Here is a 57,381-nt window from a genome sequence, read left to right as displayed (position 1 = left end):
CACGGCTCCATGGCGGCCTACGCGGCCGACAAGGGCCGTGTGTACGAGGGCAACACGGTCGCCTGCGTCTACAACGCGGCCGATCCGGCGACCGAGGACCTGGTGCGCGAGGCCGACGTCGAGGAGGGCTGCCGGGCGATCGGCTTCACCCTCGGCACCCCGGGGCCGTCCCAGCTCGGCGTCGTCGACGACATCCTGGTCGACCGCGCCTTCGTCGAGAACCGGCAGAAGCAGGCGCAGGAGCTCGCCCAGATCTCCGACGTCAACCCGCCCGCACCGCACAACATCGCCAACGCGCTCGCCGCGGCGGCCCTGGCCCGCGCCTTCGGCGTACCGCCCACCGCGGTACGCGACGGACTGCGCGCCTTCCGCCCGGACGCCCACCGCATCGAGCACGTCCAGGACGTGGCGGACGTCGCCTACGTCGACGACTCCAAGGCCACCAACACCCACGCCGCGGAGGCGTCCCTGGCCGCGTACGACCCGATCGTCTGGATCGCCGGCGGCCTCGCCAAGGGCGCCACCTTCGACGAGCTGGTGGCGAAGTCGGCGAAGCGGTTGCGCGGCGCGGTACTGATCGGCGCCGACCGGGCGCTGATCCGTGAAGCCCTCGCGCGACACGCCCCCGAGGTACCGGTCGTCGACCTCGACCGGACCGACACTGGGGCGATGTCGGCGGCGGTCCGGGAAGCGGCACGCCTCGCCCGGCCCGGGGACACCGTTCTGCTCGCCCCGGCCTGCGCCTCGATGGACATGTTCGCCAACTACAACAAGCGGGGCGAGGCGTTCGCGGACGCGGTCCGCGCCCTCGCCGCCGAGCGCGACTGACCAGCCACCAGGCCCGGCCGCGCCGGGCACGACTGGAGGGGACAGCGACCATGCCGGCCGACGACACCGCACGCCGACGGGCCAGGGCGTCCGCGCCGGCGTTCCTCGAACCGGCGGCCCCGGGCGTGCCCGGGCTCGCCCTGCGCGGCCGGGCCGCGGGCCTGCGACGGCCCCCGGCCGCCCGCGGCGGCGGCACGGTCCGCAAGCCCCGCCCCTCGCGTCCGCCGCGCGGCAGCGGGCTGCGAGGGCTCTTCGAGCGGGCACGCAGGGCCTGGGACCGCCCTCTGACCGCCTACTACGTGATCCTCGGCGCCAGCATGCTGATCACCGTGCTCGGCCTGGTGATGGTGTACTCCGCCTCCATGATCAAGGCGCTGGAGCTCTCGCTGCCCGCCTCCTACTTCTTCCGCAAGCAGTTCCTGGCCGCCGCCATCGGCACGGGGCTGCTGCTGTTCGCCTCCCGGGTGCCCGCCAAACTGCACCGGGCGCTGGCCTACCCGCTGCTCGTCGGGACCGTCTTCCTGATGGTGCTCGTCCAGATCCCGGGCATAGGGCACGCGGTCAACGGCAACCAGAACTGGATCTACCTCGGCGGCCCCTTCCAGCTCCAGCCCAGCGAGTTCGGCAAGCTGGCGCTGATCCTGTGGGGCGCCGACCTGCTCGCGCGTAAACAGGACAAGCGGCTGCTGACCCAGTGGAAACACATGCTGGTCCCGCTCGTGCCGGTCGCGTTCCTGCTGCTGGGGCTGATCATGCTCGGCGGGGACATGGGCACGGCCATCATCCTGACCGCGATCCTCTTCGGCCTGCTCTGGCTGGCGGGTGCCCCCACCCGGCTCTTCGTGGGCGTCCTCGCGGTCGCCGCCGCGATCGGCGTGATGCTCATCAGGACGAGCCCGAACCGGATGGCGCGGCTCGCCTGCCTCGGGGCCACCGAGCCGGGGCCGGGGGACTCGTGCTGGCAGGCCGTGCACGGCATCTATGCTCTGGCGTCGGGCGGATGGTTCGGTTCCGGCCTCGGTGCGAGTGTGGAAAAATGGGGCCAACTCCCCGAACCGCACACCGACTTCATCTTCGCCATCACCGGGGAGGAACTGGGGCTGGCGGGGACGCTGTCGGTGCTCGCCCTGTTCGCGGCTCTAGGCTATGCGGGTATCCGCGTGGCCGGACGCACGGAGGACCCCTTCGTGAGGTATGCCGCGGGAGGTGTGACCACCTGGATCACGGCCCAGGCCGTGGTCAACATCGGTGCGGTGCTCGGCCTGCTGCCGATCGCCGGTGTCCCCCTCCCGCTGTTCTCGTACGGGGGTTCGGCCCTGCTGCCGACCATGTTCGCCGTCGGACTGCTGATCGCCTTCGCGCGGGAGGAGCCCGCCGCGAGAGCGGCCCTGGCCATGCGGCAGCCCGGGTTTGGTAAAAGGGCCGGGGTGAGTTGGAAGTCGATGCGACGGCGCGTCAAGAAGCGTCCGTCCGGAGAGCGGTGAATTTCGGTGCATGTCGTACTCGCCGGTGGGGGGACCGCCGGCCACATCGAGCCCGCGCTCGCCCTCGCGGACGCCCTGCGCAGGCAGGACCCGACCGTGGGGATCACGGCCCTGGGCACGGAGCGCGGTCTGGAGACCCGCCTCGTACCCGAGCGGGGCTACGAGCTGGCGCTCATCCCCGCCGTCCCCCTGCCCCGCAAGCCCACCCCCGAGCTGATCACCGTGCCGGGACGCCTGCGCGGCACCATCAAGGCCGCCGAGCAGATCCTGGAGCGCACCAAGGCCGACTGTGTCGTCGGCTTCGGCGGCTACGTGGCGCTGCCCGGCTATCTGGCCGCCAAACGGCTCGGTGTGCCGATCGTGGTCCACGAGGCCAACGCGCGGCCCGGCCTGGCCAACAAGATCGGTTCCCGGTACGCGGCCGGGGTCGCCGTCGCCACGCCCGACAGCAAGCTGCGCAACTCCCGCTACATCGGCATCCCGCTGCGGCACACCATCGCCACCCTCGACCGCGCCCGGGTGCGCCCCGAGGCGCGCGCCGCGTTCGGGCTCGACCCCAACCTTCCGACGCTCCTGGTCTCGGGCGGCTCGCAGGGCGCCCGCCGGCTCAACGAGGTCGTCCAGCAGGTCGCGCCGGTGCTCCAGCGCTCCGGCATCCAGATCCTGCACGCGGTCGGCCCGAAGAACGAATTGCCGCATGTCGACAACATGCCCGGAATGCCGCCCTACATCCCGGTACCGTACGTGGACCGGATGGACCTCGCGTACGCCGCGGCCGACATGATGCTCTGCCGCGCGGGCGCGATGACCGTCGCGGAACTCTCCGCCGTGGGGCTGCCCGCCGCGTACGTACCGCTGCCGATCGGCAACGGCGAACAGCGGCTGAACGCCCAGCCGGTGGTCAAGGCCGGCGGTGGACTGCTGGTCGACGACGCCGAGCTGACGCCCGAGTGGGTCCAGGGCAACGTGCTCCCGGTGCTCGCCGATCCGCACCGGCTGTACGAGATGTCCCGCGCCGCCGCCGAGTTCGGCCGCCGGGACGCCGACGAGCTGCTCGTGGGCATGGTCTACGAAGCGATCCAGAGGTCGCGCGGGTAGGACGCGGGACCGCGGGCTCCGCCCGCGTGACCTCCAGGGCACGCCGCGAGGCGTGAGAAGGCAGGGAGCATGGCCGGACCGACGACCGCCGAACGGGGCGCCCGGAAGCCCAAGGGGCCGTCGTCGGCCCGGCCCTCCCGTCCGGGGCGGCCGAGGGGCGGCCGTCGCCGGGTGCCGGGCCCGCGTGCCCTGCTTCTGATCCTGTCCGTCCTCGTGTTCGTCATCGGCGGAACCTGGGTGCTCTACGGTTCGGACTGGTTGCGGGTCGAGCGGGTGAGTGTCTCCGGTCTGCGCGTCCTGACGCCCGATGAGGTGAAGAGGACCGCCGCCGTACCGCTCGGAGATCCGCTGGTTTCCGTCGATGTGGGTGAGATCGAGGATCGGCTCCGACGGAAGCTGCCGCGTATCGACTCGGTGGAAGTCGTCCGCTCGTGGCCGCACGGAATCGGTCTGAAGGTGACCGAGCGGAAGCCGGTTCTGCTGATCGAAAAGGGCGGAAAGTTCATCGAAGTGGACGTCAAAGGTGTGCGTTTCGCCACGGTCGACACGCCCCCGAAAGGCGTGCCACGGCTGGATCTGACGGTGAGCCGTTCGCCCAGCCTGCGCCGGTTCGACGCCGACCGGCTGACCCTGGAGGCGGTGGGCGTGGCGGGGGATCTCCCGGCGGCGGTCGCCCGGGATGCCGGGGTCGTCCGGGTCCGCTCGTACGACTCCGTCACCCTGGAGCTGTCGGGCGGCCGGACGGTGGTCTGGGGCAGTGGCGAGGACGGCGAGGCGAAGGCCCGGGCGCTCACGGCACTGATGAAAGCGGCGCCCAAAGCGGGACACTTCGACGTGAGTGCCCCCACCGCCCTGGCGGCGTCCGGGAGTTGACGCACATATGCGCTGGCCAGCACCCTGGTTGGTCAGCGCTATGGGTGATCACATAGGGTGAAAAGAAAAACGGGAGGTTCGGCGTGTTCGTTGAACGTGCGCCACTTGTCGACTTAGTGTCCTGTTCGGAAGAGTCCAGCGAACAGTCACACTGGTAACCCTAAACTTCAACGTTAGGGTTTGGGTCGGCATTTCGGACCGTCCCATCGGCATCCGTCGTCACGGCGCGACAACCACCGCGTAGTGACGACACGTAACTCGAGGCGAGAGGCCTTCGACGTGGCAGCACCGCAGAACTACCTCGCAGTCATCAAGGTCATCGGTGTCGGCGGCGGTGGTGTCAATGCCATCAACCGAATGATCGAGGTCGGTCTCAAGGGCGTCGAGTTCATCGCCATCAACACGGACGCGCAAGCGCTGTTGATGAGCGACGCCGACGTCAAGCTCGACGTCGGCCGTGAGCTCACCCGTGGCCTCGGGGCCGGGGCGAACCCGGCAGTCGGTCGCAAGGCGGCAGAGGACCACCGTGAGGAGATCGAGGAGGTCCTCAAGGGGGCCGACATGGTCTTCGTCACCGCCGGCGAAGGCGGCGGCACCGGCACCGGTGGCGCACCCGTCGTCGCCAACATCGCGCGTTCGCTGGGCGCCCTGACGATCGGTGTGGTCACCCGGCCGTTCACCTTCGAGGGCCGGCGCCGCGCCAACCAGGCGGAGGACGGCATCGCCGAGCTCCGCGAAGAGGTCGACACCCTCATCGTCATCCCGAACGACCGGCTGCTGTCCATCTCGGACCGCCAGGTCAGCGTGCTGGACGCGTTCAAGTCCGCCGACCAGGTACTGCTCTCCGGCGTTCAGGGCATCACCGACCTCATCACCACCCCCGGTCTGATCAACCTCGACTTCGCCGACGTCAAGTCGGTCATGTCCGAGGCGGGTTCGGCGCTCATGGGCATCGGCTCGGCGCGCGGCGACGACCGCGCGGTGGCCGCGGCCGAGATGGCGATCTCCTCGCCGCTCCTGGAGGCGTCCATCGACGGCGCCCGGGGGGTGCTGCTCTCCATCTCCGGCGGCTCGGACCTCGGTCTCTTCGAGATCAACGAGGCCGCTCAGCTGGTGAGCGAGGCCGCCCACCCCGAGGCCAACATCATCTTCGGCGCCGTCATCGACGACGCCCTGGGTGACGAGGTGCGGGTCACGGTCATCGCGGCCGGCTTCGACGGCGGCCAGCCCCCGGCCCGGCGCGACAACGTCCTCGGCTCGGCCTCGGCCAAGCGCGAGGAGCCGGCGCCCGCGCCGCGCGAGAGCAACCCGCGTCCCGTCGGCGGACTCGGCACCGTCCCGGTGCGCGAGGAGCCGGTGCACGTGGCCGAGCCGGCTCCGGCGGTGAGCGAGTCCCCGCTGTCGTCGCCGGCGCCCCAGCCGGCGGTCCCGCCGGCCCGCCCCTACCCGGACTCCCAGGCCGAAGAGCTGGACGTCCCGGACTTCCTGAAGTGACGTCGTGAAGTGATAGGGCAGCACGACTCCGTGAGCGGCGCGCGCTTCGCCTTCACCGACAGGTGGGGCGGGGTGAGCGCCGTTCCGTACGAAGAGCTCAACCTCGGTGGGGCGGTCGGGGACGACCCCGCCGCCGTCCTGTCGAACCGGGAGCTGACGGCCCGTTCGCTGGGGCTCGATCCCGAGCTGGTCATCTGGATGAACCAGGTGCACGGCCGGGACGTCGCCGTGGTCGACGGGCCGTGGGCCGCGGACGCCCACGGCGGCAAGCGCGTTCCGGCGGTCGACGCCGTGGTCACGGCCCGGCGCGGCCTCGCACTCGCCGTACTGACCGCGGACTGCGTCCCGGTCCTGCTGGCCGACCCGGTCGCGGGGGTCGCGGCCGCTGCCCACGCCGGCCGCCCGGGACTGGTCGCGGGCGTCGTACCGGCCGCCGTCCGAACCATGATCGATCTGGGTGCCGAACCGTCGCGGATCACCGCCCGCACCGGACCGGCCGTCTGCGGGCGCTGCTACGAGGTGCCCGCGGCCATGCGCGACGAGGTCGCGGCCGTCGAACCGGCGGCCCGGGCCGAGACGAGCTGGGGCACCCCGGCCGTCGACGTGGCCGCCGGAGTGCACGCCCAACTCGACGCCCTGGGCGTGCGGGACCGGCGGGCCTCCCCGGTGTGCACCCTGGAATCGCGCGACCACTACTCGTACCGCCGCGACCGCACCACCGGGCGGCTCGCCGGATATGTCTGGTTGGACGGATAGCTGATGACGGACCGCAAGACGCAACTCGCCGAGAACCTGGCGCGAGTGGAGGAACGTATCTCCTCCGCCTGCGCGTCCGCGGGGCGCCGGCGGGACGAGGTGACCCTGATCGTGGTGACCAAGACCTACCCGGCGTCGGACGTGCGGTTGCTCCACGAGCTCGGGGTCCGGCACGTGGCGGAGAACCGTGATCAGGACGCGGCGCCCAAGGCGGCGGCGTGTGCGGACCTCGATCTGACATGGCACTTCGTCGGTCAGTTGCAGACCAACAAGGTTCGTTCCGTTGCCTCCTATGCCCAGGTCGTACAGTCGGTCGATCGTACGAAGCTGATCACCGCGCTGTCGGCGGCCGCGGAGCGCGCGGGGCGCGAGCTGGACTGTCTGATCCAGGTCGCCCTCGACGCCGAGGCGGGGGAGCGGGGCGATCGGGGTGGTGTGGCACCCGACGGCATCGAGGAGTTGGCGGCCGCGGTGGCCGCGGCGCCGGGGCTGCGGCTCGGCGGGCTGATGACGGTCGCGCCGCTGGCCGGGCCGTACGCCGGGCGCCGACGGGCGGCGTTCGATCGGCTGATGGAATTGGCATCCCGCCTGCGCATGACTCATCCGGCTGCGAACATGATGTCAGCAGGGATGAGTGCGGACCTCGAAGAGGCCGTGGCGGCCGGGGCGACACATGTACGCATCGGTACGGCGGTACTCGGAGACCGACCCCGGCTCGGGTAACGTCGCGAAGCAAGTCGGACCACAGCAGAAAATATGGTCATTTCCGCCGAATAGCGGACAGGCCCAGTGGATCGCGGGCACTTGGTGACGATGCCGATCCACCACAGAGCGGAGGACTCAGAGAATGGCCGGCGCGATGCGCAAGATGGCGGTCTACCTCGGCCTCGTGGAGGACGATGGGTACGACGGCCGGGGTTTCGACCCCGATGACGACTTCGAACCCGAGTTGGAGCCCGAGCCCGAGCGGGACCGGCGGCGCCACCAGCCTCCGCACCAGGTGGAGCGCGAGGAGCCGGTGCGCGTGGTGCCCCAGCCGCCCGTCCAGCGGGACCCGGTTCCGCTTCCCGCTGAAAGCGGACGTCCCGCGCGAATCGCCCCCGTGGCATCCATCACACCTGAACGCCCGAGCCTGGAGAAGAACGCACCGGTGATCATGCCCAAGGTCGTGTCCGAGCGGGAGCCCTACCGCATCACCACGCTGCACCCGCGGACCTATAACGAGGCCCGTACCATCGGGGAACACTTCCGCGAGGGCACGCCCGTGATCATGAATCTGACCGAGATGGATGACACGGACGCGAAGCGACTTGTCGACTTTGCCGCCGGTCTGGTCTTCGGTCTGCATGGCAGCATTGAGCGCGTGACGCAGAAGGTGTTCCTGTTGTCGCCTGCTAACGTCGATGTCACGGCGGAGGACAAGGCCCGCATCGCAGAGGGCGGATTCTTCAACCAGAGCTGAGAACACGACACCGGGAACGGCCCGGCCGCAAGGCCGGTGGACAAGAGATCCAGGGGAGAGGGAAGCGCGGGATGGGCGTCGCACTACAGGTGGTCTACATCGCGCTGATGTGCTTCCTGATCCTTCTGATCTTCCGACTGGTCATGCAGTACGTCTTCCAGTTCGCCCGCGCATGGCAACCCGGCAAGGCGATGGTGGTCGTTCTTGAGGCCACCTACACTGTCACCGATCCACCACTGAAGCTTCTGCAGCGGTTCATCCCACCGTTGCGTCTCGGGGGCGTGGCACTCGACCTGTCCTTCTTCGTCCTGATGATCATCGTTTACATCCTGATCTCCATCGTGAACGGCTTCGCGATGCGGATGTGAGCGATACGGTCCTGCCGACTGCCGACGACTACGTAGAGGTGAAGAAGAGATGCCGCTGACCCCCGAGGACGTGCGGAACAAGCAGTTCACGACCGTCCGCCTCCGAGAAGGCTATGACGAGGACGAGGTCGATGCCTTTCTCGACGAGGTCGAGGCCGAACTGACCCGCCTGCTCCGCGAGAACGAGGACCTGCGCGCGAAGCTGGCGGCCGCTACGCGCGCCGCCGCGCAGAACCAGCAGCAGCAGGGCATGCGCAAGCCGGAGCCGCAGGACCGTCCGGTCGGTCCCGGGGCTCCCGTTCCCGCCGCCATATCCGGTCCGCCGGTCCAGCAGCAGCCCCCGCAGATGGGTCCGCCCCAGCTGCCCGGTGGTGCTCCCCAGCTGCCGGCCGGTCCCAGCCACGGTGGCCCCCAGGGCCCCGGCGGCCCCATGGGCCCCGGTCCGATGCAGGGCGGTCCCATGGGTGGCCCGATGGGCAACACCATGGGCGGGAACATGGGCGGCAACATGGGTGGCCCCATGGGCGGGCACGGCCCGCAGATGCCGCAGCCCGGTCAGGGCCCCGGCGGCGACAGCGCCGCGCGCGTGCTCTCCCTCGCCCAGCAGACCGCGGACCAGGCGATCGCGGAGGCCCGTTCCGAGGCCAACAAGATCGTCGGTGAGGCTCGTTCGCGCGCCGAGGGCCTGGAGCGCGACGCGCGCGCCAAGGCCGACGCGCTGGAGCGGGACGCGCAGGAGAAGCACCGCGTCGCGATGGGCTCCCTGGAGTCCGCCCGCGCCACGCTGGAGCGCAAGGTCGAGGACCTGCGCGGCTTCGAGCGCGAGTACCGCACGCGTCTGAAGTCCTACCTGGAGAGCCAGCTCCGTCAGCTGGAGACCCAGGCGGACGACTCGCTGGCCCCGCCGCGGACGCCGGCGGCCGCTTCGCTGCCGCCGTCCCCGTCGATGGCGTCGGCCGGTGCGGGCGCCCCGTCGTACGGCGGCAACCAGTCCATGGGCGGCAACCCGGCCATGGGCGGTGCCCCGTCCTACGGCGGCCAGCAGCAGATGTCCCCGGCGATGACCCAGCCGATGGCACCGGTGCGGCCGCAGGCGCCGCAGCCGATGCAGCAGGCTCCTTCGCCGATGCGCGGCTTCCTGATCGACGAGGACGACAACTGACGGCGGCCGGTCGCGCGACGAGCGCGTAGCCGTCGGCAGGCTGCAGGGCCGGGGCCCGGAACACACGTTCCGGGCCCCGGCCCTTTTGCCGTGCCCGAGAGGTGCGCGGACCGGCGGTGTGCCGCCGACCAGCTACGCGGACGGCGGGGCCGCCGGCCCGGGCCGTCACCGGGTCGGCCGGGGCGCGGGCCGGGCCATCACCGGGTTGGCCGGGGCGCGGGCCGGGCCATCACCGGGTTGGCCGGGGCGCCCCGTGGCGGGCGGGGGCGCTCGGAAGCCGGTGGGGCGCTCATGGGGGTGATGCGACACGGGGGCGAGCGCCGCTTCACGCTCCTCCGTCGCGGGGATGTGCCCGAGCGGCCTCGGCGCCGGCCGGCCCCGTGCGAGGGACAGGGAAGGGCCGGCCACCTCCTGGTGGCCGGCGCCCCCGGTACACGGAAGGGCCCGGCCACCAGAAGGTGGCCGGGCCCTTCGAGGCGCGGGGTCACGCCCCGCGCGCGGTCGTGTCCGCGCGGTCAGGTGCCGTGCGTGTGAGGCACCCGCCCGTTCACACCTTGCGGAGGCGGAACGTCAGCGACAGCGACTCGTCCGTGAACGGGTCGCCGAACGTGGCGTCGGCCTCGGCCGCGGAGAAGTCCGTCGCCAGGACCTCGTCGCCGATCAGCCCGGCGTGGTCCGTCAGGGCCTCGGCGACCTCCTCGTCCGTCGAACGCCAGCGCAGCGCGATGCGGTCCGCGACGTCCAGGCCGCTGTTCTTGCGGGCCTCCTGGATCAGCCGGATCGCGTCACGGGCCAGGCCCGCACGGCGCAGCTCCGGGGTGATCTCCAGATCCAGGGCGACCGTCGCTCCCGAGTCCGAGGCGACCGACCAGCCCTCGCGCGGGGTCTCGGTGATGATGACCTCGTCCGGGGTGAGGGTGATCGTCTCGCCGTTCACGGACAGCGGGGCGCTTCCCTCGCGCAGGGCCAGGGACAGCGCGGCGGCGTCGGCCGCGGCGACCGCCTTGGCCACGTCCTGGACGCCCTTGCCGAAGCGCTTGCCCAGCGCGCGGAAGTTCGCCTTGGCCGTCGTGTCGACCAGCGAGCCGCCGACCTCGGAGAGCGAGGCCAGGGACGAGACGTTCAGCTCCTCGGTGATCTGCGCGCGAAGCTCCGGGGAGAGCGCCTCGAAGCCCGTGGCCGCCACCAGGGCGCGCGAGAGGGGCTGGCGGGTCTTGACGCCCGACTCCGCTCGGGTCGCGCGTCCCAGTTCGACCAGGCGGCGGACCAGCGCCATCTGGGACGAGAGGGCCGGGTCGATCGCGGACAGGTCGGCCTCGGGCCAGCTGGACAGGTGGACGGACTCCGGGGCGTCCGGGGCCACCGGGACGACCAGGTCCTGCCAGACCCGCTCCGTGATGAACGGGGTCAGCGGCGCCATCAGGCGCGTGACCGTCTCGACCACGTCGTGCAGGGTCCGCAGCGCCGCGGCGTCGCCCTGCCAGAAGCGGCGCCGGGAGCGGCGGACGTACCAGTTGGACAGGTCGTCCACGAACGCCGACAGCAGCTTGCCGGCGCGCTGGGTGTCGTACGCCTCCAGAGCCTGGGTGACCTGGTCGGTCAGCGCGTGCAGCTCGGAGAGCAGCCAGCGGTCCAGCAGGGGCCGCTCGGCGGGCGCCGGGTCGGCGGCGGAGGGTGCCCAGCCCGCCGTACGGGCGTACAGCGCCTGGAAGGCGACCGTGTTCCAGTACGTGAGGAGCGTCTTGCGCACGACCTCCTGGATCGTGCCGTGCCCGACGCGACGCGCCGCCCAGGGCGATCCGCCGGCCGCCATGAACCAGCGGACCGCGTCGGCGCCGTGCTGGTCCATGAGCGGGATCGGCTGGAGGATGTTGCCCAGGTGCTTGGACATCTTCCGGCCGTCCTCGGCCAGGATGTGGCCCAGGCAGACCACGTTCTCGTACGACGACTTGTCGAACACCAGGGTGCCGACCGCCATCAGCGTGTAGAACCAGCCACGGGTCTGGTCGATGGCCTCCGAGATGAACTGCGCCGGGTAGCGGCTCTCGAAGAGCTCCTTGTTCTTGTACGGGTAGCCCCACTGCGCGAACGGCATCGATCCCGAGTCGTACCAGGCGTCGATGACCTCGGGGACGCGCGTCGCCGTGCGCCGGCAGGTCGGGCAGGGGAAGGTGACCGCGTCGATGTACGGGCGGTGCGGGTCCAGCGACGACTGGTCGGTGCCCGTCAGCTCGCTGAGCTCGGCGAGTGAGCCGACGCAGGTGAGGTGGTCGTCCTCACAGCGCCAGATCGGCAGCGGGGTGCCCCAGTAACGGTTGCGGGAGAGCGCCCAGTCGACGTTGTTGTTCAGCCAGTCGCCGAAGCGTCCGTGCTTGACCGAGTCCGGGAACCAGTTGGTGTTCTCGTTCTCCTGGAGGAGACGGTCCTTGACCGCGGTCGTACGGATGTACCAGGACGGCTGTGCGTAGTACAGCAGCGCCGTGTGGCAGCGCCAGCAGTGCGGGTAGCTGTGCTCGTAGGGGATGTGCCGGAAGAGCAGCCCGCGGGCCTGGAGGTCGGCCGTGAGAGCCTCGTCGGCCTTCTTGAAGAAGACACCGCCGACCAGCGGCACGTCCTCCTCGAAGGTGCCGTCGGGGCGGACCGGGTTCACGACCGGCAGGCCGTACGCGCGGCAGACCTTGAGGTCGTCCTCACCGAACGCGGGGGACTGGTGGACCAGACCCGTACCGTCCTCGGTGGTGACGTACTCGGCGTTGACGACGTAGTGCGCCGGCGCCGGGAAGTCGACCAGGGCGAACGGCCGCTGGTAGGTCCACCGCTCCATCTCGGCGCCGGTGAACGTCCGGCCGGTGGCCTCCCAGCCCTCGCCCAGCGCCTTCTCCAGCAGCGGCTCGGCGACGACCAGCTTCTCGGTCCCGTCGGTGGCGACGACGTACGTCACCTCGGGGTGGGCGGCCACCGCGGTGTTGGAGACCAGGGTCCAGGGGGTGGTCGTCCACACCAGGAGCGCCGCCTCGCCCGCGAGCGGTCCCGAGGTCAGCGGGAAGCGGACGAAGACGGACGGGTCGACGACCGTCTCGTAGCCCTGCGCCAGCTCGTGGTCCGACAGGCCGGTGCCGCAGCGGGGGCACCAGGGGGCGACCCGGTGGTCCTGGACCAGCAGGTCCTTGTTGAAGATCTCTTTGAGCGACCACCAGACGGACTGGACGTACTCGGGGTCCATGGTCCGGTACGCGTCGTCCAGGTCGACCCAGTAGCCCATGCGGGTCGTGAGCTCGGCGAACGCGTCGGTGTGGCGGGTCACCGACTCGCGGCACTTCGCGTTGAACTCCGCGATGCCGTACGCCTCGATGTCCTTCTTGCCGGAGAAGCCGAGCTCCTTCTCGACGGCGAGCTCGACGGGCAGGCCGTGACAGTCCCAGCCCGCCTTGCGGGCCACGTGGTAGCCGCGCATCGTCCTGAAGCGCGGGAACACGTCCTTGAAGACGCGGGCCTCGATGTGGTGGGCGCCGGGCATGCCGTTGGCCGTCGGCGGGCCTTCGTAGAAGACCCACTCGGGGCGGCCCTCGGACTGTTCGAGGCTCTTGGCGAATACCTTGCTCTCGCGCCAGAAATCGAGCACGGCGTGCTCGAGGGCGGGCAGGTCGACCTGGGCGGGTACCTGGCGGTACTGCGGCGGTGTCATCGGCGGTCTCCTCCGGCGGACTGTTCCTCGTTCCGTCGGAGGGACGAGAGCCCCTGGTGCTCCCGCGGTACCACCCTCCTTGGCCCCGGGCCGCTGCTGGGCCCTGAGCCCCCTCATTGGGGTCGCGATGCCGGGTCTACTGGCCTTTGCCCGCGGGCGGCGCCCACGGGTCGAGACGTTCTTCCGGCGGCTCCGGGGTGATGCTTCACGACGCGCACACCCCCGGGCTCTCACCGTCCCCGGGTCGCTCATGGCTGCGTACGACGCTACTCGTCCCCATCCACACCTTTCGCTGCGCCCAGTGTAAGGGCCGCCGGGGGAAGCGGCCGACCGGATTTCCGGCGGGCGGTACAAGGCCCCGTACGTGACCCGAATGGGCATATGCGGGCCGACGGCCTCCGGGCCCCTCGCACGGCGGATTACAGGGCGGGGAGCTGGGCACAACCGATGCAGGTCCGCACCTCGCGGGTGCGGGGCGGGCGGCACCGGCGGCGTGGCCCGTTGCCGCGGGGCTGGAGTCGATTTATCGTCCCAGCACGATTCGCGAGCAAGATCACAATATGTGAAGGGGCCGCGGGATGGTGGCGAAGAAGACCGCCGTACGGAAGACGGCGTCCGACCGACCCGCCGCCACGGACACGGCGGCGAAGGCGACGGCCGGGGAGAAGAGCACGGACGCGCGCGGGGACGCCGCGGTGGTGAAGCGCGCCTCCCGGGCCGCGAAGCGGGCCGAGACCGCCGCGGCGGCGACCGCGGCGCCCGGGCCCGCGGGAGGCCCCGCGAGCGGGACCCCGAAGGCACCCGCCGCGGCGGCGGGGAGCGCGACCGCCGACAGGACCGCGGCGAAGAGGACCGCGGCGAAGAGGACCGCGGCGGGGAAGCCGCCCGCCGGGAAGGCGTCCGGGGCCCCGCCGGCCGCCGAGGTGAGCCACGGGGTCGCCACGAAGAGGGCCTCGGCGAAGAAGGCGACCGCGAAGAATGCCGCCGGTGAAGCGCCCGGCGGGAAGGCCCCGGAGAAGAAGACCGGCACCAAGAAGGCAAGCACAAAGAAGGCGAGTACCGAGAAGGCCGGCACAAAGAAGGCGAGTACCGAGAAGGCCGGTACCGAGAAGGCCGGCACCGGGAAGGTGCCGGCCGGGAAGAGCGGCGCCGCCCCTCCCGGGAACGCGGCCGGGGAGCCCGCCGAGCAGGCGTCCGCGGTGGAATCCGCGGGGAAGACGGCTGGGAGAACGGAGTCCGCCGGGGTCCGGGCCTCCGAGGCGCACGCCGGGAAGCCCTCCGGCGGGAGGGCGGCGGCCACGGAGGCGTCGGCGGCCGCGGTGAGCACGGCCACCGGGGCGGCAGCGAGGAAGTCCGCGGCCGGTCCGGCCGCGCAGGAGGCCGCACCCGCGGCCAAGGGGGCGGCCACGGCCGCGGAGCAGACAGGAGCCAGGACGGTGGCAGCGAAGAAGACCGCGGACGCGAGCACGGCGGCGGGCGCGCAGGGCGCGTCGGCAGGCTCGGCGGTGCCCCCGGCCCGCGGTGTCGCCGAGGCGGCACCGGAGGAACTCGCCGTACGGCCGGGAGAGGACCCCTGGACCCCGGAAGAGGTCGCGGAGGCCCGCTCCGGGCTGGAGGGCGAGGTGCTCCGGCTCCAGGCGGAGATCACCGCCTCGGAGGAGGCGCTCTCCGGACTCATGCGCGACTCCGGTGACGGCGCCGGGCACGACGAGGCGGACACCGGCACCAAGAACATCACGCGGGAGCACGAGATGGCACTGGCCGCCAACGCCCGCGCGACCCTGGAACAGACCGAGCACGCGCTCCAGCGGCTCGACACGGGCACGTACGGCCTGTGCGAGGTCTGCGGCAAGCCGATCGGCAAGGCGCGGATGCAGGCGTTCCCCCGGGCCACCCTGTGTGTGGAGGACAAACAGAAGCAGGAACGCCGAGGCTGACTCCGTACGTGTGTGCCGTACCCTCGTGCTCAGTCAGGCACCTAGGTTGAGGGACTCACGTGGCAGAGGCGGAGCGCATCATCGGTACGCCGGATCCAGCAGGGGCCGAGGAGGCCGCGGTCCCTGCCGGCCAGCCCAGGGGCAGGCGCCGGATCGCGGTGCTCTTCGCGGTGGCGCTGGTCGCCTATCTGCTGGACCTCGGCACCAAGATGCTCGTGGTGGCCAAGCTGGAGCACCACGAGCCGGTCCAGATCATCGGTGACCTGCTGAAGTTCCGGGCGGTACGGAACCCCGGCGCCGCCTTCGGCATCGGCGAGGCCTTCACCGTGATCTTCACCTGCATCGCGGCGGCGGTGATCGTGGTGATCGCGAGGCTCGCGCGCAAGCTGTACAGCCTGCCCTGGGCGATCGCGCTCGGGCTGCTGCTCGGCGGCGCCCTCGGCAACCTGACGGACCGGATCTTCCGTTCGCCGGGGATCTTCCGGGGCGCCGTGGTCGACTTCATCGCCCCCGCCAACTTCGCGGTCTTCAACCTCGCCGACTCCGCGATCGTGTGCGGTGGCTTCCTGATCGTGATCCTGTCCTTCCGGGGGCTGGACCCCGACGGGACGGTCCACAAGGACTGACAAGGCATACTCGACGGGTGAGCACAGTTCCCGAGATCCGCACCCTGCCCGTTCCCGATGGCCTGGAAGGCGAGCGCGTCGACGCCGCCATCGCCCGTATGTTCGGGTTTTCCCGTACGAAGGCGGCTGAGCTGGCCGCCGCCGGGAAGGTGCAGGTCGACGGTTCCGTCGTCGGCAAGTCCGAACGGGTCTCCGGTGGTGCCTGGCTGGAGGTCGAGATGCCCGGGGCGCCCGCGCCCGTGCAGATCGTGGCCGAGCCGGTCGAGGGCATGGAGATCGTGCACGACGACGACGACATCGTCGTGATCATGAAGCCGGTGGGCGTCGCCGCGCACCCGAGCCCCGGCTGGACCGGGACGACCGTGATCGGCGGGCTGGCGGCGGCCGGCTACCGGATCTCGACGTCCGGCGCGGCCGAGCGGCAGGGCATCGTGCACCGGCTGGACGTCGGCACCTCCGGCCTCATGGTCGTCGCGAAGTCGGAGCGGGCCTACACGCTGCTGAAGGCGCAGTTCCGGGACCGGGTCGTGGACAAGCGCTACCACGCGCTGGTGCAGGGCCACCCGGACCCGATGAGCGGGACCATCGACGCGCCGATCGGCCGCCACCCGAACCACGACTACAAGTGGGCCGTGACCGCCGACGGCAAGGCGTCGGTCACGCACTACGACCTCATCGAGGCGTACCGGGCCGCCTCGCTGCTGGACATCAAGCTGGAGACGGGCCGCACCCACCAGATCCGGGTGCACATGTCCGCCCACCGGCACCCGTGCGTCGGTGACCTGACCTACGGCGCCGACCCCACGATGGCCAAGCGGCTCGGCCTCACCCGGCAGTGGCTGCACGCCGTGCGGCTCGGGTTCGAGCACCCCTCCGACGGCCGGTGGGTCCAGTTCGAGTCGACCTACCCGGACGACCTCCGCACCGCCCTCGACAAGATCGCCGCGGAGAGCGCATGACCGTCTTCGTCGTCCGCGAGGCCCGTACCGAGGCGGACCGGCAGGCGGGCTTCGCGGTCCGCCACGAGGTCTTCGTAGGGGAGCAGGGCGTACCGGAGGAGATCGAGTACGACGCGTACGACGCGACCGCCGTGCACGTCCTGGCGGTCCGCGGCGACGACGGGGCCGCCCTCGGCACCGGGCGGCTGCTGTACGGCGCCGACGCGGCCGGGAAGACCGGCGGCGACGTGTCGGTGGGCTCGCTCGGCCGGCTGGCGGTCTCCAAGGAGGCGCGGGGCCTGGGAGTCGGCGTGGCGCTGGTGCGGGCCCTTGAGGACGCCGCCCGCGAGCGCGGGCTGACCGCGGTCGACCTGCACGCCCAGACGCAGGCGCTCGGCTTCTACGAGCGGCTCGGATACCGGGCGTACGGCTCGGAGTTCGAGGACGCGGGCATCCCGCACCTCGCGATGCGACGGGTGCTCTGACCAGGGCGCTGCACAGGTTACCGGTGGACCCGTGGCAGGGTTGAGGCGCTGATCGGCGACGTCGAGAAGGGCCGGAGGACGCACCGTGGACCAGTTGGCTCTGCTGCTCGTGCTGTTGCTCGGGGCGGTGGTGACGGTGCCGCTCGGGGAGCGGCTGGGGCTGCCGGCCCCGGTCCTGATGACACTCGCCGGGATCGTGCTGGCGCTGCTGCCCTTCGTGCCCAACATCGAGGTCCCGCCGGACTACATCCTGCCGCTGGTGCTGCCGCCGCTGTTGTACGCGGCGGTCCAGCGCACCTCCTGGCGGCAGTTCGCGGCCAACCGGCGGCCGATCTTCCTGCTCGCCGTGGCCCTGGTCTTCGTGACGACCGCCGCCGTCGCGGCGGTCGCGAGCGCCGTCGTGCCCGGGCTGCCGATCGCCGCGGCGGTCGCGCTCGGCGCGCTCGTCGCGCCCCCCGACCCGGTGGCGGCGACCGCCGTCGCGGGATCGCTGGGGCTGCCTCGTCGGCTCGTCTCCATCCTGGAGGGCGAGGGTCTGTTCAACGACGTCACCGCGATCGTGCTCTACCACGTGGCGATCGGCGCGGCGGTCGGCGGGACGTTCTCCTGGCCCGGCGCCGCCGGCGAACTGGTCCTCTCCGCGGTGGTGGCCATCGGGGTCGGGTTCGCGCTCGGCTGGCTGACCAACAAGCTCATGGCCCTGCTCGGCGAGGCCACCCTGCAGACCGGCCTCACGCTGTTGGTGCCCTTCGTGAGCTACGTCCTCGCCGAGGAACTGCACGGCTCCGGCGTGCTCGCGGTCCTCGTCACGGCTCTCTACCTGGCCGAGCACGCCGTGGACGCGGACGATGTGATGGGCCGGCTGGCCGGGCGGACCTTCTGGGAGATCATCGACACGCTCGTCACGGGGATCGCCTTCGGCCTCATCGGTCTCGAACTGCACAACGTCTTCGGGACGGCCGACGGCCGCGAGCTGCGGATGCTCGGCTGGGGCGCCGCGATCGTCGCCTGTGTGATCGGCGTGCGCCTGCTGTGGCTGCTGCCCGCCACCTGGCTGGCCAAGCGCCTGCACACCCGGCGGGACGTCGACGAGGAGATCCCCATGAGCTGGCGGGAGACCGTCGTCATGTGGTGGGCCGGGATGCGGGGCGTGGCGTCGGTCGCGCTGGCTCTCGCCATTCCGCTGCGCACCGACGACGGGACGCCCTTCCCCGCCCGTGACGAGATCGTCTTCATCGCCTTCTGCGTCATCATGGCCACTCTCGTCTTCCAGGGGCTCACCCTGCCGTGGCTGGTGCGCAAGCTGGGGGTGCGGGCGGACACGGACGCCGAGAGGGAGCTGGAGCGCGGCCTCGCCGTCCGGGCCGCCAAGGCCGCCAAACGGCGCCTGAAGGAGATCGAGGAGGTCGAGGAGCTGCCCGAGGACCTCCAGGAGCGGCTGCAGCGCATCGCCTTCGACGTCGGCGCCAGGATCAGCCCCGACCTGGTGGACGAGGAGCGGCGGTCGGCGTCCGCGCAGCGGGCGGAGCGGTTCAGGGCGATGCAGCGCATCCACCGCGAGATGATGTCGGCCGCCCGGCACGAGGTCCTCTCGGCGCGCAGCGAGCACGGCGCCGACCCGGAGGTCGTGGACCGGGTCCTGCGGCAGCTGGACGTCCGCAGCCTGAAGTGACCGGGGCTCCTCGGGCCGGGGAACCCCCGCCCGAGGAGCCCCGAGCCCCGCTCCAGGTCAGCCCCGCTCCAGGTCAGCCCCGTCCCCGGTCAGTCCCGCTCCCGGTCAGCCGCGGCCCGTGCGAGGGGAGCCGTCCCGGGGAGGGCGGACGGCGACCCGGCCGTCCCGCGCGCTCTTCCGTGTGCCGTCGCTCACGCCGTTGCGCGAGCCGTCCCCGTTGTTCCGCGCGGTGCCGTGGCCCGCACCGCCCCGTGTGCCGTCCCGGGCCTCGTCCGGCGTCCCGTCCTGCAAGGGGTACTCGTCCGCGTTGTTGCTGTGGACCTCGGCCGCCCTCGGGGCCCGGCCGTCCGCCTTGCCCCGCTCCGGCCACTGGCCGTCCGGCGGGAGGGTGGCCGGCGCCGTGGCGATCCGCGGCAGGGCGTACGGATGCTTCTCGCACAGCCAGGCGATCATCTGCTCCCGTACGACGCATCGCACGGTCCATATGTCGTCCGCGTCCTTCGCCGTGACGACCGCCCGCACCTGGATGGTGCTGGGTGTGGTGTCGGTCACGGCCAGCGACCAGTCCCGGCCGTCCCAGGCGGCGCAGTCGGCCAGGACGGCCCGCAGCTTCTCGCGCATCAGGCTCACCGGAGCCGAGTGGTCCAGGTGGAAGAAGACGGTGCCGGTCATCTGGGCGCCGCCGCGCGACCAGTTCTCGAACGGCTTGCTGGTGAAGTACGAGACGGGCATCGTGATGCGGCGCTCGTCCCAGGTCCGTACGGCGAGGAAGGTCAGCGTGACCTCCTCCACCACGCCCCACTCGCCGTCCACCACGACGGTGTCGCCGATCCGCACCATGTCGCCGAAGGCGATCTGGAAGCCGGCGAAGAGATTGCCCAGAGTGGACTGCGCGGCCACACCGGCGACGATGCCGATGATGCCCGCGGAGGCCAGCATCGAGGTGCCGATGGCCCGGAAGTCCGGGAAGGTCAGCAGCATCGCCGCGGCCGCCACCACGGCGACCACCGCCGTGACGATCCGCATGATCAGGGTGACCTGGGTGCGTACCCGGCGTACCCGGGCCGCGTCGCGGGTCAAGGAGGCGTAGCGGGCGTAGGACGACTCGACTATCGCCGCCGCGATCCGTACCACCAGCCACGCGCTGGCCCCGATCAGCACCAGGGACAGCCCCTGGCCGATGCCTGTCTCATGCTCCTCGATGACCGCCCACTGGGTCTGCCGGTACGAGCCGCGCAGGAGAGCGGTGAGCAGCACGACCTGGAGTGGCAGTCGGCAGCGCCGCAGCAGGCCCCACAGCGGGGTCTCGTGGTGCCTGGCGTCGGCCCGACGCAGCAGCAGGTCGACGAGGTAGCCGACGGCGAGCGTGAGCACGACCGAGCCACCGACGACGGTCAACGGGCGCAGGGCGTTCTCCATGAATCCAGTACTCCGGCACTAGCTGGCAGGATGGCCGAATGAACATCATGCTTTTCCACTCGGTCCACGGGCTGCGCCCGGCCGTGCACGCCGCAGCCGACCGGCTGCGCGCCGCCGGGCACCACGTGCACGTGCCCGACCTCTACGACGGCCAAACCGCCGGGACCGTCGAGGAGGGCATGGCGCTGAAGGACCGGATCGGCAAGGAGGAACTGCTCAAGCGGGCGATCCTGGCCGCCGCGCCGTACTCCGAGCAGGGGCAGGTCTACGCCGGGTTCTCGCTGGGCGCGTCGATCGCGCAGACCCTGGCGCTCGGTGACGCCAGGGCGCGCGGGCTCCTGCTGCTGCACGGCACGTCGGACATCGCGGAGAACGCCTCGGTGGACGAGCTTCCCGTGCAGCTGCACGTCGCCGACCCCGACCCGTTCGAGTCGCACGACTGGCTGAACTCCTGGTACCTGCAGATGGGCCGGGCGGGTGCGGACACCGAGATCTACCGTTATCCGGGCGCCGGGCACCTGTACACGGACCCGGACCTGCCGGACTACGACGAGGACGCGGCCGAGCGGACCTGGGCCGTCTCGCTCGCCTTCCTGGACAGTCTGTAGCGCGCTCCGGCAGGAAGGCCGGTGGTGGGCGGGGAGACGGGCGGCGGCCCGTCCCGCCGGCCGGCCGCGCGGCCGGCCGGGGCCGGGACACCGCCGCCCGGGGCGGCCGCCCGCTCCGTGACGGCACGAGGCGAAACGGCCGGAAACCGCCCTTCTCGGCCTCTCAGCGGACCGGTGCGTCCACCCGCTCGACCCGCTGCGTTCCGCTCAGCGTCCGGTACGAACGCGCCCACGCCGAGGAGGCGTCCGGCTTCGCCTTGTCGGACAGCGTGTAGTAGTCCATCTGGGAGCGCTCGGCCGTCACGTCGAGGACGCCGTAGCCGTGGCTGTCCATGTCGAGCCACTTCACGTGCCGGTTGGCGCCCTTGATGGCCGCGGCGGCCACCAGCGAGACCGTGCCGGGAGCGACGTGGAGTATGTCGTCCAGGTTGTCCGAGGACACGGACGTCACCACGAACTCCGTCGCCGCGGAGCGCGAGACGGGGTAGGTCGCGGCCTTCACCGGCACGTCGTTGGCCCATGCCATGTGGATGTCGCCGGTGAGGAAGACCGTGTTGCCTATGTTCCGGTCGGTCAGATGGGCGAGCAGCTCCTTGCGGTCGTCCGTGTACCCGTCCCACTGGTCCACGTTGATGGCGAGACCGCCTTCGGGGAGCCCGAGCAACTCGGCGACCGGAGCGAGCAGATGGGCCGGCAGCGAACCGAAGGCGACGGGCGAGATCATCACGGAGGTGCCGACCAGCTTCCAGGTGGCGTCGGAGGAGGCCAGCCCCGCCTTCAGCCAGTCCAGCTGGGCGCGGCCGGTGAGGGTGCGGTCCGGGTCGTCGACCGAGCCGCTGCCCACCGAGGCCTGCTGCGAGCGGAAGGACCGCAGGTCGAGCAGGTGCAGATCGGCGAGCCTGCCGAAGCGCAGCCGGCGGTAGACGGTGCCCTCGGCCGAGGTGCGTACGGGCATCCACTCGAAGTACGCCCGCTTCGCGGCGGCCACCCGTGCCGCCCACTCGCCCTCGGCGCCCGCGGTGTGGTTCTCCGCGCCGCCCGTCCAGGCGTCGTTGGCGAACTCGTGGTCGTCCCAGATGGCGACCACGGGGTGGGCGGCGTGCAGCGCCTGGAGGTCGGGGTCCGTCTTGTAGGTGGCGTGCCGGACGCGGTAGTCCGCGAGCGAGACGATCTCGTGCTTCGGTTCGTGCTGCCGCACGCCGTACCGCGGCGCCGGGTAGGCGCCGGTGGCGTACTCGTAGAGGTAGTCCCCGAGGTGGAGCACCGCGTCCAGGTCCGCCCGCGCGGCCAGATGCCGGTACGCGGAGAAGTGGCCCGACTCCCAGTTGGCGCAGGAGACCACGCCGAACCGGATCCCCGGGGTGGAGGCGTCCGCGGCCGGGGCGGTACGCGTGCGGCCGACGGGGGAGGGGACGGTGCCGGCGGTGAAGCGGAACCAGTGGTCGGTGGCCGGACGCAGGCCCCTGACGTCGACCTTGACCGTGTGGTCCGAGGCGGCCGTCGCGGTGACCGTGCCCCGTGCGACGACGGTGGCGAAGGATCTGTCCTCCGCCACCTCCCATCCCACCTCGGTGTCCGGGCCCTGGCCCGAGCCGGGGAGCGCGTCGGGGGAGGGGGTGACGCGCGTCCACAGCAGGACGCCGTCCGGAAGCGGATCGCCCGAGGCGACGCCGTGGAGGAAGACGGGGGCCCGGGTGTCCGCGGCGGCGGCCGGGAAGGAGGCCAGGACGGGGGCGGCGACGGCGGTGGCGGCGGCGGCCTTGACGACCGTGCGGCGGCTGGGAGTGGTGAGGTATCGACTGGTCACGGCCGATCAGATTACTGATCGGTAAGCCGAACGGGCGGGCGAATACCGAAGTGTTCGCCCGCCCGTTGGCCGAAAGCCGTGCTCCGCTTACCCCTTGAGCGCCTTGTCGACCGCGGCGGTGAACTCGGCCGCCGTCATGGGCGCGTTCTTGCCGCCCTCGACGGTGACGTTCTTGCCGTCCATCTTCAGCGTCGGCGTGCCGGTGACACCGCTCTTCTGGAACGCCGCGGACATCTTCATCGCCCACGCGTCGAAGGTGCCGTCCTCCACGTTCTTCCTGAACGCGGCGTTCGCCTTCAGCGCGGGTACGGTGTCCGCGATCTCCAGCAGGTAGGAGTCCTTGGCGAACTTGTCCTGCGACTCCTGCGGATGGAACTTCGCCGAGTACAGCGCGGCCTTGTAGTCCAGGAACGCCTCGGGGCCCACATCGAGCGCGGCACCGAGCGCGGAGAGGGCGTTCTTCGACCCCTCGCCCTGGTCGGAGTTGTCGATGAAGGTCGCGCCGACGTACTGGATCTTGTACTTCCCGGCTTCGACGTCCTTGTCGACCGTCTCGCCCACCTGCTGCTCGAAGGTCGCGCAGATCGGGCAGCGGGAGTCCTCGTAGACCTCCAGCGTCTTCTTCGCCGTCGGCTTGCCGACGACCACGGTGGTGCCGTTCTCGCCCGAGGTGTTCTTCGGCGCCGTGACGCTCTTCTGCTCGCTCATCGCCTCCCAGTGGGAGGGCTTGTTGAGCTGCTTCACGCCGTAGGCGATGCCGCCGGCCAGTGCCAGCACGGCGACGGCCGAGACACCGACGGTGACCTGCCGGCGGACCTTGTCCTTCTTGGCCTGGCGCTCGCGCTCCTCGCGCAGCCGCTCGCGGGCCGCCGCCTTGTTGGCCTGGCTGTTGCGTGCACTCATGATCGTGTTCTCCGTGTCGGGATGTGGGGGACTGCTCTGCTCAGGCGACGAGGCCCGGGCAGGGCGGTCCGCGCCGTCCGACGGAGTGCACGAGGAGGCGGCTGCGGGACGGCCGCGGCCGGCTCAGGGGCCGGGTCCGCTGCGGCGCGGCGGGACGCGCGGCGCCCACCGCGGCGACCGCGATCAGCAGCGGCCGGAAGGCGAGGGCGCCCACCGCGCGGGCCAGGGCGGCCAGCGCGCTCTCCCCCCGCCGCAGCCAGGCCGCCGCGACCAGCCCGACCGTCACATGGGCGGCGAGGAGCAACAGGGGCAGCGCCGGGTCGGGGGAGCGCAGCAGGGCGGCCGCGCCGCCGTCCTGGGCCGCGGGGACGGCCACCCCCGGCAGCGGGGCGCCCACGCCCCCGCCGCACAGCACGTCGACGCCGACCGCCCGCAGGGAGCCCGCTATGGGCCCCCCGGCCGGTCCGTAGCAGACGTGCTGTCCGGTCGTGAAGACGGTGTCGGCGGCCAGCTCCAGCGGGACGAGCAGGCCGGCGATGTGCCAGAAGCCCCGCTCCCGGCCTGCCAGGGCGTACGCCACGGCGAAGACCCCGGCCGCGACCCCGCCGACGGTCAGCAGGGGCAGCGGGACCCCGGACAGCAGCACATGGGAGGCGACGGACAGCGTCACGACGAGAGCCGTGAAGACCGCTGCCCGCACCCCCCTGAACCGGGTTCCGGATATGTCGTCCATCGCCGCAGAGTGTGCCACGCCCGCCGGTAAGCCGTCCTTAAAGAAGCCCGCTACAGCCCCGGGATCAGGCCGTTGCGGAACAGGTCGACGAAGATCTGGTGGTCCGCCCTGGCCCGTGCGCCGTAGCTGTGGGCGAAGTCCACGAGGAGCTCCGCGAAGCCCTCCTCGTCCGCCGCGATCGCCGCGTCGATGGCACGCTCGGTGGAGAACGGCACCAGTGAGTGCCCGCTCTCGTCGTCCGCCGCCGCGTGCATGGTGGCCGTCGCCCGGCCCAGGTCCGCGACGGTGGCCGCGATCTCCTCCACGTCGTCGATGTCCGACCAGTCCAGGTCGACGGCGTACGGCGAGATCTCCGCCACCAGCTGCCCGGTCCGGCGCCCCTCCTCCTCGATCTCGGTCCAGCCCAGCCACGGGTCGGCGTGCGCCTGGAGCGCGCGCTGCGAGATGACCGTGCGGTGCCCCTCGTGCCGGAAGTAGTCGCGCACGGCGGCGTCCGTGACGTGGCGGGAGACGGCCGGGGTCTGGGCCTGCTTCATGTAGATCACGACATCGTTCTCCAGGGCGTCGCTGTTGCCCTCCAGAAGGATGTTGTACGAGGGCAGCCCGGCCGACCCGATGCCGATGCCGCGCCGCCCCACCACGTCCTTCACACGGTACGAGTCGGGCCGGGCCAGGCTGGACTCCGGCAGCGTCTCCAGGTACCCGTCGAACGCCGCCAGGACCTTGTACCGGGTGGCGGCGTCCAGCTCGATGGAGCCGCCGCCGCCCGCGAACCGGCGCTCGAAGTCCCGGATCTCGGTCATCGAGTCCAGCAGGCCGAACCGGGTCAGCGCGCGGGCGTCGCGCAGCGCGTCGAGGAGCGGCCCCTCGGCCGTGTCCAGCGTGAAGGGGTGCAGCTCCGCCGCCTCGCTGCTCTTGGCGCCGGTCGCCAGGGCGTGGATCCGCTCCCGGTAGGCGGCGGCGTAGATCCGTACGAGCTCGGTGATCTGCTCGTCGCTGAGCGCCTTGGTGTAGCCGATCAGCGCCAGGGAGGCGGAGAGCCGCTTCAGGTCCCAGGTGAAGGGGCCGACGTACGCCTCGTCGAAGTCGTTGACGTTGAACACCAGCCGGCCGTTGGCGTCCATGTAGGTGCCGAAGTTCTCGGCGTGCAGATCACCGTGGATCCACACCCGGCCGGTCCGCTCGTCCAGGTAGGGGCCGCCTCGCTGCTCCCCGTCCAGGTCGGCGTAGAACAGGCAGGCCGTCCCCCGGTAGAAGGCGAAGGCGGAGCCGGCCATTTTCCGGAACTTCACCCGGAAGGCGGCCGGATCGGCGGCCAGGAGCTCGCCGAAGGCGGTGCCGAAGACGGCGAGTATCTGCTCACCGCGCTCCTGCGCGGTGGGCTGCGGGACCGACATCGCGGGGTGCCTCCTGGTGCGGGATCCGCGGGGCGGCGCGCACGGGCGCGCACGACTGCCCGCGGGAGTGCGTGCATGACAAAAGGGACAGGTGTCCCGCCCCTTCAACGGACGACCGTACCCGCCAGTGCCCGTCGGGTGTCGGCGCGGAGACGTAGACTTCCAGGCTGTCCCCCTCTCCCGACCGCCGGAGGCCGCAGCCGTGTCCAAGCCGCCGTTCACGCACCTTCACGTGCACACCCAGTACTCCCTGCTGGACGGTGCCGCGCGGCTCAAGGACATGTTCGAGGCCTGCAACGAGATGGGCATGACGCATATCGCCATGTCCGACCACGGCAACCTGCACGGCGCCTACGACTTCTTCCACTCCGCGAAGAAGGCGGGTGTGACGCCGATCATCGGCATCGAGGCGTATGTCGCCCCCGAGTCCCGCCGTAACAAGCGCAAGATCCAGTGGGGCCAGCCGCACCAGAAGCGCGACGACGTCTCCGGTTCCGGCGGTTACACCCACAAGACGATCTGGGCGGCGAACGCGACGGGGCTGCACAACCTCTTCCGGCTCTCCTCCGACGCGTACGCCGAGGGATGGCTCCAGAAGTGGCCCCGGATGGACAAGGAGACCATCTCCCAGTGGTCCGAGGGCCTGATCGCCTCCACCGGCTGTCCCTCGGGCGAGCTCCAGACCCGGCTGCGCCTCGGCCAGTTCGACGAGGCCCTGAAGTCCGCCTCCGAGTACCAGGACATCTTCGGCAAGGACCGGTACTTCCTGGAGCTGATGGACCACGGCATCGAGATCGAGCGCCGGGTCCGTGACGGCCTCCTGGAGATCGGCAAGAAGCTCGGCATCCCGCCGCTGGTCACCAACGACTCGCACTACACCTACGCGCACGAGGCCACCGCCCATGACGCGCTGCTGTGCATCCAGACCGGCAAGAACCTCTCCGACCCGGACCGCTTCCGCTTCGACGGCACCGGCTACTACCTCAAGTCCACCGACGAGATGTACGCCATCGACTCCTCGGACGCCTGGCAGGAGGGCTGCGCCAACACCCTGCTGGTCGCGGAGCAGATCGACACCGCCGGCATGTTCGAGGCCAAGAACCTCATGCCGAAGTTCGACATCCCGGACGGCTACACCGAGGTCACCTGGTTCCAGGAGGAGGTCCGCCGGGGCATGGAGCGCCGCTTCCCCGGCGGCGTCCCCGAGGACCGCCAGAAGCAGGCCGAGTACGAGATGGACGTCATCATCCAGATGGGGTTCCCGGGGTACTTCCTCGTCGTCGCCGACTTCATCATGTGGGCCAAGAAGCAGGGCATCGCGGTCGGCCCGGGCCGAGGCTCCGCGGCCGGCTCGATCGTCGCGTACGCCATGGGCATCACCGACCTCGACCCCATCCCGCACGGCCTGATCTTCGAGCGCTTCCTCAACCCCGAGCGCGTCTCCATGCCCGATGTCGACATCGACTTCGACGAGCGCAGGCGCGTCGAGGTGATCAGATACGTGACCGAGAAGTACGGCGCCGACAAGGTCGCCATGATCGGCACGTACGGCAAGATCAAGGCGAAGAACGCCATCAAGGACTCGGCCCGGGTGCTCGGCTACCCGTACGCCATGGGCGACCGGCTCACCAAGGCCATGCCCGCCGATGTCCTCGGCAAGGGCATCGACCTCAACGGCATCACCGACCCCTCGCACCCCCGCTACAGCGAGGCCGGCGAGATCCGGGCGATGTACGAGAACGAGCCGGACGTCAAGAAGGTCATCGACACCGCGCGAGGCGTCGAGGGCCTGGTCCGGCAGATGGGCGTGCACGCCGCCGGCGTGATCATGTCCAGCGAGCCGATCGTCGACCACGCCCCGATCTGGGTGCGCCACACCGACAACGTCACCATCACGCAGTGGGACTACCCCCAGTGCGAGTCGCTCGGCCTGCTGAAGATGGACTTCCTCGGCCTGCGCAACCTGACGATCATGGACGACGCCGTCAAGATGGTGAAGTCCAACAAGGGCATCGACATCGACCTGCTGGCGCTGCCGCTGGACGATCCGGCGACCTTCGAACTGCTCCAGCGCGGTGACACCCTCGGCGTCTTCCAGTTCGACGGCGGCCCCATGCGTTCGCTGCTGCGTCTGATGAAGCCCGACAACTTCGAAGACATCTCCGCCGTGTCCGCCCTGTACCGGCCGGGCCCGATGGGCATGAACTCCCACACGAACTACGCGCTGCGCAAGAACAAGCAGCAGGAGATCACGCCCATCCACCCGGAGCTCGAAGAGCCGCTCCGTGAGGTCCTGGACGTCACCTACGGCCTGATCGTCTACCAGGAGCAGGTGCAGAAGGCCGCCCAGATCATCGCCGGGTACTCGCTCGGCGAGGCCGACATCCTCCGCCGCGTGATGGGCAAGAAGAAGCCCGACGAGCTGGCGAAGAACTTCGTCCTCTTCCAGAAGGGCGCCCGGGACAAGGGCTACAGCGACCAGGCCATCCAGGCGCTGTGGGACGTGCTGGTCCCCTTCGCCGGCTACGCGTTCAACAAGGCCCACTCCGCGGCGTACGGACTCGTCTCCTACTGGACGGCCTATCTCAAGGCCAACCACCCCGCCGAGTACATGGCCGGCCTGCTGACCTCGGTCAAGGACGACAAGGACAAGTCCGCCGTCTATCTGAACGAGTGCCGGCGCATGGGCATCAAGGTGCTGCCGCCGAACGTCAACGAGTCCCAGGCGAACTTCGCCGCCCAGGGCGACGACGTGATCCTCTTCGGCCTGACCGCCGTGCGCAACGTCGGCCAGAACGTCGTCGAGTCGATCATCAAGAGCCGCAAGGCGAAGGGGAAGTACAGCTCCTTCCCCGACTTCCTCGACAAGGTCGAGGCGGTCGTCTGCAACAAGCGCACCATCGAGTCGCTGATCAAGGCCGGCGCGTTCGACGAGATGGGCCACACCCGCAAGGGCCTGGTGGCCCACCACGAGCCGATGATCGACAACGTGGTGGCGGTCAAGCGCAAGGAGGCCGAGGGACAGTTCGACCTCTTCGGCGGGATGGGCGACGAGGCCTCCGACGAGCCGGGCTTCGGTCTGGACGTCGAGTTCTCCGATGTCGAGTGGGAGAAGTCCTACCTCCTGGCGCAGGAGCGCGAGATGCTCGGGCTCTACGTCTCCGACCACCCGCTCTTCGGCATCGAGCATGTGCTCTCGGACAAGACCGACGCGGCGATCTCGCAGCTCACCGGTGGTGAGCACGCCGACGGCGCGGTCGTCACCATCGGCGGCATCATCTCCGGGCTCCAGCGCAAGATGACCAAGCAGGGCAACGCCTGGGCCATCGCGACCGTCGAGGACCTGGCCGGCTCGATCGAGTGCATGTTCTTCCCGGCGACCTACCAGCTGGTGTCCACCCAGCTCGTCGAGGACACGGTCGTCTTCGTCAAGGGCCGTCTCGACAAGCGCGAGGACGTGCCCCGGCTGGTCGCCATGGAGCTGATGGTCCCCGACCTGTCGTCGGCCGGGACCAACGCGCCGGTCGTCGTGACCATCCCGACGGTCAAGGTGACCCCGCCGATGGTCAGCCGCCTCGGCGAGATCCTCACCCACCACCGGGGCAACACCGAGGTGCGGATCAAGCTCCAGGGCCCCCGCAAGACGACGGTGCTCCGCCTCGACCGCCACCGCGTCCAGCCGGACCCGGCGCTCTTCGGCGACCTGAAGGTGCTCCTCGGGCCGTCCTGCCTGGCGGGCTGAGCCCGCCCCGCCGGCCCCCGGCCGCCGCCCCGGCGCGCTCGCCCGGGGCCGGGACACCGGGCCGCAGCCCCCGGGTCCGGCCGGGCGGGCCGCCGCCCCGGCCGGTCGCCCGGCCCGCACAGCGCCCGCCCCGGCGGCCGGCCGCCGGGGGTACGGGGCCGGTCCCAGGAGACGGGGCGAACCGGCGGCCGACGCCTTCGGGCGGTGACGCCCCGCCCCGCTCCGTGACGGCGGCGTACCGCTTCGTGCCCCGCGACGGCCGCGTACCGCGGCACACCCGGCGCAGCGCGGCACCCCCCGCGCGCACCGTGCCCGCCGCGCACCGCCCGTGCTCCCCGTGCGCCGGGCCGTCCCGCGCACGCGGAAGGGGCGCACCCGTCGTCGCGGGTGCGCCCCTTCCGGTACCTGCGGAGGTCAGTTGTGACCGAAGCGCTTCTGCCGTCCCTTGTGGGCGATGTCGGACGGCGTCACCTGCGACATTCGCTGCTCGGCCTGTGCCTCCATCGAGGACTTCTGGGCCTGCTGCCGGCCGCGCTCGGCGGGGGACTGCTTCGGCTGGCTGCGTTCTCGGTTCTTGTTCTTGGCCATGGGGTGCCTCCTGTGGGGGTGTAGGGGACAGGGCCGCGATCAGACTCACATAGAGGAAAAGGCCGCGCATTTTGGATCATTGCCGTCCGTAACCGGGGCTTTCCTGGGGTGTCGCGCCGATCCGCCACGCCGATGATCCAGTTCCGGCCGTTAACCCCCCGGCAGTCGGGCAGACTCGAAGCAAACCCGAAGCAACTTCCGATCCCGAGGTTCCCGAAAGAGGGTGGAACACGTGGACCGCTGCGTCGTTCTCGTGGACGCCGGCTATCTGCTGGGCGCCGCCGCGAGTCTTCTCGCCGGGGAGCCTGCCCGCTCCCGGATCACCGTCGACCACACCGCCCTCATCCACGGCCTGCGCGAACGGGCCGAGGCCGACACCCAGCAGCCGCTGCTGCGGATCTACTGGTTCGACGGCGCCCCCGACCGCGTCCCCCAGCCCGAACACCGCCGGCTGCGTGTCATGCCCCGTGTGACCGTCCGGCTCGGTGCCCTGACCCGCAGTGACGGACGCTGGGCGCAGAAGGGTGTGGACGCCGCGATGCACGCCGAGCTCACGGAGCTGGCCAGGAACCGCGCGTGTTCGGACGTCGTCCTGGTCACCGGCGACGGCGACCTGCTGCCCGGCCTGATGTCCGCCAAGGAGCACGGCGTCGCCGTCCACCTCTGGGCCGTCCAGGCCGCCGACGGCGACTACAACCAGTCCGAGGACCTGGTCGCCGAGGCCGACGAGCGCCGGGTACTGGACCGCGAATGGATCACCAGGGCCGTCCGGGCCAAGGAGCTCACCGGCATCTGCGCCCCGGCGCCCGCCCCGCGCCCGGAGATCGCCGCGATCCTCTCCGCCCCGCTCCCCGAGTCGGCGCTCGCCGCCTCCGCCGAGCGCGCCGCCGACACGGCCGCCGGCGTCGGTGTCGTCCGCAACGGCTCGGCCACCGCCGACGAGGCCGGCTCCGAGGACCCGGCCCCCGTCGGCGGAGCCAAGGGCGTCCCCACCCCCAAGGACCTGGCCGGGTTGCGCGGCCCCGGCCCGCAGGCCACCCCGCACCCGGCCAACGCGACCCTGCGCTGGTCGTCCGACCGGGGCTGGGTCGAACGTCCCGGCAGCCAGGTCGGCGAACCGCCCGAGACCGCCTCGCTGCCCACCCTCGCCCAGCTGACCAGCGCCGAGCAGCGCTGGGCCGACCGGGAGGAGGACATCACGACGGTCGGCGGCGACCCCTTCGAGGTGGGGCAGGTCTTCGCGCGGCGCTGGATGGAGCGGCTCCCGGAGCAGAGCCACGTGGAGAAGCTGTCCGCCATGTACCCCCGCATCCCGCACCGGATCGACGGTGAACTCCTGCGGTACGCGGCACGGTTCGGGCTGCTGGCCCACAAGGACGACCAGATCGACGAGCACGACAGGTACGCGATCCGCGCCGGATTCTGGCGCGAGATCGATGTGCGCGCGGCGGCGGAACGCGTGCCCGCGGGGGAGTAGCCACGCGGCCCGGAGACCCCGCCGGGGCGCGGACCGCCGCCCCGGGCGCATTCCGGGCAGCCCGACCCTTTAGGCTCATCCCTCGTGAGTACGGTGTGCGCGGTGCGGGATCTGGTCAAGACGTACCCCGCCACGCGCGGCAGGCGCGGAGCGCCCGCGACGCCCGAGGTGCGCGCCACCGACGGGGTCTGTCTCGACGTGCGCGGCGGTGAGATCTTCGGGCTGCTCGGTCCCAACGGGGCCGGCAAGTCCACCCTGGTCCGCCAGCTCACCGGATTGATGCGGCCCGACTCCGGCACCGTCGAGGTGCTGGGCCATGATCTCGTACGCCATCCGGACCGGGCCTCCCGGCTCATCGGCTACCTCGGCCAGGAGTCGACGGCGCTCGACGAACTGACCGTCGCGCTCGCCGCGGAGACCACCGGGCGGCTGCGCGGGCTGACGGCGCGGGAGGCCCGGACCGAGCGCGACGCGGTGCTGGGCGAACTGGGCCTGACCGAGCTGGCCGAACGGCCCCTGAAGAAGCTCTCCGGCGGTCAGCGGCGCCTGGCGTGCTTCGCCACCACGCTGGTGGGCGAGCGGCCCCTGCTGATCCTCGACGAGCCGACCACCGGCATGGACCCCGTGGCCCGGCGGGCCGTCTGGGGCGCGGTCGACCGGCGGCGCGCCGAACACGGCACGACGGTGCTGCTCGTCACCCACAACGTCATCGAGGCGGAGACGGTGCTGGACCGGGTCGCCGTCCTGGAGCGCGGGCGGGTCATCGCCTGCGACACCCCGGCGGGGCTCAAGGAGCGGGTCGCCGGCGAGGTACGCGTGGAGTTGGTGTGGCGCGAGCGGGCCCCGCTGGACGTGCCGGAGGTCGCGGCGCTGCGCCCGTCCGCGCAGGAGTCCGGCCGCCGGTGGGTGCTCCGGCTCGCCCCGGACGAGGCCCGTGCGGCGGTGGCGGCCGTGACCGGCGGTGCGGCCTTCGCCGCGCTCGACGATTTCACCCTGGCCACCCCGAGCCTGGAGGATGTGTACCTGGCGCTCGGCGGCGAGGCGAAGGGGCTGGTCAAGGCGTGAGGACGGGCAGGACGCACGGCCGCCCGGGCACGGACGGGGGCCACGGCCGCGGAGCGCGCCGCGAGCGGGGCGCCGGACGGGGCGGGCGCCCCGCGGTGAACAGCGGCTTCGGCGCGCGGGTGAACGCGGGTGACAGGGGCGACATGGGTGACCGGGTCAGCACGGATGGCAGGGACGGCACGGGTGCCATGGGTGCCCCGGGCGCCCCGGGTGCCATGGGTATGGACAGGAGCGGCGTCAGGTGACCATCGTGCCCGCGGAGGCCCTCTCGTCCGGTGTGGTCCGGACAGCCGTCCACGACGAGGAACCGGGCGCCGCCCCCCTCGCGCCCCGGGCGCGGCTGCTGCCCGCGCTCGCCGCGGTCTACCGCGCCCAGCTCTCCCGGGCCAGGGTCGCCCGTATCCCGTTGCTCTTCGTGGCGACCTTCCAGTCCGTCGGGATCATGGTCCTGATGAGGGGGGTCGTGGACGGCGGGGCCGAGGCGCGGGCCGTCGTCGCCGGGTCGGCGGTCCTGGTCGTCGCGTTCGTCGCGCTGAACCTGCTCGCCCAGTACTTCGGACAGCTCAGGGCCAGCGGCGGGCTCGACCACTACGCCACGCTGCCCGTGCCGCCCGCGGCGGTGGTGCTGGGCGCGGCCGGAGCGTACGCCTCCTTCACGGTGCCGGGCACGGTCGTGACGGCCGTCGTCGGTTCGGTGCTCTTCCAGCTGCCCCTGACCCATCTGTGGATCCTGGCCGCGGTCGTCCCGCTCGCCGGGGCCGCCCTCGCCGGGCTCGGCGCCGCCCTCGGGCTGCTCGCGCCACGCCAGGAACTGGCGACCCTGCTGGGGCAGTTGGGCATGTCGGCGGCTCTGCTGCTGGGCGTACTGCCGGCCGGCCGGCTGCCGGAGCCGATCGGGTGGGCGCGTGATCTGCTGCCGTCCACGTACGGCGTGGAGGCGCTGGCCCGGACCTTCGACGCCCGCCCCGACTGGGCCGCCGTCGGTGTGGACCTCACCGTCTGCGCCGTCGTCGGTGTGGTGTCCCTGGCCGTCGCGACCTGGGCGTACCGGCGGGCGGCGGTCCGGTGAGGCACCCCTCGGCCCCGCCTGGCACGATGGCAGGGTGACCGCACCGCTGACGCCACCTCACCAGCCTCCACCGCACGACGGCGCCGCCGCGCGCCGGCCCTCGTCCTACGCCCCCGCCCCCGACGAGGGCGACGGGCCCGACCTGGCGACCGAGGTGCGGCAGGGTGCCGTGGTACTGCTCCTGGTGTCCCTCGCGGGTGTCGCGCTGGGTCTGCTCTGGCTGTGGCTGGCGCCCCGCATCCCGCTGATCTCGGACAGCAGGGCCGTCTTCCTCAAGGACACCGAAGGCGAGGGCGCGGCCGGTGCGGACGCGACGTTCGCCCTGCTCGCGCTGGGCTTCGGCGCGCTGAGCGCGGCCGCGGTGTTCTGGTTCCACCGGCGCGGCGGCATCGTCCTGGTGGTCGGCCTGGCCGTCGGCGGTCTGCTGGGGTCGGCCCTCGGCTGGGGCGTCGGCACGCTGCTGGGCCCGACCCACGATGTGGCGGCGCACGCCCGGGCGGTCGGCGAGGGCGTCACGTTCGACGCGCCGCTGGAGCTGCACGCCTATGGTGCGCTGCTGGCCTGGCCGGTCGCGGCGATGATCGTCCATCTGGGCCTCACCGCCTTCTTCGGCCCGCGTGATCCCGAACCGGACTGGGACCTGATCCCGTACGCGCCCCCGGCCACCGGGGACACCGGGCCCGCCGTGGACGGCGCGGCTCCCGACGCTCCCCGGCCGCCCGGGGACACCCGTCCCTGACGGGCGCCGGCCGCCCCGGGCCGCCGGCCGGGCGTGATCGCGCGCCGCCGTCACCGCCGGGTGCCGCCCGCCCGCGGGGGGCCCGCGTCGCCTCCCCGGGTCCGGGTGCCAGGCCCCCCGGGGCGCCGCGGCCGGCCCGCTCACCGATCCGGCCTGCTCCGGACGGAAGACCCCGGCTCCTCAGCCGCGGCCGATCGGTGCCAGTACCGCGCTCGTCAGGGCCGTCAGGTCGGCGGGGGACAGCTCGACCTCCAGGCCGCGCCTCCCCGCCGACACGCAGATCGTGGCGTGCCGCGAGGCCGACGCGTCCAGGACCGTACGCAGCCGCTTGCGCTGCCCCAGCGGCGAGATGCCGCCCCGGACGTACCCCGTGGTGCGCTCGGCGGCCGCCGGATCGGCCATCGCGGCGCGCTTGCCGCCCACCGCCGTCGCCAGGGCCTTGAGGTCCAGCTGGCCCGCCACCGGGACCACCGCGACCGTCAGGTCGCCGTCCACCTCCGCGACCAGGGTCTTGAAGACCCGGTCGGGGGAGACCCCGAGGGCCTCGGCCGCCTCCTCGCCGTACGAGGGGGAGGCCGGGTCGTGGTCGTAGGCGTGCAGGGTGAACGGCGTGCCCGCCGCGGTGAGCGCCACCGTCGCGGGAGTGCCTCCCGCCCGCCGTGCGCCGCCCCCGGCCCGCGCCGTCGCGCCCGCTGCCTGCTTCTTCGGCTTCCTGCTCACGTCGGTCCCCTCGCGTCAGTTGGGGCTCGTCGGAGCCCGCGTCAGTTCCACGGCCGGCAGCGACGGCAGATGGCGCAGGACCGCCGTCTCCGAGCGCAGCAGCCGCAGCTCCTCGCGCAGCCGGGTCGCCGTGTCCGGTGCCTGCAGGAGCCGCTGCTTGGCCGGGGTGTCCAGGACCGCGGCGGCGGCCACCAGGTACGACACCACCGACGGGTCGTCCGGCAGCTCGGCCGCCGTCGCCAGCGAGCCCTCCCGGGCGCCGGCCAGCCGCTTCTGATAGGCGCGGAAGGCGCGCAGGACGCCTTCGGCGAGCGCCCCCGCCCCGTCGCCCTGTTCCTCCTCCAGCTCCTCCAGCTCCGCCGTCAGGAACGGGCCGCTCGCGTCGACCGAGAGCAGCTTCACGCGCTTCGTGCCCGTCGACAGCACCTCGAAGCTGCCGTCGGCCCGCTCCCGGACGGTGGCGGCCTCCGCGACGCAGCCCACCCGGTGGAACGCCTGGATCGGGTCGGGCCCGAAGCCCGCGGCGGGCCCCTTCTCGGGCAGCGCGGTCTGGTCGGGCAGCCCGGGCAGGGTCGGTGCCACCTCGCGTCCGTCGCGGATGGCGACGACGGCGAAGCGGCGGGGCTGGGACTCATCGGTCTTCAACAACTCGCGCATCATGGCGCGATAGCGCTCCTCGAAAACGTTCAGGGGCAGCACGAGGCCCGGGAACAGCACCGCGTTCAGCGGAAAGAGTGGCAGGCGAGCGGTGGTCACAGCGGTCAAGCGTAATGGCCACCGGCCCGGCTCCGTCCGGGCCGTCCGCGCAGCGGGATGCCCGCCGCCACCTCCAGTCGTACGCCGTCGCGCGCGTCGAGGAACCGGCCGAGCGGATCGTCGCTCACCATCGACCACGGGAAGGAGGTCGCGTACGGGCCGATCAGCCGGAACTGGTCGAGCGCCGCCTCGTACCGGCCCCGCCCGGCCAGCACGTACGCCAGTACGTTGCGCGTCTCGGCGGTCCACGGGTCGCCGGGTCCGAAACGCCCGGACAGCTCGATGGCCAGGGCCGCCGCCGCGTCGATCCGGTCGTCCTGCACGGAGGTGGTGCCGCCGTCCAGCAACCGTGCGAAGGCGGCACGCAGGGGCAGCGCCCGTATCAGCGAGTCGGGCAGCGCGTCCTCGGCCGCCTGCTCGGCGAAGTCGAAGCACTCGCGGTGCGAGCCGTACCACTGCGCGGACAGGTACTTGAGCGCGGCCACATGGCACCCGTAGTGGTGCGGGGAGCGGCGCACGGCCTGCTCCCACAGCGCTTCGAAGGCGGTGTGCGTGGCGTGGGTGCCCCGGGCGTGGTCCAGCGCCAGGCGCCAGGGCACCGGATCACCGGGGACCGCCTCGGCCGCCGCGCCGATCAGCGGGCCCACCTCGCACAGCCGCTCAGAGCGGGCCGGCGACTCCCACGCCCTGCGGACCGCCAGCTCGGCCTTGAGCAGCAGCGCGTCCGGGTCCCGGGGCGTGCGCGCCAGCCATCGGGTGAGCCATTCGTCGCGGTGGCGCGCGAACGCGGCCAGCCGCCCCACACAGCGGTCCCGGTACTCCCACTCGGCGGCCGCCCGCCCCGCGGCCAGCAGCGCCGCGGCCGGTTCGTGGTCCCCGAGGGCGGCGGCCACCAGCGCCGGACCGAGCCGTTCGTCCGGCGCGTCGAGCAGTACCGCGTGGTCCGGTGGCAGCCCGTCGGCGAGCTGCGGAGTGTGCCGGACCATGCGGGCGGTGCTGATCAGGGCGCGGATCAATGACATGGTGCGGACCATTGAAAACCGCAGGTCGGAGCCGCGCCAGTGGCCTGCTGTGAAGCTTTCGTAGCGGCGGAATGGTTGCACCGCCGAATGTCAAGAGAACGTAAAGAAAGCGCCGGATCAGCTACGCCTGAGGAGGCGTGACGCGCCGGCCGCCACCGTCGTGGCGAGGATCCAGCCCAGCAGGATGAGGGCCGTCGACGCCCACTGCCACCACCCCTCCAGCCGCCAGTACCCGTCCTGCCCGAGGTTGATCACCGGCACCAGCAGATCCAGCGCGTAGAGCGCGGCGCTCCACTCCGGATGCTCGTCCGTCTTGATCGCCGTCGGGTCGCACCGCGAGAAGGCGAGCGTGCCCGCCGCCCACAGCACCGCCATCCACAGGGCGGCCCGGCCCGGCCGGTAGCCGTACGCCACCGTCCAGTCCTGGAGGTACCCCCACAGCTTCGCGGCCAGCGGCAGCGTCTCGCGCCGCCTGCGCTGCTTGGCCAGCAGCACCTCGCGGGCGTCAGCGTCCTCGCCGCTGTTGCGCAGCACCGTCGCCAGGCGTTCGTACGGCTCCGGGGCGAACTCGGGGGTCGCCGCCGCCACCCACTCCAGCCGGCGGGCGAGCGGGAAGTGGCCGTACGGCACCAGGTTCTCGTACACGAAACCGCCCATGGCCAGCCCGCCGGGGCCCGGCCAGCTGGTCGACAGGTCGATCAGCGTGACGACCTTCGCGCCGTTCAGCACCACCCGGCCCTCCTCCGGCCGCTCCCCGTTGAACCGCAGCTCGGGGGTGACGATCCGGCGCAGCGACAGCTCCTCCCTGCTGGCCGCCGACAGCATGAACCGGGCGTGGTGGAAGTCGACCGCGTCGCCGAAACGGCCGTCGTCCAGACGCACCCCGCCGTGGCACTCGAAGGGCTGGAGCCGGGTGCCGCGCATCGGCGTGTTGACGTTGGCGAGACCGAAGGGCGGCGTGGTGGCCGCCGCGTTGCCGGTGGCGTCGCTCACCCAGGCGTACGTCATGTAGAGCGTCCGCTCGACGGTCAGCTGCGGCGCGTTGAGCGCCCGGCGGCCCTCGGCGCCCCTGAGCCGGCTGCCGCGCAGGCTCAGCGAGACCCCGACCTTGGCGCCGCGCAGACTGAACTCGCCGTGCGTCTCTATCAGCTCCGCCTGGAGGTCCTGCGCCACCGACATGCCGTCCGCGACGATCGCCCGGCCGCGCCGGTCCGGCCGCACGTCGATCTGGTTGATCAGCAGGTCGGTGCCGATCTGGGCGTCCGTGAGCCGCACCCCGCGCTCCACCCGGCAGCGCGGCAGATGCAGATCGCCCTCCGTGTGCAGCCGGGCCGCCTCCAGACGGGGTATCGCGCAGCCGACCATGCGCAGGGTCGTGAAACGGGACTCCGGCAGCACCACCTCGTTCTCGAAGCGGCAGCCGTCCAGCTCGACGTACGGGGCGACGGTGCCGCCCGCCAGATCGAGCGTCCCGGTGATCTGCACCCCGCGCAGCTTCAGCGCCGAGACGCGCCCGGCCAGCGCCGGCGGCCCGTCGAGCAGCAGCAGCGCGACCACACGGGCCCGGACAGTGCGCTCCGGCGGCCAGGTGCGCGGCGAGAACGGATCGTCCAGCACCGCGTTGCCCGCCCGCAGGTCGTACGTCGCGCCGATCCGGAACGCCTGCCACATCCCCAGCTCGGCGGGGCTGAGGTCGCCCGGGACATCGTCGTCGTGCGGCTCGGTCAATGCCGCCCCCTCGCTCCCTGTTTCGTACGGCTGTTCTTCCCGCTGAGTGACGGGCTGAACGCTAACGGTCAGGTGTGACAGGCAGACGCCAAGGTGATGTGTATCAGCCAGTGATACGGACGACCGGGCGTGGGAAACCGTCTGCGAGAATTGACCTGTGATCTCACGAATCGATCTGCGCGGCGACGCCCTCCCGGAGGGTGGCGCTCTGCGCGACCTGCTGCCCCGTGCCGAGTTCGACGTGGAAGCCGCCCTGGAGAAGGTGCGGCCCATCTGCGAGGACGTGCACCATCGGGGTGACGCGGCGCTGATCGAGTACGCGGCGAGGTTCGACGGCGTGACCCTGGACCAGGTGCGCGTCCCCGCCGCCGCCCTGACCAGGGCCCTCGACGAGCTGGACCCGGCAGTCCGGGCGGCTCTGGAGGAGTCCGTCCGGCGGGCCAGGATCGTCCACCGCGAGCAGCGCCGTTCGGAGCACACGACGCAGGTCGTGCCCGGCGGAACGGTGACCGAGAAGTGGGTTCCGGTCGAGCGCGTCGGCCTGTATGCGCCGGGCGGCCGCTCCGTCTACCCCTCCTCCGTGATCATGAACGCCGTGCCGGCGCAGGAGGCGGGCGTCGGGTCGATCGCGCTCGCGTCCCCGCCGCAGGCCGACTTCGGCGGCCTTCCGCACCCGACGATCCTGGCCGCGTGCGCCCTGCTGGGCGTGGACGAGGTGTACGCCGCCGGCGGTGCCCAGGCCGTCGCCATGTTCGCGTACGGCACCGAGTCCTGCGCCCCGGCCAACATGGTCACCGGCCCCGGCAACATCTGGGTCGCCGCGGCCAAGCGCTACTTCACCGGCCGCATCGGGATCGACACCGAGGCCGGGCCGACCGAGATCGCGGTGCTCGCCGACGCGACCGCCGACCCGGTGCACGTCGCCGCCGACCTGATCAGCCAGGCCGAGCACGACCCGCTCGCCGCCGCCGTCCTGGTCACCGACTCGTCCGACCTCGCCGAGGCCGTCGAGAAGGAGCTGGCACCGCAGATCGCCGCCACGAAGCACATCGAGGACCGGATCGAGCCCGCGCTGCGCGGCCGGCAGTCCGCGATCGTGCTCGTCGACGGCCTGGAGGAGGGCCTGCGGGTGGTCGACGCCTACGGCGCCGAGCACCTGGAGATCCAGACCGCCGACGCCTCCGCCGTCGCCCGGCGGGTCCGCAACGCGGGCGCGATCTTCGTCGGCCCCTGGTCGCCGGTCTCCCTCGGCGACTACTGCGCCGGCTCCAACCACGTGCTGCCCACCGGCGGCTGCGCCTGTCACTCCTCGGGCCTGTCCGTGCAGTCCTTCCTGCGCGGCATCCACATCGTGGACTACACCCGCGACGCGCTGGCCGAGGTGACCCACCACGTGGTGACCCTCGCCGAGGCGGAGGACCTGCCCGCCCACGGAGCCGCGCTCAAGGCCAGGTTCGGATGGAAGGTGCCGCAGCGGTGACCACGCCCCAGCCCCTCGGCATCGACGACCTCCCCATCCGCGACGAACTGCGCGGCAAGTCCCCCTACGGCGCGCCCCAGCTCGACGTGCCCGTACGCCTCAACACCAACGAGAACCCCTACCCGCTGCCCGAACCGCTGGTCGAGCGGATCACCGAGCGCGTCCGGGAGGCCGCCCGCACGCTCAACCGCTACCCCGACCGGGACGCCGTCGAGCTCCGTACGGAACTGGCCGCCTACCTCACCCGTACCACCGGACACGAGGTCGGGCCCGCCCAGGTGTGGGCCGCCAACGGCTCCAACGAGGTCATCCAGCAGCTGCTGCAGACCTTCGCCGGACCCGGCAGGACCGCCATCGGCTTCGAGCCCTCGTACTCGATGCACGGACTGATCTCGCGCGGCACCGGCACCGGGTGGATCTCCGGCCCCCGCGACGACGGCTTCCGCATCGACGTGGAGGCCGCCACCCGCGCCATCGCCGGGCACCGGCCCGACGTCGTCTTCATCACCACCCCCAACAACCCCACGGGCACCGCCGTCGACGCGGAGACCGTGCTGGCGCTCTACGAGGCGGCCCAGGCGGCCAAGCCGTCCCTGGTGGTGGTGGACGAGGCGTACGTCGAGTTCAGCCACCGCCCCTCGCTGCTCCCGCTGATCGAGGGCCGGCCCCACATGGTCATCTCGCGGACCATGTCCAAGGCGTTCGGCGCGGCCGGTCTGCGCCTGGGCTACCTGGCCGCCCACCCGGCGGTCGTCGACGCGGTCCAGCTGGTACGCCTGCCGTACCACCTGTCCGCCGTCACCCAGGCCACCGCGCTCGCGGCGCTGGAGCACACGGATACGCTGCTGGGGTACGTCGAACAGCTGAAGACCGAACGTGACCGACTGGTCGCCGAGCTGCGCGCCATCGGTTACGAGGTCACCGAGTCCGACGCCAACTTCGTCCAGTTCGGACGGTTCACCGGCGAGGGCGGTGCCCACGCCGTGTGGCGGAAGATCCTCGACAGGGGCGTCCTGGTCCGTGACAACGGCGTACCGGGCTGGCTGCGGGTGACCGCCGGCACGCCCGAAGAGAACGACGCGTTCCTCGATGCGGTTCGCGCACTGAAGAAGGAGCAGAGCTCATGAGCCGCGTAGGACGGGTCGAGCGCACCACCAAGGAGACGTCCGTCGTCGTCGAGATAGACCTCGACGGCACCGGCAAGGTCGATGTCGCGACCGGGGTCGGCTTCTACGACCACATGCTGGACCAGCTCGGCCGCCACGGCCTCTTCGACCTCACGGTCAAGACCGACGGCGACCTGCACATCGACTCGCACCACACCATCGAGGACACCGCCCTCGCGCTCGGCGCCGCCTTCAAGCAGGCCCTCGGCGACAAGGTGGGGATCTACCGGTTCGGCAACTGCACGGTGCCGCTGGACGAGTCCCTCGCCCAGGTCACCGTCGACCTCTCCGGCCGCCCCTACCTGGTGCACACCGAGCCGGAGAACATGGCGCCGATGATCGGCTCCTACGACACGACGATGACCCGGCACATCCTGGAGTCGTTCGTCGCGCAGGCCCAGATCGCGCTGCACGTCCACGTCCCGTACGGCCGTAACGCCCACCACATCGTGGAGTGCCAGTTCAAGGCCCTCGCCCGCGCCCTGCGCTACGCCTCCGAGCGCGACCCGCGCGCCGCGGGAATCCTTCCCTCCACGAAGGGCGCGCTGTGAGGGACACCCGTGCCGCCGCCGGGCCGCGACCGGCCGTCATGACGGCGCCGCTGCTCCGCGCGGACGGCGAAGCGAACGAAGGTGCCGCACGGTGACCGGCCTTTCGACCATCCTGATCGTCGTCGGCCTGTTCCTGGCCGGCGGCGTGTACTCCTTCTCCAAGCAGCAGTTGCCCAAGGGCGTGATCGTCCTGATGGCCGTCGCATCGCTGATGTGCCTGGTCGCCGGGGTACTGCGGATCCAGGGAATCTGGGAATGAGCGCAGCGAAGAAAGTCGTCGTCCTCGACTACGGGTTCGGCAACGTCCGCTCGGCCGAGCGGGCGCTGGCCCACGTCGGCGCGGACGTCGAGATCACCCGCGACTTCGACAAGGCCATGAACGCCGACGGGCTGCTGGTCCCCGGCGTCGGCGCCTTCGCCGCCTGCATGACGGGCCTGAAGCAGGCCCGCGGCGACTGGCTCGTGGGCCGCCGGCTGTCCGGCGGACGCCCTGTCATGGGCATCTGCGTCGGTATGCAGGTCCTCTTCGAGCGCGGCATCGAGCACGGCGTGGAGACCGAGGGCCTGGACGAGTGGCCCGGCACGGTCGGTCCGCTGAAGGCCCCCGTCGTGCCCCACATGGGGTGGAACACCGTCGAGGCGCCCGAGGGCAGCGAGCTGTTCGCCGGTCTCGACGCCGACGCCCGGTTCTATTTCGTCCACTCCTACGCGGTGCACGACTGGAGTCTCGAAGTCACCAACCCCGCCATGCGAGCCCCCAAGGTCACCTGGTCCACCCACGGCGAGCGGTTCGTCGCCGCCGTCGAGAACGGCGCGCTGTGGGCGACCCAGTTCCACCCGGAGAAGTCCGGCGACGCCGGCGCCCAGCTGCTGACCAACTGGCTCAACACGTTCTGACCCGTACCCGCACCTGCACCTTCAGACTTCTAGAGGACCTGGGACCCGCTGAGATGAGCAAGCTCGAACTTCTCCCCGCCGTCGACGTCAGGGACGGCCAAGCCGTCCGTCTCGTCCATGGCGAGTCCGGTACGGAGACGTCGTACGGCTCCCCGCTGGAGGCGGCATCGGCCTGGCAGCGCGCGGGCGCCGAGTGGCTCCATCTCGTCGACCTCGACGCGGCGTTCGGCACCGGGGACAACCGGGAGCTGATCGCCGAGGTCGCCGGGACCATGGCGGACCTGAACCTCAAGGTGGAGCTCTCCGGAGGCATCCGCGACGACGCGTCGCTCGCGGCGGCGCTCGCCACCGGCTGCACGCGCGTCAACCTGGGCACGGCGGCCCTGGAGACCCCCGACTGGGTCGCCAAGGTCATCGCCGAGCACGGCGACCGCATCGCGGTCGGCCTGGACGTGCGCGGAACCACCCTGCGCGGCCGGGGCTGGACCCGCGACGGCGGCGACCTGTACGAGACGCTCGCCCGTCTCGACTCCGAGGGCTGCACCCGCTACGTCGTCACGGACATCGCCAAGGACGGCACGCTCCAGGGCCCCAACCTGGAGCTGCTGCGCAACGTCTGCGCGGCGACCGACAAGCCGGTCGTCGCCTCCGGCGGCGTCTCGTCGCTGGACGACCTGCGGGCGCTTGCCTCGCTGGTCCCCGAGGGCGTCGAGGGCGCCATCGTCGGCAAGGCGCTGTACGCCAAGGCGTTCACGCTGGAGGAAGCGCTCGCGGCGGTCGCCGGATGACCGGCGTCGTGCGCCGGGTGGCGACAGGCGCCCCCTGGGAGGAGCAGTTCGGCTACTCCCGCGCCGTGGAGCTCCCCGGCGGACTCGTCCTGGTGTCCGGCTGCACCTCGGTCGTCGACGGCCAGATCGCCGACGGCGGCCCCTACGACCAGGCGATCAACTCCTTCCACGTGGCGTTCGCCGCGCTGGAGCAGCTGGGACTGGGCGCCGGGGACGTGGTCCGTACCCGGATGTACATCACCCACGCCCGCGACGTGGAGGAGGTCGGCCGCGCCCACAAGGAGCTGTTCGACGCCGTCCGTCCCGCCGCGTCGATGATCATCGTCTCGGGCTTCGTCGACCCCCGTCTGGTCGTCGAGGTCGAGGTCGAGGCCTACCGGGCGACCGGCGAGAACGGAGGCACCGCGTCATGACCCTCGCGGTACGAGTCATCCCCTGCCTGGACGTGGACAACGGCCGCGTCGTCAAGGGCGTCAACTTCCAGAACCTGCGGGACGCCGGCGACCCCGTCGAGATGGCCAGGCTGTACGACGCCGAGAGTGCGGACGAGCTGACGTTCCTCGACATCACCGCCTCGTCCGGCGACCGGGAGACCACCTACGACGTGGTCCGCCGCACCGCCGAGCAGGTCTTCATCCCGCTCACGGTCGGCGGCGGGGTCCGCAGCGCCGACGACGTGGACAAGCTGCTGCGCGCCGGCGCCGACAAGGTCGGCGTCAACACCGCGGCGATCGCCCGCCCGGAGCTCATCCGGGAGATCGCCGAGCGCTTCGGCCGCCAGGTCCTGGTGCTCTCGGTCGACGCCCGGCGCACCCTTGGGGGAACCTTCGAGGTGACCACGCACGGCGGCCGCCGGGGTACCGGCATCGACGCCGTCGAGTGGGCGCACCGCGCGGCGGAGCTGGGCGCGGGCGAGATCCTGCTCAACTCCATGGACGCGGACGGCACCAAGGACGGCTACGACACCGAGATGATCGCGGCGGTGCGCGAGCACGTCACGGTGCCGGTGATCGCCTCGGGCGGCGCGGGCGCGCTCGCGCACTTCCCGCCCGCGATCGACGCGGGCGCGGACGCGGTGCTCGCCGCGTCGGTCTTCCACTTCGGCGACCTGCGGATCTCCGAGGTGAAGGGCGCCCTGCGCGAGGCCGGGCACCCGGTCCGCTGACCCGACGGCCGGCCCGGCCGGCTCACGGATCCGACGGACCCGTGAGCCGGCCGGCCGGCCGCCCTGCCCACCGGGGGCAGGCCGCGAGGGGCTCGCGCCGTCGGCGGCCGGGCCGGCGCGATCAGGCGTCCGCCGGTCAGAACCCCAGCTGCTTCGTCTCGCGCAGCCGGTCCACCGCGTCCTTCTCGCCCTCGATCTCCACGTCCGCCGAGGACTGCCGCCCGAAGGCGAACATCGTCAGCTCACCCGGCTCCCCGGTCACCGTCACCACCGGGGTGCCCCGCCGCGCGACCGCCGTCTGACCGTTGGGGCGGCGCAGCACCAGGCCCACCGGCGCCTTGCGGCCGAGCATCCGCGCCGCCTTCTCCAGCCGTGCCCACAGGGCGTCGGAGAAGACCGGATCCAGGATCCGCGGCGACCAGTCCGGCTGCGCCCGGCGCACGTCCTCACCGTGCACATAGAACTCGACCGTGTTGGCGCCCTCCTCGACCTGCTTGATCGCGTACGGGGACAGCCTCGGCGGCCCGGTACGGATCAGCTGGATCAGCTCCTCGTACGGCTTCGCGGCGAACTCGGCCTGCACCCGCTCCAGGCGGCTGCGCAGGGCTCCCAGCAGCAACCCGCCGGCCGCGTCCGCGCGGCGCTCGCGCACCACCACATGGGCCGCGAGATCGCGGGTCTTCCAGCCGTCGCACAGGGTCAGGGCCTCCGGCCCCGCCGCCTCCAACAGGTCCGCGAGCAGAAGGCGTTCACGCTTCGCATGGGTCGACATGTCCGCAAGGGTACGGCCGGGGGCAGGGGTCCGCCCAGTGGACGCACCACGGAGCAGGGCCGGCGTCCACGGCACAATGGCGTCATGACCAGCAACCTTGACCCGGCCATCGCCGCCCGTCTCAAGCGCAGCCCCGACGGGCTGGTCCCGGCCATCGCCCAGCAGTACGACACCGGTGAGGTGCTCATGCTCGGGTGGATGGACGACGAGGCCCTGCACCGCACCCTCACCACCGGCCGCTGCACCTACTGGTCCCGCAGCCGCCGGGAGTACTGGGTCAAGGGCGACACCTCCGGCCATGTCCAGCACGTGCGGTCCGTCGCCCTGGACTGCGACGCCGACACCGTGCTCGTCAAGGTCGACCAGGTGGGCGCGGCCTGCCACACCGGTGCGCGGACCTGCTTCGACGCCGATGTGCTGCCGCTCGACGCCCCGCTCGGAAAGTAAGGTCTGGCGCCATGGATCTCGAGACCTTCCGCAAGCTGGCGGCCGACCGCCGCGTCATCCCCGTCAGCCGCCGACTGCTCGCGGACGGCGACACCCCGGTCGGCCTCTACCGCAAACTCGCCGCCGAGCGCCCCGGCACCTTCCTGCTGGAGTCCGCCGAGAACGGCCGCACGGCCCAGTTGTGGTCCCGCTACTCGTTCATCGGGGTCCGCAGCGCCGCCACCCTCACCACGCGCGACGGGCAGGCCCACTGGTTCGGCACCCCGCCCGTCGGCGTGCCCGTCGACGGCGACCCGCTGGACGCGCTGCGCGCCACCGTCGAGACCCTGCACACCCCCCGCGACCTGACCGCCCACGAGGGACTGCCGCCCTTCACCGGGGGCATGGTCGGCTACCTCGGCTACGACATCGTGCGCCGCCTGGAGAAGATCGGCGAGCACGGCGGCGACGATCTGCGGCTGCCCGAGCTGACCATGCTGCTCACCTCGGACCTCGCCGTCCTCGACCACTGGGACGGGACCGTCCTGCTGATCGCCAACGCGATCAACCACAACGACCTCGACAGCGGTGTCGACGAGGCGTACGCGGACGCCGTCGGCCGGCTCGACGCCATGGCCGCGGACCTCGCCAAGCCCCTGGAGTCGGCGCCCGCCGCGCTCCCGCCGTCCGAACTGCCCCCCTACACGGCGCTGTGGGGCGGCCCCGCCTACCAGGACGCCGTCGAGGACATCAAGGAGCGCATCAGGGCGGGCGAGGCGTTCCAGGTCGTGCCCTCCCAGCGGTTCGAGACCCCGTGCGACGCCAGCGCCCTGGACGTCTACCGGGTGCTTCGGGCCACCAACCCGTCCCCGTACATGTACCTCTTCCGCTTCGACGGCTTCGACGTCGTGGGCTCCAGCCCCGAGGCGCTGGTCAAGGTCGAGGACGGCCGCGCGATGGTGCACCCCATCGCGGGCACCCGTCCGCGCGGGGCCACGCCGCAGGAGGACCAGGCGCTCGCCGACGAGCTCATCGCCGACCCCAAGGAGCGTGCCGAGCACCTGATGCTCGTGGACCTCGGCCGCAACGACCTGGGCCGGGTCTGCGAACCGGGCTCGGTCGAGGTCGTCGACTTCATGTCGATCGAGCGGTACTCGCACGTGATGCACATCGTGTCGACCGTCACCGGCCGTGTCGCCGAAGGCCGTACCGCCTTCGACGTCCTTACCGCCTGTTTCCCGGCCGGCACCCTGTCCGGCGCCCCCAAGCCGCGCGCCATGCAGATCATCGAGGAACTGGAACCCAGCCGGCGCGGGCTGTACGGCGGTTGTGTCGGCTACCTCGACTTCGCCGGCGACTCGGACACCGCCATCGCCATCCGCACCGCGCTGCTCCGCGACGGCACGGCATACGTGCAGGCCGGAGCGGGTGTCGTGGCCGACTCCGACCCGGTCGCCGAGGACACCGAGTGCCGCAACAAGGCGGCCGCCGTGCTCCGCGCCGTGCACACCGCCAACCGGATGAACGGAGTATGACGGCATAAGGGATAGTGGGGTACGTGACTGCCGCATCCGTACCCCAGCCCCGTGCCGCCCGGGCGGCCGGCGCGGCCGGCGCCTCCGGTGGCCGCCGCAGCCTCGCCGCGGCCCTGTTCCTCGGCGCCGTCGGAGCCGCCGTCGTACTGCTCTCCTCGGGCCAGATCTGGGCCGACGGCACGGTCGCCGTCGGCGGCGGGACCGTCTCGCTCGAAGTGACCGGGGGCGACGTCACCGGCGTACCGACCGCCCTCGCCGTGGTCGGTCTGGCGGCGCTCGTCGCCGTCTTCGCGGTCCGCAGGGCGGGCCGGCTGCTCGTCTCGCTGCTCCTCGCCCTGAGCGGAGCCGGCGCGGCGGCCGCCGCGTACCTGGGCGCCTCGGACAGCGCGGCGCTCGACGAGAAGGCCGCGGGCACCACCGGCGACGCGGCGGCCCGCATTGAGGCCCTCGGCCACACCCCCTGGCCCTACGTCACCGTCGCGGGCGCCCTGCTGATCCTGCTCGCCGGGCTGCTGGCCCTGCGCTACGGCGGCGCCTGGCCGTCGATGTCGGGCCGCTACGAGCGCGAGGGCTCCCCGCGCACCGCCCGGAAGCGCGGCCCGGCCACCGACCCGGACCGGCCCGAGGAGCTGTGGAAGGCCCTGGACCGCGGCGAGGACCCCACGCGCGACGCCTGACGCCCGGGCCCGGCCGGCCCGCGTCCCTCCCGGCCGCCCCCGGCGTCCCCCGCGCCGCCCTCCGCCCCGCGTCCGGGCCCCGGCCCGGCGTCCCCGGCCGGCCCCGGCTCCGGCCGTGGCGGGGCCCCGGGGGACCACCCGGCGGCACCGACGCGCGAGGCACACCCCCGGATCACCCCGCACGCGCGCGTGCGGGACAATGTCGATGAGCGTCCGCACTCGGCGGGGCCTCACCACAGAGCAACAGCAACGAGGAGCAACTCATGGCGGGCAGCGCCCACGGACACACCCCGGCCGCCTGGACCGGTGTCACCATCTCCTTCATCGGCTTCTGCGTCGCCGGTGTCTTCATGGTGGCGGCCAACCCGCTCGGCTTCTGGGCCGGAGTCGCCGTCATCCTGCTCGGCGGTGTCGTCGGCCTCGCGATGAAGGCCGCCGGACTCGGCATGCCGAAGGAGTCGGAGGAGTACATCCAGGCCCTCGCCAAGGCCTCCGGGGCACAGGCCTCCTCCTGACCACTCGGCGCACACGCCGACACGAGGCGCGGTCCGGCACGAGCCGGGCTGCGCCTTCGCCCTTCACCGGCGACAATCCCCGGGTGGACGCCATGCCTCCCCCTCCCGCCCGCGCCTTCGACGCGCCCCCGCCGCCTCCGCTCGCCCGGCGGCTCGCCGCTCCCCTGGGCACCCTCGCGGGCGTCGTGGCGGCCTTCGCGTACGTCGGCACCGTCGATCCCAACGAGCCCGGGCACTACCCCGTCTGCCCCCTGCTCCGCTTCACGGGCATCCTCTGCCCCGGCTGCGGCGGCCTGCGCAGCGCGTACGCCGTCGTCCACGGCGACCTCGCCACAGCCCTCGGCGCCAACGCGGCCGCCGTCGTCGGCTACGGCGTCTTCGCCGTGGTGATGGTCCTCTGGCTGGCGCACGCCGCCCGCGCCCGCCCCCTGCGGATCACCCTCGGTCCTGTCTGGTGGTGGGCGTCGGGTGCGCTGCTCGCCGTCTTCGCGGTCGTCCGAAACCTGCCGTTCGGAGCGGCTCTCGCGCCGTAAAGCCGCAGGTCCCGGCGGTGTCGTCAACCGGATGCGGACACTCGGCCAACCTCCGGATACCATCGAGATGACTGATCCTGATCCGACACCAGCCTTCTGGAAGGGGGCCTCTCGCGTGAGTGTGCTCGACGAGATCATCGAAGGCGTTCGCGCCGACCTCGCAGAGCGGCAGGCGCGGGTCTCCCTTGACGAGCTCAAGGAGCGGGCCGCCAAGGCGCCGCAGGCCAAGGACGGCGCGGCCGCACTGCGCGGCGACGGCGTCAAGGTCATCTGCGAGGTGAAGCGCTCCAGCCCCTCCAAGGGCGCGCTGGCCGCGATCGCCGACCCCGCCGGGCTCGCAGCGGACTACGAGGCGGGCGGCGCGTCCGTCATCTCCGTACTGACCGAACAGCGGCGCTTCGGCGGCTCCCTCGCCGACCTGGAGGCCGTCCGCGCCAAGGTCGACATCCCGGTGCTGCGCAAGGACTTCATCGTCACCGCCTACCAGTTGTGGGAGGCCCGGGCCTACGGCGCCGACCTCGCCCTGCTGATCGTCGCCGCCCTGGAGCAGCCCGCCCTCGTCTCGCTGATCGAGCGGGCCGAGTCGATCGGTCTCACCCCCCTGGTCGAGGTCCACGACGAGGACGAGGCCGAGCGGGCCGTCGACGCGGGCGCCCGGGTCATCGGTGTCAACGCGCGCAACCTGAAGACCCTCAAGGTGGACCGCTCCACCTTCGAGCGGGTCGTTCCCGAGATCCCCGCCGGGATCGTGAAGGTCGCCGAGTCCGGCATCCGGGGTCCGCACGACCTGATCGCCTACGCCAACGCGGGCGCCGACGCCGTACTCGTCGGAGAGTCCCTCGTCACCGGCCGCGACCCCAAGTCCGCCGTGGCCGACCTGGTCGCCGCGGGCGCCCACCCGGCCCTGCGCCACGGACGGGACTGACCCCGCCATGACCGCCGCCACGCGCCCCGCCACCCGGCCGCACCGGACGCCCACGCGTCCGGCGCGGGCGGGCGCGGTCGCGCGCGTGTACGCGGCGGCCGGCCCCCTGGACTCCCAGGTGCCCTGCGACGCCTACGCGCGGCTCGCCCGCGGCTGCCGTCCGCGCGGCTGCCGGGCCCCCGCGCGCCGGGTGCACGGGCGCCGCGTCCGCTATGTCATCGGCGACGAGCCGGGCCAGGTCAACGGCATGCGATGGCGCGCGCGCACCGCGCGCCACCACCACTCCGGCTAGCCCCGCCCGCACCGGTCCCCTCCGGGACCGGCGGATGCGCGGCGGGCGGTCGCGGTGGCGTCGGCGCACACCGCCGTCAACCTCCAGCCGAGACATCCGGGGGCGCCGCCCCCGTGAGGAGCTGTCGCATGCCCAGCGAGTTCTTCGTTCCCGATCCCCAGGGGCACGTCCCCAGCGCCGAGGGGTACTTCGGTGCCTACGGCGGCAAGTTCATCCCCGAGGCGCTCGTCGCCGCGGTCGACGAAGTGGCCGACGAGTACGAGAAGGCGAAGGCCGATCCCGCCTTCGCCGCCCAGTTCGACGACCTGATGGTCCACTACACGGGCCGCCCCAGCGCGCTCACCGAAGTGCCCCGGTTCGCCGAGCACGCCGGCGGCGCCCGGATCTTCCTCAAGCGCGAGGACCTGAACCACACCGGTTCCCACAAGATCAACAACGTGCTGGGGCAGGCCCTGCTCACCAAGCGCATGGGCAAGACCCGCGTCATCGCCGAGACCGGGGCAGGCCAGCACGGCGTCGCCACCGCCACCGCCTGCGCGCTCCTCGGCCTCGAATGCACCGTCTACATGGGCGAGCTCGACACCCGGCGCCAGGCGCTCAACGTCGCCCGGATGCGGATGCTCGGCGCCGAGGTCATCCCCGTCAAGTCCGGCAGCCGCACCCTGAAGGACGCCATCAACGAGGCGTTCCGCGACTGGGTCGCCAACGTGGACCGCACGCACTACCTCTTCGGCACCGTCGCCGGACCGCACCCCTTCCCCGCGATGGTCCGTGACTTCCACCGCGTCATCGGCGTGGAGGCCCGCCGGCAGATCCTCCAGCAGGCCGGCCGGCTGCCCGACGCCGCCGTCGCCTGTGTCGGCGGCGGCTCCAACGCCATCGGCCTCTTCCACGCGTTCATCCCTGACGAGGGCGTGCGCCTCGTGGGCTGCGAGCCCGCCGGACACGGAGTCGAGACCGGCGAGCACGCCGCCACGCTCACCGCGGGCGAGCCCGGCGTCCTGCACGGATCCCGGTCGTACGTCCTCCAGGACGACGAGGGCCAGATCACCGAGCCGTACTCGATCTCGGCCGGACTGGACTACCCGGGCATCGGCCCCGAACACTCCTACCTCAAGGACCTCGGACGCGCCGAGTACCGGGCGGTGACCGACGACGCGGCGATGCAGGCCCTGCTGCTGCTGTCCCGCACGGAGGGCATCATCCCGGCCATCGAGTCCGCACACGCCCTGGCCGGCGCCCTGGACCTCGGACGGGAGCTCGGCAAGGACGGGCTGATCCTGGTCAACCTGTCCGGCCGCGGCGACAAGGACATGGACACCGCCGCCCGTTACTTCGGCCTGTACGACACCGACGCCCCCGTGGAGGCCGACGCCTCCGCCGAGAACGGCGCCGCCGAGATCCAGAGGGACACCAAGTGAGCGGGAACATTCAGCTGCTGAGCGACACCCTCGACCGCGCCAGGTCCGAGGAGCGGGCCGCGCTCATCGCCTACCTCCCGGCCGGCTTCCCGACCGTCGACGGCGGGATCGAGGCGATCAAGGCCGTCTTCGACGGCGGCGCCGACATCGTCGAGGTCGGGCTTCCCCACAGCGACCCGGTCCTGGACGGCCCCGTCATCCAGACCGCCGACGACATCGCGCTGCGCGGCGGCGTCAGGATCGCGGACGTGCTGCGCACGGTCCGCGAGGCGCACCGGGCCACCGGCAAGCCGGTGCTGGTGATGACGTACTGGAACCCCATCGACCGGTACGGCGTCGAGCGCTTCACCACCGAGCTGGCCGAGGCCGGCGGGGCCGGCTGCATCCTGCCCGACCTGCCGGTCCAGGAGTCCGGTGCCTGGCGCGAGCACGCCGAGAAGCACGGCCTCGCCACCGTCTTCGTCGTCGCGCCGAGCAGCAGGGACGAGCGGCTGGCGACCATCACCCGCGCCGGAACGGGCTTCGTCTACGCCGCGTCGCTGATGGGGGTCACCGGTACCCGCGAGTCGGTCGGCGCGCAGGCCGCCGACCTGGTCCGGCGCACGCGCGCGACCTCCGGGCTGCCCGTCTGTGTCGGTCTCGGCGTCTCCAACGCCGAGCAGGCAGCGGAGGTGGCCGGCTTCGCCGACGGCGTCATCGTCGGTTCCGCGTTCGTCAAGCGGATGCTGGACGCCGAGGACCACGAGGCGGGACTCGCCGCCGTACGGGAACTGGCGGGCGAACTGGCCCGGGGAGTGCGGAGCTCAAAGCGTGCCTCGTAGCTCATAAGGGTGGATCTGGACCGGGGAGGCGCGCGGGCGCCTCCCCGGTTCGTTGCTGTGGGCGTGAGCGAGAAGAACAGTGCAGGGAAGCGGAGCGCGCGTGAACGGCTCCAGATCGAACGCGAGCAGGAGAAGGCGCGGGAGAGGCGCAGGCGCACGCTGATCGTCTCGGCGGCCGTCGTGGGCGTGCTCGGCCTCGCCGCGGTGGTCGGGGTCATCGCCGCCAACACCGGCGACAAGAGCGACAGCTCGGGCTCCGGAGCCGTCGCCGCGCCGTCGGGCGCCACGGGTGACGGACGGCTGGCACTGTCCGTCGGCGCGGCCGACGCGCCCTCCACGCTCACGGTGTGGGAGGACTTCCGCTGCCCGGCCTGCGCCCAGTTCGAGAACGGCTTCCGGGACACCATCCACGAACTGGAGGAGTCCGGGCAGCTCAGGACCGAGTACCGACTCGCCACCATCATCGACGGCAACATGGGCGGCACCGGATCGCTCAACGCGGCCAACGCGGCGGCCTGTGCCCAGGACGCCGGGAAGTTCTCGCCGTACCACGACGTGCTCTACAAGAACCAGCCCTCCGAGACGGACGACGCCTTCGCCAAGGACGAGACGCTGTTCGCCCTGGCGGCCAAGGTGGACGGGCTGGACACCCCGGCCTTCCGAGGCTGCGTCACCGAGGGCAAGCACGACAGCTGGGTGAACAAGTCCGACGAGGCGTTCCGCGGCGGTGATTTCCGGGGGACCCCGACGGTGCTGCTCAACGGCGAATCGGTCTTCCCGGCCAAGGGCAGTGAACAGATCTCCCCGGACAACCTGAAGAAGTGGGTCGCGGCGGCGAACAAGGGCAAGAAGCCCGGCACGGCCTTCCCGTCGGCACCCGCCTCCGCGCCGGCCTCCGCGCCAGCCTCCGCGACGGCTCCCTCGCCGGCCCGTGAGTCGGGTTCCGGATCCGGGTCCGACGCCGATCCCGACACCGATTCCGGCTCTTCCGCTCCCGGCTCCGAATCCGGGTCCGACGCCGGGTCCGACACCGGGTCCGACACCGGGTCCGGCTCTGGTTCCGGATCGACCTCGGCCGAGACGGACTCGTGGTCGGGCTCGTCCTCGCAGTCCGACGCGCCGGAGTCGCCCGAGGTGGGCTGAGACCGCCGGAGCACGCTCGTTATGCAGTCTTTGCCGGGTGGGTGTCCCGTCTCCCGCCCGGCAGGGTAGCGTCGGTCCTGCCATGGACCTTGCCTACATTCCCAGCCCGTCGACCGGCGTGATCCATCTCGGACCGCTCCCGCTGCGCGGCTATGCCTTCTGCATCATCATCGGTGTCTTCGTCGCCGTCTGGTACGGCAACAAGCGCTGGATCGCCCGGGGCGGCAAAGCCGGCACCGTGGCCGACATCGCCGTCTGGGCGGTGCCCTTCGGCCTGATCGGTGGCCGGCTCTACCACGTCATCACCGACTACCAGCTGTACTTCAGCGAGGGTGAGGACTGGGTCGACGCCTTCAAGATCTGGGAGGGCGGCCTCGGTATCTGGGGCGCCATCGCGCTCGGCGCGGTGGGCGCCTGGATCGGCTGCCGGCGCCGCGGCATCCCGCTCCCGGCGTACGCGGACGCCATCGCGCCCGGTATCGCCTTCGCCCAGGCGATCGGGCGCTGGGGCAACTGGTTCAACCAGGAGCTGTACGGCAGGCCGACCGATCTGCCCTGGGCGCTGAGGATCAGCGAAGGCGCGAACCGCGAGGCCGGGCTGTACCACCCGACCTTCCTGTACGAGTCGCTGTGGTGCGTGGGCGTCGCCTTCCTGGTGATCTGGGCGGACCGCCGATTCACGCTGGGTCACGGCCGGGCGTTCGCGCTGTACGTCGCGGCGTACTGCGCGGGACGCGGCTGGATCGAGTACATGCGGGTCGACGAGGCCCACCACGTGCTGGGCCTGCGGCTCAATGTGTGGACGGCGATCGTGGTCTTCCTGCTGGCGGTCGCGTACATCGTGATCTCGTCGCGGATGCGGCCCGGACGCGAGGAGGTCGTGGAGCCCGAGGCGGCCGACGCGTCGGCGGACACGGCCGCCGCGGGCGACGGAGGGAACACGGAGGCGGACGCGGTGCCCGGCACCGCCGCCTCCGGGGGCGGGGCCGACAAGGTCAAGTCCGCCAAGGCGGTCAGGTCCCCCAAGGCGGTCAAGCCCGTCAAGTCGGCGGAGACGGCGGAGTCGGCCGAGAAGCGCTGACCCGGGAGTGGTGCGCGGCGGCCGCCGGAACCTCATGGTTCCGGCGGCCGCTTCGTGCGTGGCGGGCCGTGTACGGCCGGGCGGGGCGGTTCGCGTGCGGGGCCGTGCGTGCGGGCCGGGGGTGCCGGTTCCGGGGCGCTGGTTGCGCGGTCGGGGCCGGCGGGCGCCTGGTGGGCGGCGGGCCGGGGGTGTGACGGGCCGGGGGTGTGACGGGCCGTGTACGGCGGGGCGGGGGCAGGTGTGGGCAGGGTCAGCCGCGACGGGTGAGGGACAGGGTGCGGCGGGCGGCCGCCACGACCGCGGCGTCGACGAAGCGCCCGTCCGGCAGGGCCAGTGCGCCCGGATCGACGGCCGCCGCCTCGACGATCTCCTCGGCCGCCGCGATCTCCGCGGGCGTGGGCAGATAGGCCCGCTCGATCACCGGCAGCTGGCGGGGGTGGATGGCCGCCCGGCCGAGGAAGCCGAGGGCGCGGCCGTGCGCGCAGGACGCGGCCAGTCCCTCCAGGTCCCGGATGTCGGGGTGGACCGACTGGGCCGGCGGGGGCAGGCCCGCCGCGCGGGCGGCCACCACGACGCGGCCGCGGGACCAGTCGAGACCCCGGTCGTCCGGCAGCCCCAGGTCGGCGCGGAGGTCGGCCTCGCCGATGGAGATGCCGCGGACCGCCGGATGGGCGGTGGCGATGGCGTGGGCGTGCTCGATGGCGAGCGCGGATTCCAGCAGCGGGTGGAGCGGGACGCCGGCCGCGAGCGCCGCGATCCGGTGGATGTCAGTGCTGTGTGTCACCTTGGGGACACGGAGTGCGCAGAGGCCGGGGAGGGAGGCCAATGACGCGATCACGGCGGTGCCGCGCGGGCTGCGGTGCGTGGTGGGGAGCCGGACGTGGACCGGGACGGGATGGGGCGAGGAGAGGAGCTCGGTGGTGGCGGCCAGGGCGTATGCCGTGCGGTCCGGAGCCACCGCGTCCTCCAGATCGACGACTACCACGTCGGCTCCGGACCGCATGGCCTTCGCCACGACCTCGGGGCGGTCTCCAGGGGCGTACAGCCAGGTCAGGGGCGTGGATGTCATACGGCACCCTCGGTGCGCAGTGTGTCGATCTCCCGGGCCGACAGGCCCAGTTCGGTGAGGACGGCCTCCGTGTCCGCCCCGTGCGGGCGGCCGGACCAGCGGATGGCGCCGGGGGTCTCGGAGAGGCGGAAGAGGATGTTCTGCATGCGGAGGGGGCCGAGCTCCGGATCGAGGACCTCGGTGACGCTGTCCAGCGCGCGGTACTGGGGGTCGCTCATCACGTCACGGATGTCGTGGATCGGGGCGATCGCCGCCTCGGCCTTCTCGAAGGCGGCCATGGCCTCGTCGCGGGTGTGCCGGGCGATCCAGGAGCCGACCGCCTCGTCCAGCACGTCGGAGTGGTCGGCCCGGGAGGTGCCCTCGGCGAACCAGGGCTCGTCGATCAGGTCCGGGCGGCCGACCAGCACCATGACGCGTTCGGCGATCGACTGGGCGGATGTGGAGACGGCCAGCCAGCTGCCGTCGGAGGTGCGGTAGGTGTTGCGGGGGGCGTTGTTGCGGGAGCGGTTGCCGGTGCGGGGCTGTACGTAGCCGAGCTGGTCGTACCAGAGCGGCTGGGGGCCCAGCACGGTGAGGATCGGTTCGATGATGGCCATGTCGACGACCTGGCCGCGGCCGGTGGCCGTGCGGGAGGCGAGGGCCGTCATCACCGCGTAGGCCGTGGCCAGGGCGGCGATGGAGTCGGCGAGACCGAAGGGCGGGAGGGTGGGCGGGCCGTCCGGTTCGCCGGTGATCGCCGCGAAACCGCTCATCGCCTCCGCGAGCGTGCCGAAGCCGGGCCGACGGGAGTAGGGGCCGAACTGGCCGAAGGCCGTGACCCGGGTGAGGACCAGTGCCTCGTTGACGGTGGACAGTTCGGGCCAGCCGAGGCCCCATCTCTCCAGGGTGCCGGGCCGGAAGTTCTCGATGACGACATCGGCGGTGGCGGCCAGTCGCAGCAGCGCGTCACGGCCGCCCGGCGTCGACAGGTCGAGGGTGACGGTGCGCTTGTTGCGGCCGAGCAGTTTCCACCAGAGGCCGATGCCGTCCTTGGAGGGGCCGTGGCCGCGGGAGGGGTCCGGCTTGCGCGGATGCTCGATCTTGATGACGTCCGCGCCGAAGTCGCCGAGCATGGTGGCCGCGAGGGGGCCGGCGAAGAGGGTCGCGAGGTCGAGGACGCGCAGTCCGTGGAGAGGGGGGAGGGGAGCGGCGGCAGGAGTCATCACGCGTCGATCTCCGTGCGGTACGGCATGGACGACGAGGCCCCGGGGCGCTGTACCGAGAGCGCCGCGGCCGCCGACGCCCACGCCAGCGCGTCCGGTACGGGCCTGCCCTCGCCGAGCGCGACCGCCAGGGCACCGACGAAGGTGTCACCCGCCGCTGTGGTGTCGACCGCCCGGACCCGCGGGGCGGGGACCGTGAGCGGGCGGGTGCCCCGGGCCGCGTGGAGGCTGCCGGAGGAGCCGAGGGTGATGACGACCTCGGGGACGTCACGCAGCAGCGC

General features: G+C 72.3%; 55 protein-coding genes and 1 pseudogene (2 of these 56 running past the window's edge). 40 read left to right on the top strand and 16 right to left on the bottom strand.

Features of this window, described 5'->3' with window-relative positions; translation table 11 throughout:
* From murD to PUR26_RS21835, 10 genes are all read left to right on the top strand, one after another.
* Nucleotides 1-828, top strand: partial view of a UDP-N-acetylmuramoyl-L-alanine--D-glutamate ligase gene (murD, locus tag PUR26_RS21880; protein ID WP_329874137.1) — the 3' portion only. 612 nt of this gene lie to the left of the window's left edge; the window shows 828 of its 1,440 coding nt (coding positions 613-1,440); its start codon lies off the left edge, out of view; it ends in the stop codon at nt 826-828.
* Between the two features lie 50 nt (nt 829-878).
* Nucleotides 879-2,312, top strand: a complete 1,434-nt coding sequence (gene ftsW / locus PUR26_RS21875) for a putative lipid II flippase FtsW (protein ID WP_329874136.1) — start codon at nt 879-881, stop codon at nt 2,310-2,312.
* A 6-nt stretch (nt 2,313-2,318) separates the two neighbouring features.
* On the top strand, nt 2,319-3,410 hold the full coding sequence (gene murG / locus PUR26_RS21870) for an undecaprenyldiphospho-muramoylpentapeptide beta-N-acetylglucosaminyltransferase (protein WP_329874135.1): 1,092 nt from the start codon (nt 2,319-2,321) through the stop codon (nt 3,408-3,410).
* Between the two features lie 69 nt (nt 3,411-3,479).
* Entirely contained in the window at nt 3,480-4,283 is an 804-nt protein-coding gene (locus PUR26_RS21865) for a cell division protein FtsQ/DivIB (protein ID WP_329874134.1), read from the top strand.
* 279 nt (nt 4,284-4,562) lie between these two features.
* Nucleotides 4,563-5,777 (top strand): cell division protein FtsZ, encoded by a 1,215-nt coding sequence (ftsZ, locus tag PUR26_RS21860; protein WP_329874133.1) that lies wholly within the window; start codon nt 4,563-4,565, stop codon nt 5,775-5,777.
* A gap of 9 nt (nt 5,778-5,786) precedes the next feature.
* On the top strand, nt 5,787-6,533 hold the full coding sequence (gene pgeF / locus PUR26_RS21855) for a peptidoglycan editing factor PgeF (protein ID WP_329874132.1): 747 nt from the start codon (nt 5,787-5,789) through the stop codon (nt 6,531-6,533).
* 3 nt (nt 6,534-6,536) lie between these two features.
* The gene (locus PUR26_RS21850; RefSeq protein ID WP_329874131.1) at nt 6,537-7,256 is read left to right on the top strand and encodes a YggS family pyridoxal phosphate-dependent enzyme; all 720 of its coding nucleotides are present in this window, start codon (nt 6,537-6,539) and stop codon (nt 7,254-7,256) included.
* A 124-nt stretch (nt 7,257-7,380) separates the two neighbouring features.
* Nucleotides 7,381-7,995, top strand: coding sequence for a cell division protein SepF (locus tag PUR26_RS21845; protein ID WP_329874130.1), 615 nt, complete (start codon nt 7,381-7,383; stop codon nt 7,993-7,995).
* A 71-nt stretch (nt 7,996-8,066) separates the two neighbouring features.
* Nucleotides 8,067-8,363 (top strand): YggT family protein, encoded by a 297-nt coding sequence (locus PUR26_RS21840; RefSeq protein WP_329874129.1) that lies wholly within the window; start codon nt 8,067-8,069, stop codon nt 8,361-8,363.
* 49 nt (nt 8,364-8,412) lie between these two features.
* Nucleotides 8,413-9,525, top strand: a complete 1,113-nt coding sequence (locus PUR26_RS21835) for a DivIVA domain-containing protein (protein WP_329874128.1) — start codon at nt 8,413-8,415, stop codon at nt 9,523-9,525.
* Nucleotides 9,526-10,072: 547 nt separating this feature from the next.
* On the opposite strand, the gene ileS is transcribed toward PUR26_RS21835, so the two are convergent.
* Complete coding sequence (gene ileS, locus PUR26_RS21830; protein WP_329874127.1) at nt 10,073-13,210, bottom strand: isoleucine--tRNA ligase; 3,138 nt, start codon at nt 13,208-13,210, stop codon at nt 10,073-10,075.
* A gap of 553 nt (nt 13,211-13,763) precedes the next feature.
* The gene (locus tag PUR26_RS21825; RefSeq protein WP_329874126.1) at nt 13,764-14,618 is read right to left on the bottom strand and encodes a hypothetical protein; all 855 of its coding nucleotides are present in this window, start codon (nt 14,616-14,618) and stop codon (nt 13,764-13,766) included.
* Nucleotides 14,619-14,646: 28 nt separating this feature from the next.
* Between PUR26_RS21825 and PUR26_RS21820 the strand changes: the two genes are divergently transcribed.
* The 5 genes from PUR26_RS21820 (at nt 14,647) to PUR26_RS21800 (ending at nt 18,868) form a co-directional block, all read left to right on the top strand.
* Entirely contained in the window at nt 14,647-15,147 is a 501-nt protein-coding gene (locus PUR26_RS21820; RefSeq protein WP_329874125.1) for a TraR/DksA family transcriptional regulator, read from the top strand.
* A gap of 59 nt (nt 15,148-15,206) precedes the next feature.
* Complete coding sequence (gene lspA, locus PUR26_RS21815) at nt 15,207-15,773, top strand: signal peptidase II (RefSeq protein ID WP_329874124.1); 567 nt, start codon at nt 15,207-15,209, stop codon at nt 15,771-15,773.
* 17 nt (nt 15,774-15,790) lie between these two features.
* Entirely contained in the window at nt 15,791-16,732 is a 942-nt protein-coding gene (locus PUR26_RS21810) for an RluA family pseudouridine synthase (protein ID WP_329874123.1), read from the top strand.
* The gene (locus PUR26_RS21805; protein WP_329874122.1) at nt 16,729-17,196 is read left to right on the top strand and encodes a GNAT family N-acetyltransferase; all 468 of its coding nucleotides are present in this window, start codon (nt 16,729-16,731) and stop codon (nt 17,194-17,196) included. Before PUR26_RS21810 ends, PUR26_RS21805 begins: the two co-directional genes overlap by 4 nt.
* 85 nt (nt 17,197-17,281) lie before the next feature.
* The gene (locus PUR26_RS21800) at nt 17,282-18,868 is read left to right on the top strand and encodes a Na+/H+ antiporter (RefSeq protein WP_329874121.1); all 1,587 of its coding nucleotides are present in this window, start codon (nt 17,282-17,284) and stop codon (nt 18,866-18,868) included.
* 105 nt (nt 18,869-18,973) lie between these two features.
* Here PUR26_RS21800 and PUR26_RS21795 read toward each other — a convergent pair whose 3' ends face one another.
* Complete coding sequence (locus PUR26_RS21795) at nt 18,974-20,287, bottom strand: mechanosensitive ion channel family protein (RefSeq protein ID WP_329874120.1); 1,314 nt, start codon at nt 20,285-20,287, stop codon at nt 18,974-18,976.
* 38 nt (nt 20,288-20,325) lie between these two features.
* On the opposite strand from PUR26_RS21795, the gene PUR26_RS21790 reads away from it, so the two are divergent.
* A complete protein-coding gene (locus tag PUR26_RS21790) occupies nt 20,326-20,895 on the top strand; it encodes a dienelactone hydrolase family protein (RefSeq protein WP_329874119.1) in 570 nt (189 codons plus the stop codon).
* A 163-nt stretch (nt 20,896-21,058) separates the two neighbouring features.
* Here PUR26_RS21790 and PUR26_RS21785 read toward each other — a convergent pair whose 3' ends face one another.
* The 4 genes from PUR26_RS21785 to PUR26_RS21770 form a co-directional block, all read right to left on the bottom strand.
* Entirely contained in the window at nt 21,059-22,702 is a 1,644-nt protein-coding gene (locus PUR26_RS21785; RefSeq protein ID WP_329874118.1) for an alkaline phosphatase D family protein, read from the bottom strand.
* An 87-nt stretch (nt 22,703-22,789) separates the two neighbouring features.
* Nucleotides 22,790-23,605 carry a DsbA family protein gene (locus PUR26_RS21780; RefSeq protein WP_329874117.1) on the bottom strand — a complete coding sequence of 272 codons (816 nt, stop codon included), beginning with the start codon at nt 23,603-23,605 and terminating at the stop codon, nt 22,790-22,792.
* A 40-nt stretch (nt 23,606-23,645) separates the two neighbouring features.
* Complete coding sequence (locus tag PUR26_RS21775; RefSeq protein WP_329874116.1) at nt 23,646-24,338, bottom strand: hypothetical protein; 693 nt, start codon at nt 24,336-24,338, stop codon at nt 23,646-23,648.
* Between the two features lie 50 nt (nt 24,339-24,388).
* Nucleotides 24,389-25,735, bottom strand: coding sequence for a DUF2252 domain-containing protein (locus tag PUR26_RS21770; protein WP_329874115.1), 1,347 nt, complete (start codon nt 25,733-25,735; stop codon nt 24,389-24,391).
* Nucleotides 25,736-25,937: 202 nt separating this feature from the next.
* Here PUR26_RS21770 and dnaE point away from each other — a divergent pair, with 202 nt between their 5' ends.
* The gene (dnaE, locus tag PUR26_RS21765) at nt 25,938-29,477 is read left to right on the top strand and encodes a DNA polymerase III subunit alpha (RefSeq protein WP_329874114.1); all 3,540 of its coding nucleotides are present in this window, start codon (nt 25,938-25,940) and stop codon (nt 29,475-29,477) included.
* Nucleotides 29,478-29,891: 414 nt separating this feature from the next.
* On the opposite strand, the gene PUR26_RS21760 is transcribed toward dnaE, so the two are convergent.
* Nucleotides 29,892-30,065, bottom strand: a complete 174-nt coding sequence (locus tag PUR26_RS21760; protein WP_329874113.1) for a hypothetical protein — start codon at nt 30,063-30,065, stop codon at nt 29,892-29,894.
* A gap of 223 nt (nt 30,066-30,288) precedes the next feature.
* Between PUR26_RS21760 and PUR26_RS21755 the strand changes: the two genes are divergently transcribed.
* From PUR26_RS21755 to PUR26_RS21740, 4 genes are all read left to right on the top strand, one after another.
* Complete coding sequence (locus PUR26_RS21755) at nt 30,289-31,542, top strand: NYN domain-containing protein (protein WP_329874112.1); 1,254 nt, start codon at nt 30,289-30,291, stop codon at nt 31,540-31,542.
* A gap of 93 nt (nt 31,543-31,635) precedes the next feature.
* Entirely contained in the window at nt 31,636-32,607 is a 972-nt protein-coding gene (locus PUR26_RS21750; RefSeq protein ID WP_329874298.1) for an ABC transporter ATP-binding protein, read from the top strand.
* Between the two features lie 241 nt (nt 32,608-32,848).
* Nucleotides 32,849-33,676 (top strand): ABC transporter permease, encoded by an 828-nt coding sequence (locus PUR26_RS21745; protein WP_329874111.1) that lies wholly within the window; start codon nt 32,849-32,851, stop codon nt 33,674-33,676.
* A 34-nt stretch (nt 33,677-33,710) separates the two neighbouring features.
* Nucleotides 33,711-34,415, top strand: coding sequence for a DUF2567 domain-containing protein (locus PUR26_RS21740; protein WP_329874110.1), 705 nt, complete (start codon nt 33,711-33,713; stop codon nt 34,413-34,415).
* A gap of 180 nt (nt 34,416-34,595) precedes the next feature.
* Here the strand turns inward: PUR26_RS21740 and ybaK are convergent, their stop codons facing one another.
* From ybaK to PUR26_RS21720, 4 genes are all read right to left on the bottom strand, one after another.
* Nucleotides 34,596-35,135, bottom strand: coding sequence for a Cys-tRNA(Pro) deacylase (gene ybaK / locus PUR26_RS21735; protein WP_443077131.1), 540 nt, complete (start codon nt 35,133-35,135; stop codon nt 34,596-34,598).
* 15 nt (nt 35,136-35,150) lie between these two features.
* Nucleotides 35,151-35,891: an LON peptidase substrate-binding domain-containing protein gene (locus PUR26_RS21730; protein ID WP_329874109.1), complete on the bottom strand. Its 741-nt coding sequence runs from the start codon at nt 35,889-35,891 to the stop codon at nt 35,151-35,153.
* A 5-nt stretch (nt 35,892-35,896) separates the two neighbouring features.
* Nucleotides 35,897-36,925 carry a hypothetical protein gene (locus PUR26_RS21725; protein ID WP_329874108.1) on the bottom strand — a complete coding sequence of 343 codons (1,029 nt, stop codon included), beginning with the start codon at nt 36,923-36,925 and terminating at the stop codon, nt 35,897-35,899.
* A gap of 105 nt (nt 36,926-37,030) precedes the next feature.
* Nucleotides 37,031-38,641 (bottom strand): oxidoreductase, encoded by a 1,611-nt coding sequence (locus PUR26_RS21720; RefSeq protein ID WP_329874107.1) that lies wholly within the window; start codon nt 38,639-38,641, stop codon nt 37,031-37,033.
* 157 nt (nt 38,642-38,798) lie between these two features.
* On the opposite strand from PUR26_RS21720, the gene hisD reads away from it, so the two are divergent.
* The 8 genes from hisD (at nt 38,799) to hisF (ending at nt 44,688) form a co-directional block, all read left to right on the top strand.
* Nucleotides 38,799-40,121, top strand: coding sequence for a histidinol dehydrogenase (gene hisD, locus PUR26_RS21715; RefSeq protein ID WP_329874106.1), 1,323 nt, complete (start codon nt 38,799-38,801; stop codon nt 40,119-40,121).
* A complete protein-coding gene (locus PUR26_RS21710) occupies nt 40,118-41,248 on the top strand; it encodes a histidinol-phosphate transaminase (protein WP_329874105.1) in 1,131 nt (376 codons plus the stop codon). Before hisD ends, PUR26_RS21710 begins: the two co-directional genes overlap by 4 nt.
* Complete coding sequence (hisB, locus tag PUR26_RS21705) at nt 41,245-41,838, top strand: imidazoleglycerol-phosphate dehydratase HisB (RefSeq protein WP_058941846.1); 594 nt, start codon at nt 41,245-41,247, stop codon at nt 41,836-41,838. Before PUR26_RS21710 ends, hisB begins: the two co-directional genes overlap by 4 nt.
* 91 nt (nt 41,839-41,929) lie before the next feature.
* On the top strand, nt 41,930-42,097 hold the full coding sequence (locus PUR26_RS21700) for a hypothetical protein (protein WP_329874104.1): 168 nt from the start codon (nt 41,930-41,932) through the stop codon (nt 42,095-42,097).
* Nucleotides 42,088-42,735, top strand: a complete 648-nt coding sequence (hisH, locus tag PUR26_RS21695; RefSeq protein WP_329874294.1) for an imidazole glycerol phosphate synthase subunit HisH — start codon at nt 42,088-42,090, stop codon at nt 42,733-42,735. The genes PUR26_RS21700 and hisH overlap by 10 nt, the downstream gene beginning before the upstream one ends.
* 53 nt (nt 42,736-42,788) lie before the next feature.
* Nucleotides 42,789-43,523, top strand: coding sequence for a bifunctional 1-(5-phosphoribosyl)-5-((5-phosphoribosylamino)methylideneamino)imidazole-4-carboxamide isomerase/phosphoribosylanthranilate isomerase PriA (gene priA, locus PUR26_RS21690; protein WP_329874103.1), 735 nt, complete (start codon nt 42,789-42,791; stop codon nt 43,521-43,523).
* The gene (locus PUR26_RS21685; protein ID WP_329874102.1) at nt 43,520-43,936 is read left to right on the top strand and encodes a RidA family protein; all 417 of its coding nucleotides are present in this window, start codon (nt 43,520-43,522) and stop codon (nt 43,934-43,936) included. Before priA ends, PUR26_RS21685 begins: the two co-directional genes overlap by 4 nt.
* Nucleotides 43,933-44,688, top strand: a complete 756-nt coding sequence (gene hisF, locus PUR26_RS21680; RefSeq protein WP_329874101.1) for an imidazole glycerol phosphate synthase subunit HisF — start codon at nt 43,933-43,935, stop codon at nt 44,686-44,688. The genes PUR26_RS21685 and hisF overlap by 4 nt, the downstream gene beginning before the upstream one ends.
* A 136-nt stretch (nt 44,689-44,824) precedes the next feature.
* Here hisF and PUR26_RS21675 read toward each other — a convergent pair whose 3' ends face one another.
* The gene (locus tag PUR26_RS21675; RefSeq protein ID WP_329874100.1) at nt 44,825-45,460 is read right to left on the bottom strand and encodes a TIGR03085 family metal-binding protein; all 636 of its coding nucleotides are present in this window, start codon (nt 45,458-45,460) and stop codon (nt 44,825-44,827) included.
* An 84-nt stretch (nt 45,461-45,544) separates the two neighbouring features.
* Here PUR26_RS21675 and hisI point away from each other — a divergent pair, with 84 nt between their 5' ends.
* The 11 genes and pseudogenes from hisI (at nt 45,545) to lgt (ending at nt 54,829) form a co-directional block, all read left to right on the top strand.
* Nucleotides 45,545-45,907, top strand: a complete 363-nt coding sequence (gene hisI / locus PUR26_RS21670) for a phosphoribosyl-AMP cyclohydrolase (protein ID WP_329874099.1) — start codon at nt 45,545-45,547, stop codon at nt 45,905-45,907.
* A gap of 11 nt (nt 45,908-45,918) precedes the next feature.
* On the top strand, nt 45,919-47,421 hold the full coding sequence (locus PUR26_RS21665) for an anthranilate synthase component I (RefSeq protein WP_329874098.1): 1,503 nt from the start codon (nt 45,919-45,921) through the stop codon (nt 47,419-47,421).
* A 14-nt stretch (nt 47,422-47,435) separates the two neighbouring features.
* Nucleotides 47,436-48,098, top strand: a complete 663-nt coding sequence (locus PUR26_RS21660) for a TIGR02234 family membrane protein (protein WP_329874097.1) — start codon at nt 47,436-47,438, stop codon at nt 48,096-48,098.
* A 263-nt stretch (nt 48,099-48,361) separates the two neighbouring features.
* Nucleotides 48,362-48,613: an HGxxPAAW family protein gene (locus PUR26_RS21655; protein WP_329874096.1), complete on the top strand. Its 252-nt coding sequence runs from the start codon at nt 48,362-48,364 to the stop codon at nt 48,611-48,613.
* Between the two features lie 92 nt (nt 48,614-48,705).
* A complete protein-coding gene (locus tag PUR26_RS21650; RefSeq protein WP_329874292.1) occupies nt 48,706-49,146 on the top strand; it encodes a DUF2752 domain-containing protein in 441 nt (146 codons plus the stop codon).
* A gap of 115 nt (nt 49,147-49,261) precedes the next feature.
* Nucleotides 49,262-50,071: an indole-3-glycerol phosphate synthase TrpC gene (gene trpC / locus PUR26_RS21645; protein WP_329874095.1), complete on the top strand. Its 810-nt coding sequence runs from the start codon at nt 49,262-49,264 to the stop codon at nt 50,069-50,071.
* Between the two features lie 7 nt (nt 50,072-50,078).
* The gene (gene trpM / locus PUR26_RS21640; RefSeq protein WP_443077130.1) at nt 50,079-50,363 is read left to right on the top strand and encodes a tryptophan biosynthesis modulator TrpM; all 285 of its coding nucleotides are present in this window, start codon (nt 50,079-50,081) and stop codon (nt 50,361-50,363) included.
* Between the two features lie 128 nt (nt 50,364-50,491).
* On the top strand, nt 50,492-51,784 hold the full coding sequence (gene trpB, locus PUR26_RS21635; RefSeq protein ID WP_329874094.1) for a tryptophan synthase subunit beta: 1,293 nt from the start codon (nt 50,492-50,494) through the stop codon (nt 51,782-51,784).
* Nucleotides 51,781-52,605 (top strand): tryptophan synthase subunit alpha, encoded by an 825-nt coding sequence (gene trpA, locus PUR26_RS21630; protein ID WP_329874093.1) that lies wholly within the window; start codon nt 51,781-51,783, stop codon nt 52,603-52,605. The genes trpB and trpA overlap by 4 nt, the downstream gene beginning before the upstream one ends.
* Before the next feature lie 63 nt (nt 52,606-52,668).
* Nucleotides 52,669-53,490 (top strand): annotated as a pseudogene (locus tag PUR26_RS21625) (thioredoxin domain-containing protein); the annotation flags it as partial.
* Nucleotides 53,491-53,830: 340 nt separating this feature from the next.
* On the top strand, nt 53,831-54,829 hold the full coding sequence (gene lgt, locus PUR26_RS21620) for a prolipoprotein diacylglyceryl transferase (protein ID WP_329874092.1): 999 nt from the start codon (nt 53,831-53,833) through the stop codon (nt 54,827-54,829).
* Between the two features lie 250 nt (nt 54,830-55,079).
* On the opposite strand, the gene PUR26_RS21615 is transcribed toward lgt, so the two are convergent.
* The 3 genes in view from PUR26_RS21615 to rbsK are tightly spaced (each overlapping or abutting the next) and all read right to left on the bottom strand, a layout consistent with a single transcriptional unit that may run on beyond the window.
* A complete protein-coding gene (locus PUR26_RS21615) occupies nt 55,080-55,898 on the bottom strand; it encodes an HpcH/HpaI aldolase/citrate lyase family protein (protein ID WP_329874091.1) in 819 nt (272 codons plus the stop codon).
* A complete protein-coding gene (locus PUR26_RS21610; protein WP_329874290.1) occupies nt 55,895-57,100 on the bottom strand; it encodes a CaiB/BaiF CoA transferase family protein in 1,206 nt (401 codons plus the stop codon). Before PUR26_RS21610 ends, PUR26_RS21615 begins: the two co-directional genes overlap by 4 nt.
* On the bottom strand, nt 57,100-57,381 hold the 3' portion of the coding sequence (gene rbsK / locus PUR26_RS21605; RefSeq protein WP_329874090.1) for a ribokinase. Its footprint extends 600 nt past the window's final position; only the last 282 of its 882 coding nucleotides appear in the window; the start codon falls outside the window, past its right edge; its stop codon occupies nt 57,100-57,102. Before rbsK ends, PUR26_RS21610 begins: the two co-directional genes overlap by 1 nt.

The sequence above is a fragment of the Streptomyces sp. SP18CS02 genome (assembly GCF_036322365.1).
Taxonomy (GTDB): Bacteria; Actinomycetota; Actinomycetes; order Streptomycetales; family Streptomycetaceae; genus Streptomyces.
Note: the sequence above shows the minus strand (reverse complement) of the source record. Positions and strands in the feature narration are given on the sequence as shown.

Coding starts and splice junctions, on each gene's coding strand:
- trpB (WP_329874094.1), top strand. CDS start 50,492: ATGCCCAGCGAGTTCTTCGTTCCCGATCCCCAGGGGCACGTCCCCAGC.
- PUR26_RS21770 (WP_329874115.1), bottom strand. CDS start 25,735: ATGTCGGTCCCGCAGCCCACCGCGCAGGAGCGCGGTGAGCAGATACTC.
- PUR26_RS21685 (WP_329874102.1), top strand. CDS start 43,520: ATGACCGGCGTCGTGCGCCGGGTGGCGACAGGCGCCCCCTGGGAGGAG.
- hisI (WP_329874099.1), top strand. CDS start 45,545: ATGACCAGCAACCTTGACCCGGCCATCGCCGCCCGTCTCAAGCGCAGC.
- PUR26_RS21805 (WP_329874122.1), top strand. CDS start 16,729: ATGACCGTCTTCGTCGTCCGCGAGGCCCGTACCGAGGCGGACCGGCAG.
- PUR26_RS21780 (WP_329874117.1), bottom strand. CDS start 23,605: ATGAGTGCACGCAACAGCCAGGCCAACAAGGCGGCGGCCCGCGAGCGG.
- lgt (WP_329874092.1), top strand. CDS start 53,831: ATGGACCTTGCCTACATTCCCAGCCCGTCGACCGGCGTGATCCATCTC.
- PUR26_RS21845 (WP_329874130.1), top strand. CDS start 7,381: ATGGCCGGCGCGATGCGCAAGATGGCGGTCTACCTCGGCCTCGTGGAG.
- PUR26_RS21795 (WP_329874120.1), bottom strand. CDS start 20,287: ATGGAGAACGCCCTGCGCCCGTTGACCGTCGTCGGTGGCTCGGTCGTG.
- ileS (WP_329874127.1), bottom strand. CDS start 13,210: ATGACACCGCCGCAGTACCGCCAGGTACCCGCCCAGGTCGACCTGCCC.
- PUR26_RS21675 (WP_329874100.1), bottom strand. CDS start 45,460: ATGTCGACCCATGCGAAGCGTGAACGCCTTCTGCTCGCGGACCTGTTG.
- PUR26_RS21790 (WP_329874119.1), top strand. CDS start 20,326: ATGAACATCATGCTTTTCCACTCGGTCCACGGGCTGCGCCCGGCCGTG.
- trpM (WP_443077130.1), top strand. CDS start 50,079: ATGACCGCCGCCACGCGCCCCGCCACCCGGCCGCACCGGACGCCCACG.
- PUR26_RS21760 (WP_329874113.1), bottom strand. CDS start 30,065: ATGGCCAAGAACAAGAACCGAGAACGCAGCCAGCCGAAGCAGTCCCCC.
- PUR26_RS21725 (WP_329874108.1), bottom strand. CDS start 36,925: ATGGTCCGCACCATGTCATTGATCCGCGCCCTGATCAGCACCGCCCGC.
- hisB (WP_058941846.1), top strand. CDS start 41,245: ATGAGCCGCGTAGGACGGGTCGAGCGCACCACCAAGGAGACGTCCGTC.
- hisF (WP_329874101.1), top strand. CDS start 43,933: ATGACCCTCGCGGTACGAGTCATCCCCTGCCTGGACGTGGACAACGGC.
- PUR26_RS21865 (WP_329874134.1), top strand. CDS start 3,480: ATGGCCGGACCGACGACCGCCGAACGGGGCGCCCGGAAGCCCAAGGGG.
- PUR26_RS21835 (WP_329874128.1), top strand. CDS start 8,413: ATGCCGCTGACCCCCGAGGACGTGCGGAACAAGCAGTTCACGACCGTC.
- PUR26_RS21610 (WP_329874290.1), bottom strand. CDS start 57,100: ATGACTCCTGCCGCCGCTCCCCTCCCCCCTCTCCACGGACTGCGCGTC.
- ftsW (WP_329874136.1), top strand. CDS start 879: ATGCCGGCCGACGACACCGCACGCCGACGGGCCAGGGCGTCCGCGCCG.
- PUR26_RS21850 (WP_329874131.1), top strand. CDS start 6,537: ATGACGGACCGCAAGACGCAACTCGCCGAGAACCTGGCGCGAGTGGAG.
- priA (WP_329874103.1), top strand. CDS start 42,789: ATGAGCAAGCTCGAACTTCTCCCCGCCGTCGACGTCAGGGACGGCCAA.
- PUR26_RS21840 (WP_329874129.1), top strand. CDS start 8,067: ATGGGCGTCGCACTACAGGTGGTCTACATCGCGCTGATGTGCTTCCTG.
- PUR26_RS21655 (WP_329874096.1), top strand. CDS start 48,362: ATGGCGGGCAGCGCCCACGGACACACCCCGGCCGCCTGGACCGGTGTC.
- PUR26_RS21665 (WP_329874098.1), top strand. CDS start 45,919: ATGGATCTCGAGACCTTCCGCAAGCTGGCGGCCGACCGCCGCGTCATC.
- PUR26_RS21615 (WP_329874091.1), bottom strand. CDS start 55,898: ATGACATCCACGCCCCTGACCTGGCTGTACGCCCCTGGAGACCGCCCC.
- PUR26_RS21650 (WP_329874292.1), top strand. CDS start 48,706: ATGCCTCCCCCTCCCGCCCGCGCCTTCGACGCGCCCCCGCCGCCTCCG.
- PUR26_RS21775 (WP_329874116.1), bottom strand. CDS start 24,338: ATGGACGACATATCCGGAACCCGGTTCAGGGGGGTGCGGGCAGCGGTC.